The sequence below is a fragment of the Jeotgalicoccus nanhaiensis genome (assembly GCF_015235105.1).
Taxonomy (GTDB): domain Bacteria; phylum Bacillota; class Bacilli; order Staphylococcales; family Salinicoccaceae; genus Jeotgalicoccus; species Jeotgalicoccus nanhaiensis.
The window spans coordinates 1-57,446 of sequence record NZ_JADGLW010000011.1 but is presented as its reverse complement, the minus strand read 5'-3'; the positions used below and the strand labels follow the sequence as shown (position 1 = coordinate 57,446).

Annotated in this window: 63 protein-coding genes, 3 tRNA genes and 1 riboswitch (1 of these 67 running past the window's edge); of the genes, 60 read left to right on the top strand and 6 right to left on the bottom strand. The window is 42.7% G+C overall.

The genetic code is table 11. The annotated features are described in order from the left end of the window. The 3 genes in view from IR135_RS11250 to IR135_RS11240 are tightly spaced (at most 9 nt apart) and all read left to right on the top strand, a layout consistent with a single transcriptional unit that may run on beyond the window. Positions 1-1,002, top strand: the 3' portion of a protein-coding gene (locus tag IR135_RS11250; RefSeq protein ID WP_209307414.1) for a glutamate-5-semialdehyde dehydrogenase. It extends 249 nt beyond the left edge of the window; the window shows 1,002 of its 1,251 coding nt (coding positions 250-1,251); the start codon falls outside the window, past its left edge; its stop codon occupies positions 1,000-1,002. 9 nt (positions 1,003-1,011) lie between these two features. Continuing rightward, entirely contained in the window at positions 1,012-1,428 is a 417-nt protein-coding gene (locus IR135_RS11245; protein ID WP_135099421.1) for an OsmC family protein, read from the top strand. Position 1,429: 1 nt separating this feature from the next. Next, positions 1,430-2,137, top strand: coding sequence for an ABC transporter ATP-binding protein (locus IR135_RS11240; RefSeq protein ID WP_135099419.1), 708 nt, complete (start codon positions 1,430-1,432; stop codon positions 2,135-2,137). Here the strand turns inward: IR135_RS11240 and coaW are convergent. Continuing rightward, positions 2,130-2,924: a type II pantothenate kinase gene (coaW, locus tag IR135_RS11235; RefSeq protein WP_135099417.1), complete on the bottom strand. Its 795-nt coding sequence runs from the start codon at positions 2,922-2,924 to the stop codon at positions 2,130-2,132. The two genes, IR135_RS11240 and coaW, sit on opposite strands and share 8 nt — an antisense overlap. Positions 2,925-3,002: 78 nt before the next feature. Next, entirely contained in the window at positions 3,003-4,586 is a 1,584-nt protein-coding gene (locus IR135_RS11230; protein ID WP_228063506.1) for a BCCT family transporter, read from the bottom strand. Between the two features lie 167 nt (positions 4,587-4,753). Between IR135_RS11230 and IR135_RS11225 the strand changes: the two genes are divergently transcribed. The 30 genes from IR135_RS11225 (at position 4,754) to fabZ (ending at position 29,954) form a co-directional block, all read left to right on the top strand. After that, positions 4,754-5,584: a GNAT family N-acetyltransferase gene (locus IR135_RS11225; protein WP_135099415.1), complete on the top strand. Its 831-nt coding sequence runs from the start codon at positions 4,754-4,756 to the stop codon at positions 5,582-5,584. A gap of 73 nt (positions 5,585-5,657) precedes the next feature. Continuing rightward, positions 5,658-6,164 (top strand): DNA-directed RNA polymerase subunit delta, encoded by a 507-nt coding sequence (gene rpoE, locus IR135_RS11220; protein ID WP_135099413.1) that lies wholly within the window; start codon positions 5,658-5,660, stop codon positions 6,162-6,164. A gap of 129 nt (positions 6,165-6,293) precedes the next feature. Further along, positions 6,294-7,910 carry a CTP synthase gene (locus IR135_RS11215; protein ID WP_115885120.1) on the top strand — a complete coding sequence of 539 codons (1,617 nt, stop codon included), beginning with the start codon at positions 6,294-6,296 and terminating at the stop codon, positions 7,908-7,910. A 244-nt stretch (positions 7,911-8,154) separates the two neighbouring features. Next, entirely contained in the window at positions 8,155-8,796 is a 642-nt protein-coding gene (gene fsa / locus IR135_RS11210) for a fructose-6-phosphate aldolase (protein ID WP_115885119.1), read from the top strand. A 34-nt stretch (positions 8,797-8,830) separates the two neighbouring features. Beyond that, entirely contained in the window at positions 8,831-10,096 is a 1,266-nt protein-coding gene (locus tag IR135_RS11205) for a UDP-N-acetylglucosamine 1-carboxyvinyltransferase (protein ID WP_135099411.1), read from the top strand. A gap of 91 nt (positions 10,097-10,187) precedes the next feature. After that, positions 10,188-11,153 (top strand): class II fructose-bisphosphatase, encoded by a 966-nt coding sequence (gene glpX, locus IR135_RS11200; RefSeq protein WP_135099409.1) that lies wholly within the window; start codon positions 10,188-10,190, stop codon positions 11,151-11,153. A gap of 318 nt (positions 11,154-11,471) precedes the next feature. Next, positions 11,472-12,764, top strand: a complete 1,293-nt coding sequence (gene rho / locus IR135_RS11195) for a transcription termination factor Rho (RefSeq protein ID WP_369891484.1) — start codon at positions 11,472-11,474, stop codon at positions 12,762-12,764. 116 nt (positions 12,765-12,880) lie between these two features. After that, positions 12,881-13,141 carry a type B 50S ribosomal protein L31 gene (locus IR135_RS11190; protein WP_035810842.1) on the top strand — a complete coding sequence of 87 codons (261 nt, stop codon included), beginning with the start codon at positions 12,881-12,883 and terminating at the stop codon, positions 13,139-13,141. A 99-nt stretch (positions 13,142-13,240) separates the two neighbouring features. Continuing rightward, positions 13,241-14,320, top strand: a complete 1,080-nt coding sequence (prfA, locus tag IR135_RS11185) for a peptide chain release factor 1 (protein WP_135099407.1) — start codon at positions 13,241-13,243, stop codon at positions 14,318-14,320. Beyond that, the gene (gene prmC / locus IR135_RS11180) at positions 14,307-15,161 is read left to right on the top strand and encodes a peptide chain release factor N(5)-glutamine methyltransferase (protein WP_135099405.1); all 855 of its coding nucleotides are present in this window, start codon (positions 14,307-14,309) and stop codon (positions 15,159-15,161) included. Before prfA ends, prmC begins: the two co-directional genes overlap by 14 nt. Beyond that, the gene (locus IR135_RS11175) at positions 15,154-16,203 is read left to right on the top strand and encodes an L-threonylcarbamoyladenylate synthase (RefSeq protein WP_318272369.1); all 1,050 of its coding nucleotides are present in this window, start codon (positions 15,154-15,156) and stop codon (positions 16,201-16,203) included. The genes prmC and IR135_RS11175 overlap by 8 nt, the downstream gene beginning before the upstream one ends. Before the next feature lies 1 nt (position 16,204). Next, positions 16,205-16,606, top strand: coding sequence for a low molecular weight phosphatase family protein (locus tag IR135_RS11170; RefSeq protein ID WP_135099403.1), 402 nt, complete (start codon positions 16,205-16,207; stop codon positions 16,604-16,606). Positions 16,607-16,669: 63 nt separating this feature from the next. Further along, a complete protein-coding gene (gene rpiB / locus IR135_RS11165; protein ID WP_135099401.1) occupies positions 16,670-17,098 on the top strand; it encodes a ribose 5-phosphate isomerase B in 429 nt (142 codons plus the stop codon). Further along, positions 17,067-17,615: a TIGR01440 family protein gene (locus tag IR135_RS11160; protein WP_135099399.1), complete on the top strand. Its 549-nt coding sequence runs from the start codon at positions 17,067-17,069 to the stop codon at positions 17,613-17,615. The genes rpiB and IR135_RS11160 overlap by 32 nt, the downstream gene beginning before the upstream one ends. Positions 17,616-17,629: 14 nt before the next feature. Further along, a complete protein-coding gene (glyA, locus tag IR135_RS11155; RefSeq protein WP_135099397.1) occupies positions 17,630-18,865 on the top strand; it encodes a serine hydroxymethyltransferase in 1,236 nt (411 codons plus the stop codon). Between the two features lie 62 nt (positions 18,866-18,927). Next, positions 18,928-19,557 carry a uracil phosphoribosyltransferase gene (gene upp / locus IR135_RS11150; protein ID WP_115885109.1) on the top strand — a complete coding sequence of 210 codons (630 nt, stop codon included), beginning with the start codon at positions 18,928-18,930 and terminating at the stop codon, positions 19,555-19,557. 19 nt (positions 19,558-19,576) lie between these two features. After that, the gene (wecB, locus tag IR135_RS11145) at positions 19,577-20,716 is read left to right on the top strand and encodes a non-hydrolyzing UDP-N-acetylglucosamine 2-epimerase (RefSeq protein WP_135099395.1); all 1,140 of its coding nucleotides are present in this window, start codon (positions 19,577-19,579) and stop codon (positions 20,714-20,716) included. 125 nt (positions 20,717-20,841) lie between these two features. Beyond that, on the top strand, positions 20,842-21,204 hold the full coding sequence (locus tag IR135_RS11140) for an ATP synthase subunit I (protein ID WP_115885107.1): 363 nt from the start codon (positions 20,842-20,844) through the stop codon (positions 21,202-21,204). Positions 21,205-21,208: 4 nt separating this feature from the next. Then, positions 21,209-21,943, top strand: coding sequence for a F0F1 ATP synthase subunit A (atpB, locus tag IR135_RS11135; protein ID WP_135099393.1), 735 nt, complete (start codon positions 21,209-21,211; stop codon positions 21,941-21,943). A 47-nt stretch (positions 21,944-21,990) separates the two neighbouring features. Further along, on the top strand, positions 21,991-22,206 hold the full coding sequence (gene atpE, locus IR135_RS11130) for a F0F1 ATP synthase subunit C (protein WP_026859255.1): 216 nt from the start codon (positions 21,991-21,993) through the stop codon (positions 22,204-22,206). Positions 22,207-22,305: 99 nt separating this feature from the next. Then, complete coding sequence (locus tag IR135_RS11125; RefSeq protein ID WP_115885105.1) at positions 22,306-22,824, top strand: F0F1 ATP synthase subunit B; 519 nt, start codon at positions 22,306-22,308, stop codon at positions 22,822-22,824. Beyond that, on the top strand, positions 22,824-23,366 hold the full coding sequence (gene atpH / locus IR135_RS11120) for an ATP synthase F1 subunit delta (protein ID WP_135099391.1): 543 nt from the start codon (positions 22,824-22,826) through the stop codon (positions 23,364-23,366). Before IR135_RS11125 ends, atpH begins: the two co-directional genes overlap by 1 nt. 15 nt (positions 23,367-23,381) lie before the next feature. Further along, positions 23,382-24,890: a F0F1 ATP synthase subunit alpha gene (gene atpA, locus IR135_RS11115; protein WP_135099389.1), complete on the top strand. Its 1,509-nt coding sequence runs from the start codon at positions 23,382-23,384 to the stop codon at positions 24,888-24,890. A 30-nt stretch (positions 24,891-24,920) separates the two neighbouring features. Then, a complete protein-coding gene (atpG, locus tag IR135_RS11110; RefSeq protein WP_135099387.1) occupies positions 24,921-25,796 on the top strand; it encodes an ATP synthase F1 subunit gamma in 876 nt (291 codons plus the stop codon). A 21-nt stretch (positions 25,797-25,817) separates the two neighbouring features. Then, entirely contained in the window at positions 25,818-27,233 is a 1,416-nt protein-coding gene (gene atpD, locus IR135_RS11105) for a F0F1 ATP synthase subunit beta (protein WP_135099385.1), read from the top strand. A 16-nt stretch (positions 27,234-27,249) separates the two neighbouring features. After that, a complete protein-coding gene (locus tag IR135_RS11100) occupies positions 27,250-27,654 on the top strand; it encodes a F0F1 ATP synthase subunit epsilon (protein ID WP_135099383.1) in 405 nt (134 codons plus the stop codon). 53 nt (positions 27,655-27,707) lie between these two features. Beyond that, entirely contained in the window at positions 27,708-27,938 is a 231-nt protein-coding gene (locus tag IR135_RS11095) for a DUF1146 family protein (protein ID WP_135099381.1), read from the top strand. A gap of 70 nt (positions 27,939-28,008) precedes the next feature. Continuing rightward, positions 28,009-29,301 (top strand): UDP-N-acetylglucosamine 1-carboxyvinyltransferase, encoded by a 1,293-nt coding sequence (gene murA, locus IR135_RS11090; RefSeq protein WP_135099379.1) that lies wholly within the window; start codon positions 28,009-28,011, stop codon positions 29,299-29,301. Positions 29,302-29,358: 57 nt separating this feature from the next. Next, positions 29,359-29,502: a DNA-directed RNA polymerase subunit beta gene (locus tag IR135_RS11085; RefSeq protein ID WP_228063505.1), complete on the top strand. Its 144-nt coding sequence runs from the start codon at positions 29,359-29,361 to the stop codon at positions 29,500-29,502. Between the two features lie 8 nt (positions 29,503-29,510). Beyond that, entirely contained in the window at positions 29,511-29,954 is a 444-nt protein-coding gene (fabZ, locus tag IR135_RS11080; protein WP_135099377.1) for a 3-hydroxyacyl-ACP dehydratase FabZ, read from the top strand. A gap of 46 nt (positions 29,955-30,000) precedes the next feature. Here fabZ and IR135_RS11075 read toward each other — a convergent pair whose 3' ends face one another. Then, positions 30,001-30,426 (bottom strand): YwpF family protein, encoded by a 426-nt coding sequence (locus tag IR135_RS11075; protein ID WP_135099375.1) that lies wholly within the window; start codon positions 30,424-30,426, stop codon positions 30,001-30,003. A 194-nt stretch (positions 30,427-30,620) separates the two neighbouring features. Here IR135_RS11075 and IR135_RS11070 point away from each other — a divergent pair, with 194 nt between their 5' ends. The 8 genes from IR135_RS11070 to yidC all read left to right on the top strand — a co-directional run bounded on the left by IR135_RS11070 (position 30,621) and on the right by yidC (position 38,340). Further along, positions 30,621-31,172, top strand: coding sequence for a single-stranded DNA-binding protein (locus tag IR135_RS11070; protein ID WP_135099373.1), 552 nt, complete (start codon positions 30,621-30,623; stop codon positions 31,170-31,172). Positions 31,173-31,627: 455 nt separating this feature from the next. After that, a complete protein-coding gene (locus IR135_RS11755) occupies positions 31,628-32,440 on the top strand; it encodes a LysM peptidoglycan-binding domain-containing protein (protein WP_135099371.1) in 813 nt (270 codons plus the stop codon). A gap of 113 nt (positions 32,441-32,553) precedes the next feature. Further along, on the top strand, positions 32,554-33,429 hold the full coding sequence (locus tag IR135_RS11060; protein WP_228063504.1) for an ABC transporter ATP-binding protein: 876 nt from the start codon (positions 32,554-32,556) through the stop codon (positions 33,427-33,429). Beyond that, positions 33,426-34,991 carry an ABC transporter permease gene (locus IR135_RS11055; protein ID WP_135099367.1) on the top strand — a complete coding sequence of 522 codons (1,566 nt, stop codon included), beginning with the start codon at positions 33,426-33,428 and terminating at the stop codon, positions 34,989-34,991. The genes IR135_RS11060 and IR135_RS11055 overlap by 4 nt, the downstream gene beginning before the upstream one ends. Positions 34,992-35,033: 42 nt before the next feature. Further along, a riboswitch (TPP riboswitch) is annotated at positions 35,034-35,133 on the top strand. 69 nt (positions 35,134-35,202) lie between these two features. Further along, a complete protein-coding gene (gene thiD / locus IR135_RS11050) occupies positions 35,203-35,994 on the top strand; it encodes a bifunctional hydroxymethylpyrimidine kinase/phosphomethylpyrimidine kinase (protein WP_135099365.1) in 792 nt (263 codons plus the stop codon). Positions 35,995-35,999: 5 nt separating this feature from the next. Further along, positions 36,000-36,770, top strand: coding sequence for a hydroxyethylthiazole kinase (thiM, locus tag IR135_RS11045; RefSeq protein WP_228063503.1), 771 nt, complete (start codon positions 36,000-36,002; stop codon positions 36,768-36,770). Continuing rightward, positions 36,763-37,377, top strand: a complete 615-nt coding sequence (gene thiE, locus IR135_RS11040; protein ID WP_135099361.1) for a thiamine phosphate synthase — start codon at positions 36,763-36,765, stop codon at positions 37,375-37,377. The genes thiM and thiE overlap by 8 nt, the downstream gene beginning before the upstream one ends. Positions 37,378-37,476: 99 nt before the next feature. Beyond that, positions 37,477-38,340: a membrane protein insertase YidC gene (gene yidC, locus IR135_RS11035; RefSeq protein WP_135099359.1), complete on the top strand. Its 864-nt coding sequence runs from the start codon at positions 37,477-37,479 to the stop codon at positions 38,338-38,340. A 237-nt stretch (positions 38,341-38,577) separates the two neighbouring features. Here yidC and cls read toward each other — a convergent pair whose 3' ends face one another. Next, on the bottom strand, positions 38,578-40,062 hold the full coding sequence (gene cls / locus IR135_RS11030) for a cardiolipin synthase (RefSeq protein WP_135099357.1): 1,485 nt from the start codon (positions 40,060-40,062) through the stop codon (positions 38,578-38,580). Positions 40,063-40,181: 119 nt separating this feature from the next. Between cls and IR135_RS11025 the strand changes: the two genes are divergently transcribed. Next, on the top strand, positions 40,182-40,331 hold the full coding sequence (locus IR135_RS11025) for an Lmo0850 family protein (RefSeq protein ID WP_167753414.1): 150 nt from the start codon (positions 40,182-40,184) through the stop codon (positions 40,329-40,331). Between the two features lie 39 nt (positions 40,332-40,370). Here IR135_RS11025 and IR135_RS11020 read toward each other — a convergent pair whose 3' ends face one another. Beyond that, entirely contained in the window at positions 40,371-41,558 is a 1,188-nt protein-coding gene (locus IR135_RS11020; RefSeq protein WP_135099355.1) for an FtsW/RodA/SpoVE family cell cycle protein, read from the bottom strand. 94 nt (positions 41,559-41,652) lie between these two features. Here IR135_RS11020 and IR135_RS11015 point away from each other — a divergent pair, with 94 nt between their 5' ends. The 15 genes from IR135_RS11015 to IR135_RS10945 all read left to right on the top strand — a co-directional run bounded on the left by IR135_RS11015 (position 41,653) and on the right by IR135_RS10945 (position 54,909). Continuing rightward, positions 41,653-43,005: a UDP-N-acetylmuramoyl-tripeptide--D-alanyl-D-alanine ligase gene (locus tag IR135_RS11015; RefSeq protein WP_135099353.1), complete on the top strand. Its 1,353-nt coding sequence runs from the start codon at positions 41,653-41,655 to the stop codon at positions 43,003-43,005. Then, complete coding sequence (locus tag IR135_RS11010; RefSeq protein ID WP_228063502.1) at positions 42,992-43,705, top strand: alpha/beta hydrolase; 714 nt, start codon at positions 42,992-42,994, stop codon at positions 43,703-43,705. Before IR135_RS11015 ends, IR135_RS11010 begins: the two co-directional genes overlap by 14 nt. 66 nt (positions 43,706-43,771) lie before the next feature. After that, positions 43,772-45,283 (top strand): DEAD/DEAH box helicase, encoded by a 1,512-nt coding sequence (locus tag IR135_RS11005; RefSeq protein ID WP_115885082.1) that lies wholly within the window; start codon positions 43,772-43,774, stop codon positions 45,281-45,283. A gap of 98 nt (positions 45,284-45,381) precedes the next feature. Continuing rightward, positions 45,382-45,846 carry a PH domain-containing protein gene (locus tag IR135_RS11000; RefSeq protein ID WP_135099351.1) on the top strand — a complete coding sequence of 155 codons (465 nt, stop codon included), beginning with the start codon at positions 45,382-45,384 and terminating at the stop codon, positions 45,844-45,846. Continuing rightward, positions 45,839-47,416 (top strand): PH domain-containing protein, encoded by a 1,578-nt coding sequence (locus tag IR135_RS10995; protein WP_135099349.1) that lies wholly within the window; start codon positions 45,839-45,841, stop codon positions 47,414-47,416. Before IR135_RS11000 ends, IR135_RS10995 begins: the two co-directional genes overlap by 8 nt. Next, positions 47,361-47,846, top strand: a complete 486-nt coding sequence (locus IR135_RS10990; RefSeq protein WP_135099347.1) for a PH domain-containing protein — start codon at positions 47,361-47,363, stop codon at positions 47,844-47,846. The genes IR135_RS10995 and IR135_RS10990 overlap by 56 nt, the downstream gene beginning before the upstream one ends. Then, complete coding sequence (gene acpS, locus IR135_RS10985) at positions 47,843-48,190, top strand: holo-ACP synthase (RefSeq protein ID WP_135099345.1); 348 nt, start codon at positions 47,843-47,845, stop codon at positions 48,188-48,190. Before IR135_RS10990 ends, acpS begins: the two co-directional genes overlap by 4 nt. Before the next feature lie 3 nt (positions 48,191-48,193). Then, entirely contained in the window at positions 48,194-49,345 is a 1,152-nt protein-coding gene (gene alr / locus IR135_RS10980) for an alanine racemase (RefSeq protein WP_135099343.1), read from the top strand. A gap of 88 nt (positions 49,346-49,433) precedes the next feature. After that, positions 49,434-49,619 carry a hypothetical protein gene (locus IR135_RS10975; protein ID WP_115885076.1) on the top strand — a complete coding sequence of 62 codons (186 nt, stop codon included), beginning with the start codon at positions 49,434-49,436 and terminating at the stop codon, positions 49,617-49,619. Then, entirely contained in the window at positions 49,620-49,997 is a 378-nt protein-coding gene (locus tag IR135_RS10970; RefSeq protein ID WP_115885075.1) for a type II toxin-antitoxin system PemK/MazF family toxin, read from the top strand. 46 nt (positions 49,998-50,043) lie between these two features. Continuing rightward, the gene (locus tag IR135_RS10965) at positions 50,044-51,063 is read left to right on the top strand and encodes a SpoIIE family protein phosphatase (RefSeq protein WP_135099341.1); all 1,020 of its coding nucleotides are present in this window, start codon (positions 50,044-50,046) and stop codon (positions 51,061-51,063) included. A gap of 82 nt (positions 51,064-51,145) precedes the next feature. Then, entirely contained in the window at positions 51,146-51,472 is a 327-nt protein-coding gene (locus IR135_RS10960) for an STAS domain-containing protein (protein WP_115885073.1), read from the top strand. A gap of 3 nt (positions 51,473-51,475) precedes the next feature. Then, on the top strand, positions 51,476-51,949 hold the full coding sequence (rsbW, locus tag IR135_RS10955) for an anti-sigma B factor RsbW (RefSeq protein ID WP_135099339.1): 474 nt from the start codon (positions 51,476-51,478) through the stop codon (positions 51,947-51,949). Next, positions 51,927-52,706 carry an RNA polymerase sigma factor SigB gene (gene sigB / locus IR135_RS10950; RefSeq protein ID WP_135099336.1) on the top strand — a complete coding sequence of 260 codons (780 nt, stop codon included), beginning with the start codon at positions 51,927-51,929 and terminating at the stop codon, positions 52,704-52,706. Before rsbW ends, sigB begins: the two co-directional genes overlap by 23 nt. Before the next feature lie 61 nt (positions 52,707-52,767). Next, complete coding sequence (locus IR135_RS10945; RefSeq protein ID WP_135099334.1) at positions 52,768-54,909, top strand: Tex family protein; 2,142 nt, start codon at positions 52,768-52,770, stop codon at positions 54,907-54,909. Between the two features lie 52 nt (positions 54,910-54,961). Here the strand turns inward: IR135_RS10945 and IR135_RS10940 are convergent, their stop codons facing one another. Next, a complete protein-coding gene (locus tag IR135_RS10940) occupies positions 54,962-56,461 on the bottom strand; it encodes a catalase (RefSeq protein WP_115885070.1) in 1,500 nt (499 codons plus the stop codon). Between the two features lie 315 nt (positions 56,462-56,776). On the opposite strand from IR135_RS10940, the gene IR135_RS10935 reads away from it, so the two are divergent. From IR135_RS10935 to IR135_RS10925, 3 genes are all read left to right on the top strand, one after another. Beyond that, positions 56,777-56,851 (top strand) — tRNA-Glu (locus tag IR135_RS10935). Positions 56,852-57,044: 193 nt separating this feature from the next. Beyond that, positions 57,045-57,133 (top strand) — tRNA-Leu (locus tag IR135_RS10930). Positions 57,134-57,160: 27 nt separating this feature from the next. Further along, a tRNA-Gly gene (locus IR135_RS10925) sits at positions 57,161-57,234 on the top strand. The last annotated feature ends 212 nt before the right edge of the window (positions 57,235-57,446 follow it).

Here is a 57,446-nt window from a genome sequence, read left to right as displayed (position 1 = left end):
GATAAAATTATCGGCTTAAAAGATCCTTTAACAGAAGGGCTTGGCGAATGGACGACACCAGAAGGTCTGAGAATTGCCCGCCGCAGTGTACCGCTCGGCGTTATCGGCATTATATATGAATCCCGCCCGAACGTTACAGCCGATGCTTCAGCACTTTGTATAAAAGCAGGGAACGCTGTAATTTTACGCGGCGGCAAAGAAGCGATGGAGAGCAATAAGGCGATTGTTAAAGCGCTTCAGCAGGGATTGTCGAAATCAGACCTGCCGGCAAAAAGCATTCAGCTGATTACAGATCCGTCCCGAACATTCGCCGCTTCATTTATGCAGGCGAATGAATATATTGACTGCCTCATACCGCGCGGCGGCGCAGGTTTAATCAAAGCGGTTCTGACACAGGCGACGGTGCCGGTAATTGAAACAGGAACAGGTAACTGCCATATATACGTACATGAAGATGCGGATCTCGCTATGGCAGAACAAATTTTACTTAACGGGAAAGTCCAGCGGCCATCGGTCTGTAATGCGCTCGAAACACTATTAATCGATAAAAATGCCGCAGCGGAATTTCTGCCTGTCTTAGCTGAAAGTTTAGTAAATGAAGGCGTTGAAGTTATCGGAGGAGAACGTGAAAAGCAAATCAGCAGCTCTATCACAATAGGAGAAGTATCTGCATATGATACCGAATTTCTGGATTTGAAAATCGCAGTGAAAGTTGTGGAGGGTTATGATCAGGCACTCGAGCATATAGAAAAGTATTCCACGGGCCATTCAGAAGTAATTATTACAGATAGTTATCATACTGCGCTGAGCTTCCAGGAAGATATCGACAGCGCCCAGGTATATGTCAACGCATCGACGAGATTTTCTGACGGTGAAATGTTCGGTTTCGGCGGAGAAATCGGCATCAGTACTCAAAAACTGCACGCGCGGGGACCGATGGGCTTAAATGCTTTAACAAGTTATAAATATACGATATTAGGGAACGGACAAATTAGAAAGTAGGTGGCAGAAATGAAAGTAAATTTAAACTGGCAGGGAAAATTGAAATTTGAATCTACGGGAGAGACTACAGGCCACACAGTAACGATGGATGCGAATGAAGCTGCAGGCGGGGATGCTTCTGCACCGTCACCGATGGAAATGGTGCTTCATGGTGCTGCGGGCTGCATGGCTATCGATATCGGTGTTATTTTAAGACACCGGATGGATAAAGTAACGAAACTTGCAATCGAAGCCGATGGAGAACGGGCTGACACGGAACCGAAATACTATAAGCGAATTAAAATGAATATTATTATCGACGGTGATATACCGGCGAAACAGGCACAGCGTGCAGCTGACCTGTCGAAAGACAAATACTGTTCCGCTGTTCACTCGCTCGTTGCCGATGTCGATGTTCAGGTCATCTTGAACGGCGAAGCATTGTAACATGCTGTCTGTAGATAAACTCAGTATCAATTACGGACAGTTCAGTGTTTATGCTGATAATCTTACATTTGAAAACGGGCTTCACGTGCTGATCGGTGAAAACGGCAGCGGAAAGAGTTCCCTGCTCACGGGAATCATCGGGTATAACACTAAGGATATCAAGGTGCGGAAATTGGCATTTAATCATACTCCCATCGACAGAACCGCAGATTATATCAGCTATCTTCCTCAGCAAAATGTACCGTTTCAAATCACGGTGGAAGATTTTATTAAAATGACGGCCCGAAGACGACCCTCGCAAAAAGAGACAGATAAAGTTCTTCAGGACTTTAAACTTGAAGGGCTGAGGCATGCATCAGCAGACAGTTTAAGCGGAGGCGAATTCAAACGTGCTTTATGTGCACAGATTCATTTTGAGGATAAGCCCGTGCTTTTGTTTGATGAAATCGAACAGGGCTTAGATATCAATTATCAGCATCTGGTGATGACTTGGCTGAAAAAGTTAAGCAGCAGCAGGGGAATTATTATGGCGATGCATGATTTGAATCTCGCACTAAATTATGCTGATACAGTAACATGCATGAAAAAAGGCACTTTAACTGAAGTTAAAGTGCCAGCAGCAGAAGTGACTGAAAAAATGCTGTCCGATACTTTTTCACGTGAAATGAAAATTCTTCATTACGAAGGAAAAATTATTGCATTCAGCTGATTGCACCGAGAGCGCCGCTGTATTCGCCGTTTGGGACGACAAAAGCGCGTGCATTTTTTAATTCGCTGTATCTGTATATAATATCGGTCATCACTTCATTATCAAGTAAAGTAGAGCCGATAAAAACCATATTTTTCGTGTCGAAAGCATCGGCTAAATTAATAGCCATTGCAGTAACAGTTTCTGCCACGAGTCCGATAACAGCAATCAGCTGGTCTTCGGCCGAGGCAGTTTTTTGTGCATTTAGAATATGCCCGAAGTTGCTGGCAGTAAGGTCGCCGGGTATCGGTGACGGCCGGCCATTATAAATATGATGAACCTTCAAATCAACATTGTCGCGGACCCCGCCTTTAGCCCGTTCGATAATCGTCTCAAAATCTCCGATGCCGGTCAGCAGATAACTCAGCCCAATCATAGTTCCGCCGCCAACGCCGGAACCTCCGACACGTTTTTGCGAATCACCTGAGGCCTGGTGGAAACTCGTTCCTGTACCGACATTCAGATAAACATAACGGTCGAGATTCATACCGGCTTCTTTCAGAAGCTGGGTCAGCCCGCGGAAGGTTGCATCAAATTCTATGGAAGAAGTTACGTCAAAGTTTAATTTTTCTGAGATATATTCTGCTTTGCCGCCTGTTAAATAAATGTCTTCTCCGGTATAATCACTGTTCAGCATGCTGATAACCCGGTCGATTTCTGACGCGGGGTACTTTTTAAAAGTTCTGCCGTCCTTATCCAAAATCGCCACTTTAATTAAAGTGCCGCCGGCATCGATACCTATTTTCATATACTTACTCCTCATAATTGCGAAATGAAGCAGCGCTCAAGATTTTGAGCGCTGCTTTTTATTAACCTTTAATGCTTTTTAATATTTTTTGCGGCGCTGTCTGCGTTTCATTGCTTCGTTCGGTTCGCGCCGGAGGCCTTTGGACACCGAGGCAATCATCATAATGAGTATGATAGCAAAAGGCAGACCGGCAAGCAGGGATGCTGCCTGCAGACTCGTCAGACCGCCTGCCAGAATTAAGGCAATGGTAAGTAAACCAAGCAGGAGACCCCATAATATCTTCAATCCGGTCGGCGGATTGTCCGTATTTCCAATACTCATTCCAGCAACGATAAATGTCGCCGAGTCAGCTGAAGTGACCAGGAATGTAAAGATTAGAATAATTGCGATAGCTGAAGTCAGCCATGATATCGGCAGTGTATCAAAAAGAGCAAACAATGCCTGTGTCTGGTCATTTAATACAATTTCCCCGATGTTTGTGTTATTAAAGAGATCCGAATAGATCGCTGTGCCTCCGAGTGCGCCTACCCATAAGAAAGACAGCATCGGCGGAACGATTAAAATACCCATGACATATTCACGAATACTTCGTCCGCGGGATACGCGTGCGACGAATGAACCGATAAACGGACTCCAGGCAATTACCCATGCCCAGTAGAATACTGTCCAGTCCTGAACCCATGATTCACCTGAATACGGCTGCATGCGCAGTGAATAGCCGACAAAGTTTGTCAGGTAATCGCCGAGACCTACGATAATGGTTTCCATAATAAATGTAAATGGCCCGACAGCCATAATGAATATTGTCAGTACTAGTGCAAGTATCATATTCAGACTGCTGAGGAACTTCATGCCCCGCTTAAGTCCGGTTATTGTAGAAAAGATAAACAGACCTGTCATTAAGGCAGTCAGTATGATTTGTGTCATCGGACCTGACGGGATTCCGAATGCGATATCGAGACCGCCGTCCATCTGCATAATACCTAAACCGACAGATGTCGACATACCTGTAATCGTTGCAATAATCGCCAGAATATCAATTGCTTTTCTGGCATTCTGATTGTAATCGAGACCAAACAGCGGCTCCAGAGCTGTTGAAACTAAACCATTCCGGTTTTTACGGAATTGGAAATAGCCGATTGCAAGTCCTGCAACACCGAAGATTGACCACTGTGAAATACCCCAGTGGAAATAAGTATAACCCATAGCGAGTCTTGCGGCTTCCGCATCTTCGACAGGTCCGCCGAGAAAGGGAGATGTCATAAAGTGTTCCATCGGTTCGGCAACTCCGAAGAATACCAGTCCGACACCTAAACCGCTTGAAAATAACATTCCGATCCAGGACCAGAATGAGAACTCAGGTTTTGAATTATCGCCGCCGAGTTTAACACGGCCGTATGGTGATAGTGCAAGGAATAATAGGAATACTCCAAAGCCAAAGACAACCAGTAAGAAAAACCAGCTGAAGTTTTGAGATATTACAGCGTAAACATTTTCAGATGCAACTTGGAACTGATCTGGGATAATCATTGCAATTGCAGATACAACAAGAATTATTGCGGTTGCCACCCAGAAAACAGTGCCGAGCTGCTTCATATTAAACTTACCCGGCTGATCCGGATCTGTACTTTTCTTTGACGTAGTATTGTCGTCATTCGTCAAGTGATTTCCTCCTAGAAATGATTCGTATTTATCTTACTGTTACCCTTCAAATACCAACAAATAACGCTGAAATAATGAAAGTTGTAATGTAATGTCTAAATTGTCACTATAGGGGGTATGGCATTTATAATAGCAAACTATATCAATATGTCAAAAAGGGGTAAAACATGAGTATTAATATTAGGAAATTTACAGAGGCGGACAGAGAACATCTGGAAAATTACATATTGAGTGAAAGGCAGCGTGTCTATTCGAGCATGCCGCTTGAAGTGCTTGACGACGCACTTAATGACGTCAACCGCACTGCCAATGTAGTCGTTACTGACGATGGGAAGGTTATAGGTTTTTTTGTGCTGCATAAACATTATCAGCACGAAGGCTACAGTACTCCCCATGAAGTCGTATACGTGCGTTCTCTTTCAATTAACGAAAAATATCAGGGGAACGGGTACGGGACAGCAGTTGCCCAAAATCTGCCGGTATACGTGCAGGAAAATTTTTCATCATTCGACCATTTATATTTAGTTGTTGACGGTGAAAATGCCGGTGCCTGGAATTTATACGAGCGTGCGGGTTTTTTACATCTGGCGACGAAAGAAGAGGGGCCAATCGGCAAAGAACGGCTGTATTATCTCGATTTGAACCGGAATTATGTGCCGAATTTAAAACTGGAGTTTGATGAAGAAACAATCATGCCGGCAGTGAAAATTATACTCAGACGCGACGGCAGCAAAGTCGGGCATATCGATGCGGTACAGGAGAGTGATATGCTGGTTATTAAACATATTTATGTCGACGAGAACCACCGTGAAGAAGGTATTGCAGAAAGCGCGATGCGCCAGTTTGCGACAGCTGTCAGAAAGAAGCTCGTCACGGTGGACACTGCGGCGGTCACGGTATCGGACTCAGCATTTGAAAAGCTGTTTACGAACGCAGGGTTTGTTCCCGGAGGCAATAAGAAACACGCGAACCGTTATGTGAAATTAATAAGATATTAATATAAAGCTTGAAACATCGCATAAATATTTGTATTATATCCTAAGGTATTTACATCTTGAAAGGATGACGTAAATGAGACTGGACAGCTATACAAAAGAAATGATGGACGAGCATTCGTTTATAGATATGTCGCACATATATTTAGAAGATAAAGGCAAAGAAACGAATCTTTACGAAATGATCGATAAGTTTAAAGAAGTCGGCAATTACACTGAAGGTGAGATTGAAAACCGTATTCTGCAATTTTATACGGATTTAAACACCGATGGCCGTTTCCTGAGCACGGATGACGGCGTATGGGGACTCCGCGAATGGTATGCAGTAGATGACATCAGTGATAAAATCGCGCCGACAATTCACAAAATAGAAATCGCAGCTGAAGATGAATACATCGAGGAAGAAGCTGACGCCGATTACCCGGGTGCGAAAGAATTAGGTGAAGATCAGGAAGAAATCGACGACACCCTGCACGGTGAAGACGAAGAGGATATCGACAGTAAAGAAGCTGACGATGCAATCGAGTTTGACGAAAAAGAAAAACTCGAAGATGATTACGACGACGAAGCAGATGCGTACTAATTTTTATTGACTTTTTCTTTTAAAGTGATAGTATTTTATTTGGGCTCCCTTAAACAGGGACTAGTAAACGGCTCCTTTTCACGCTGGTGAAAGGGAGCTATTTTTTATTTTATACAGGAGGATACTTACATGACAAAATATATCTTTGTAACTGGTGGCGTAGTGTCATCATTAGGAAAAGGAATTACAGCTGCATCTCTCGGACGGTTATTGAAAGACAGAGGGTTTAATATTACAATTCAGAAGTTTGATCCGTATTTAAACGTTGACCCGGGTACGATGAGCCCTTATCAGCACGGCGAAGTATTTGTTACTGAAGATGGCGCGGAAACAGACTTGGACTTAGGACACTACGAGCGTTTTATAGATATTAATGTAAGTAAATACTCAAACGTTACTGCAGGAAAAGTATACTCCGAAGTTATCAGAAAAGAACGCCGCGGGGACTACCTCGGCGGTACGGTGCAGGTTATTCCGCACATTACCAATGAGATCAAAACGCGTATTAAAAAAGCCGGCGAATCTTCAAAAGCAGATATCGTAATTACTGAAATCGGCGGTACAGCAGGAGACATTGAATCACTGCCGTTTATCGAGTCTATCCGCCAGTTAAGAAGCGATCTCGGTAAAGATAATGTAATGTTCATTCACTGTACACTGCTGCCGTATATTAAAGCTGCCGGCGAAATGAAAACCAAACCGACTCAACACAGTGTAAAAGAGCTGAGAGGCCTCGGAATTCAGCCGGACATGATTGTCGTGCGCTCTGAATATCCGATGACAGAAGATCTGCGCGATAAAATTGCACTGTTCTGTGATATTGATGAGAAAAGTGTCATTAACGCAAAAGATGAGGAAACAATTTACGAACTTGTGATGTCGCTTCAGGCGCAGGATATGGATGATTTAGTGCTTGAAAACCTGAACCTTGAATCATCAGGCGAAGCACAGCTTGAAGATTGGAAACACCTGCTCGACAATTTAAGCAAAATTGACAAAACAATTAAAATCGGCCTGGTCGGCAAATATGTCGAACTGCAGGATGCATACTTGTCAGTCGCTGAATCACTGCGTCATGCAGGTTATGAAGTACATGCGGATATCGATATTCACTGGATTAATTCCCAGGATGTTACACCGCAGAACTATAAGGAAATTTTAAGCGAAGTTGACGGTATCGTTGTACCCGGAGGATTTGGGGACCGTGGAATCGAAGGTAAAATTTTAACGCTGAACTACGCGCGTGAAAACAAGGTGCCTGTCCTCGGGATTTGTCTCGGCATGCAGCTTGCAACAGTCGAATTCGCACGCAATGTTGCAGGTTTAACAGGTGCTAACTCATCTGAGCTTGATGAGCATACACCGCATGCAATTATCGACCTGATGCCTGATCAGAAAGATGTTGTAGACCTCGGCGGCACGCTGCGTCTCGGAAGTTTCCCTTGTGTGATTAAAGAAGGCACAAAAGCGCGTGAACTGTACCAGGTGAGTGAAGTGGACGAACGCCACCGTCATCGTTTTGAGTTTAATAATGCATACAAGGAGCAGCTCGAAGAAGCGGGGATGATATTCAGCGGAACGTCACCTGACGGCCGCCTTGTGGAAATGGTTGAACTTAAAGATCATCCTTATTACGTGGGTGTACAGTTCCATCCTGAGTTCCAATCCCGTCCGACACGTCCGCATCCGTTATTCAGCGGCTTGATTAAAGCGAGCCTGAATATGGATTTACAGGAAGAAGAATAAGCAGTTTTTGAAATAGAAAAGCACTAAAAATCAGCCGGCTTTGTTCCGGCTGATTTTTTCGTCGGAATTCCGCAGTTTATTTTTTCTACAGCCAGTCTAAAAGAGGTCAACGGCAACGGCTGCAGCGATTATTAAAGAATTTCGGGAAAATTTAAAGCAACTGTTAATGGTAAAGCATTGTCAGTTTGAGAAGCTTTAATTTATAATGATGTTAATATCACATTACTGGAGGACGAAAAACAATATGAAATACTTTATAGATACAGCTAATATGGATGAAATTAAAGAAATACACGAGTGGGGCGTACTGAGCGGTGTGACAACAAACCCTTCTTTAGTAGCAAAAGAAAAAGATATCTCTTTCCACGACAGACTCGTTGAAATCTGCGAGCTGGTAGGCGGGCCGGTCAGCGGTGAAGTTATTGCGCTTGATGCAAAAGGCATGATTGAAGAAGGGCGCGAACTCGCTAAACTTCACGAGCACATTATCGTTAAAATCCCGATGACAGAAGACGGCATGAAGGCAGTTAAAGTACTTTCTGACGAAGGAATTAAAACGAATGTTACGTTAGTCTTCAACACGGTGCAGGCACTGACTGCAGCGCGTGCAGGCGCAACTTATGTATCGCCTTTTATCGGACGTCTTGATGATATAGGACTTGATGGTCTTCAGTTAATTGAAGATATCGCAGCTATTTTTGCGATTCACGATATCGATACTGAAATTATTGCGGCCTCAATCCGCAATGCAGGACATATGCACGGGGCGGCAGTACGCGGTGCGGATATCGCGACAATCCCTTATAAAGTAATTAAAACATTAACGAAGCATCCTTTAACTGATAAAGGAATCGAACAATTCTTAAACGACTGGAATAATAAATAGTCTCCACCCAATTAAATGACAAGGAGCTTTCTATATGGCTGAAGATGTAATTAAAGTCCGCGGCGGCAGTCAGCTGACCGGACAGGTCGACATCAGCGGGGCTAAAAACAGTGCGGTTGCTCTGATTCCGGCTTCGCTTATGGCCTCCTCTGGCAAAGTAACACTGGAAGGGCTGCCTGAAATCAGCGATGTTAAAACGCTGATGAGTCTCTTAAACGATTTGAATATTAAGACGGAATTATCAGGCACAACTCTTGAAGTCAACGCTGAAGAAGCGGTAAACATGCCGCTGCCAAACAATAAAGTACAATCTTTGCGTGCATCGTATTATATGATGGGTGCAATGCTCTCGCGTTTTAAAAAATGTGTTATCGGACTGCCGGGCGGATGTCCGCTCGGACCGAGACCAATCGATCAGCACATCAAAGGATTTGAAGCGCTGGGTGCCAAAGTAACGAATGAACACGGGGCGATGTACCTGACGGCGGAAAAACTGACAGGCGCTAAAATATTCTTCGATGTTGTCTCAGTCGGTGCAACGATTAATATGATGCTTGCAGCAAGCTGTGCCGAAGGGCGAACGACTTTGGAAAACGTAGCGAAAGAACCGGAAATCGTCGATGTAGCAACGCTGCTTAACAACATGGGCGCGAACATCAAAGGTGCGGGCACGGATACGATTCGTATCGAAGGTGTGGAATCACTGCACGGTACGACCCATAATATTATTCCCGACCGGATTGAAGCCGGCACTTATATGATTGTCGGTGCTGTGGCCGGAAAGAATTACAAAGTGAATAATATTATTCCGACGCATATGGAATCACTGTCGGCAAAACTGGAAGAAATGGGTGTTAAACTCGATATTGGTGATGACTATGTCGTAATTAATAAACCAGAAAAATATAATGCAGTATCATTAAAAACACAGGTCTATCCCGGCTTTGCAACAGATTTGCAGCAGCCGATTACACCGCTTATGTTTTTAGCGGACGGAGTAAGCAAGATTACAGAAACTATTTATCCTGCGAGATTCAGACATGTGGATGAACTGTCGCTCATGAATGCTCATATTGAGAAAAAGAGCAGCAGTGCACTGATTTACCCTTCACAGCTGAAAGGTGCAGAAGTATATGCAAGCGATCTTCGTGCCGGTGCATGTCTTTTAATTTCAGGTCTTATTGCAGATGGCGTAACGACAATTCATAATGTAAATCATATCGACAGAGGTTACGCTGATATAGTTAAAAAACTGTCGGCACTCGGTGCTGATATTTGGCGGGATACTCTGGAAGATTGAGCATTCAAAGACCGGTATTCGTAAGAATACCGGTCTTTTCTGTGTTATAATAGTCAAGGAAAAAAGTGCGGATATATAGGGGGAGACAGTTTTGGAAAGAGGATTATCGATGGAACTCGTAAGAGTGACAGAAGCGGCTGCGCTTTCGAGTGCAGCCTGGACAGGCAAAGGCTTAAAAAATGAGGCGGATGATGCGGCAACAGAGGCGATGCGCAAGCTGTTTGATACGATTCCTATGGCAGGCAAGGTAGTTATCGGCGAAGGCGAAATTGATGAAGCGCCGATGCTGTATATAGGGGAAGAACTCGGAATCGGTTCTGGTCCCGAACTTGATATAGCAGTGGATCCGCTCGAAGGCACAACGACTGTTGCAGAGGGCACTATGGGTGCTATGACTGTTCTGGCAGCAGCCGATAAAGGTAATCTTCTTCATGCACCGGATATGTATATGCAAAAAATTGCTGCAGGTCCTGATTGCCTGGGTGTAATCGATATTGACAAATCTGTTGAAGAGAACATCCGTGCGGTTGCAAAAGCGAAAAATAAAAATATATCAGATATTACAGTAACGATTATTAAGCGTGAGCGGAGTGCAGAAATTATTAATCAGGTCCGCGCGCTTGGCGCACGTATTATAATGTTTGATAACGGTGATGTCGGCGCAGCAATCAATACTTGCTTTGAATGGACAGGTATCGATATTTTAATGGGTGTCGGCGGGGCGCCGGAAGGTGTTATTGCGGCTGCCGGAATCAAAGCGCTGGATGGAGATTTCCAGGGCCGTCTCTTACCGAGAAATGACGAAGAACGTAACCGCTGCATCGAGATGGGTGTTAATCCTGATAAAAAACTCGAACTTAACGATTTAGTCAGCGGCGATGATGCCATTTTTGCAGCAACTGCAGTAACTGACGGTGAATTGATGAAAGGTGTCCAGTTCAAAAGTGGTTTTGCCGAGACATCTTCAGTAGTTATGCGCGCAAAATCAGGAACGGTAAGATTTATTAACAGCCGTCACAGTTTAAAGAAAAAACCGAATATGGTTATGGATAAATAAGAAAACAGTATCAGCTTTCATGTGACTGTAAACAGATTTGCAGTCACATGAGCTGTTTTCATCGGACCGCAAAACAAAACTTCAGTCTGATAAAACCTTATTTATCTTCAGCTTTTCTTTGACATACCACCACCGGCGGATGTAATATATGTATGCCTTTTAAAAAACTTCAGATTCGCAATTACTCCATGGAGAAGAATCCCGCAGCTCCAGTGCAATCTCTAAAATTATTCCAGAAAAAACATATAAATGAGTAAAAAATAATAAAATCAGTATTGGGAAGTGGAAATATTGTCTGATAAACCAAAGACACAGGATATGAAATATGAAACATTCGATGCTTTATATAAAAATAATACGACTAAAGCCTTAACTGAACGTGCGAAAAACTTACGTCTTTCGAATTACAGCAAACTGAATAAAAAAGAACTGGTTCTTGCAATACTGGAAGCAGAAATGGAAAAAGACGGAAACTATTATATGGAAGGCATTCTCGATGATATCCAGCAGGACGGCTACGGCTTTCTGCGTACAGTTAATTTTTCCAAAGGTGAAAAGGATATTTATATATCCGCATCGCAGATTCGCCGTTTCGAATTGAAAAAGGGCGACAAGGTGACCGGTAAAGTCCGCAAACCTAAAGAAAATGAAAAATATTATGGTCTGCTGCAGGTCGATTTTATTAATGACCATAATGCTGAAGAAGTTAAAAAACGTCCGCATTTCCAAGCTTTAACACCTTTGTATCCGGATGAACGTATCCGTCTTGAAAATGAACCGTCTGATATGTCGACGCGTATTATGGATCTGGTCACCCCGATAGGTTTCGGCCAGCGCGGAATGATTGTTGCACCGCCTAAAGCCGGGAAAACATCACTCTTAAAAGAAATCGCACAGGCAATTACGACGAATCATCCAAACGTGAAGCTCTTTATCCTGCTGATCGGGGAACGTCCCGAAGAGGTTACAGATCTCGAGCGTTCGGTTGAGCAAGCTGACGTTGTGCATTCGACGTTTGATGAGCCGCCGCAGCACCACGTTAAAGTGGCAGAGCTGCTTTTGGAACGTGCGAAACGGCTCGTTGAGATGGGCGAAGATGTAATTATTTTAATGGACTCAATTACGCGTCTCGCACGTGCTTACAATCTGGTGATTCCCGCTTCCGGCCGTACTTTGTCAGGCGGTCTGGATCCTGCCAGCCTGCACCGTCCGAAGCATTTCTTCGGCGCAGCGCGCAATATTGAAGCGGGCGGCAGCCTGACGATTCTGTCCACTGCCTTAGTGGATACAGGCAGCCGTATGGACGATGTAATTTACGAAGAGTTTAAAGGAACGGGGAACATGGAACTGCATCTTGACCGTCATTTAAGCGAGCGCCGTATTTACCCGGCAATCGATATCAGACGTTCGAGCACGCGTAAGGAAGAACTGCTGCTCGATAAAAAAGAACTGGAAATCTTATGGCAGCTGAGAAATCTGTTTACAGATTCATCTGATTTTACAGAACGTTTCTTAAGAATTTTAAAAACAACGAAAACGAACGAAGAGTTCTTCGATGTGCTGAGAGACCGTATGATCAGCTCTCAGAAAACCGGAAAACCGGTTATATAAATTTCTTCGCAGATATTGCTTTTTACACCGCGAGAATGTATAATGGCAAAGTAATGCGTGGTGATAGCCACAAATAACTCTGTTCCAGATGGTCCAGGGCAAAGGAGATGACAATTATGAAACAAGGAATTCATCCTGAATACAAAAAAGTAATCTTTTTAGATTCAACTACAGATTTTAAATTCTTAAGTGGATCTACACGTACTTCTTCTGAAACTATGGAGTGGGAAGATGGCAACGAATACCCGGTTATTCGTTTAGATATTTCTTCTGATTCACACCCGTTCTACACAGGACGTCAGAAGTTCGCATCAGCAGACGGCCGTGTTGAGAAATTCAACAAAAAATTCGGTCTTAAATCAAGCAACGAACAATAACGAAACTTCAACTGCACTGAGTATTTCAGTGCAGTTTTTTTGTCTTAAAAATATGCTATAATAAAATAACTAAACGAACCAGGAAAAGGACGAATTCTTATGTTTGATCAACTCGAAATAATAGAAAATCGGTATGAACAGCTGACTGAGCTGCTCAGCGATCCTGATGTAGTCAGCGATCCTGAAAAACTCCGCACGTATTCCAAAGAACAAAGCGACATTCACGATACTGTTGAAGTGTTCCGCGTTTACAAAGAACATCTGGAAACTATTGAAGAATCGAAAGAAATGCTGAAAGAAACAGACGACCAGGAAATGATTGACATGCTGAAAGAAGAAATTGCAGAAGCTGAAAGCATGCTGCCGAAACTGGAGGATGACTTAAAAATCCTTATCATTCCGAAAGATCCTAATGACGAGAAAAACGTTATTATGGAAATTCGCGGTGCTGCCGGCGGGGACGAAGCGCAGATTTTCGCAGGAGACCTCTTCAGAATGTATTCGAGATATGCCGAGGATCAGGGCTGGCGTACGGAAATCGTTGAGTCACAAAGCAGTGACCAGGGCGGATTTAAAGAAATCAGCTTTTTAATCCAGGGTAAAGGCGCCTTCTCGAAACTGAAGTTTGAGAATGGAGCACACCGTGTTCAGCGCGTGCCTGAAACTGAATCGGGCGGACGTATTCATACATCTACAGCAACTGTTGCTGTCCTGCCGGAAGTGGAAGATGTGGAAGTGAATATACGCAACGAAGATATTAAAATTGATACGTACCGTTCAAGCGGCGCCGGCGGGCAGCACGTCAACACGACTGATTCCGCAGTTCGTATTACCCACCTGCCAAGCGGCACGGTCGTTACATCACAGGACGAAAAATCTCAGATTAAAAACAGAGAGCGCGCCATGAAAGTGCTTAAAGCGCGCGTTTACGATATGATGCAGCAGGAAGCGCATGCTGAATATGCTGAAAAGAGAAAATCGGCAGTCGGGACAGGGGACCGTTCTGAACGGATCCGCACTTATAACTATCCGCAAAACCGTGTGACGGATCACCGCATCGGTTTAACAATTCAAAAACTTGATCAGATTATTGACGGTAGTCTGGATGAGCTTATCGAGGCGCTGGCTATCGAAGAACAGACTTCAAAACTGGAAGAACTGAACAATGAAACGATATAAAGCAGTACTTAAAGAGGCGGAAGCCTCTTTAAGTGTATCTGGACAGGAAACCCGGGTCGCAGCGATTGTAATGGAAGAACTTTTCGGTTTGAATTTTGCCGGGCTTATGGTGCACGGGGATGAACTGATGCCAAAAGAGGATTACAAAAAATTTGCTTCGGTTATCGAACGTGTCTGTCTGAATGAACCCTACCAATACGTTCTTGGAGAAGCGTATTTTTACGAATCTTATTTTAAAGTTACTCCGGACACGCTGATCCCAAGAAATGAAACGGAAGAGCTCGTGGATTTCGTGCTGAATAACGAACCTGACACAGGTTTAACAGCGGTCGATATCGGCACCGGTACAGGCGCAATCGGTTTAACTTTAGCTAAACACTGGACTTCAAATAAGGTAATAGTGACCGATATTTCACCGGGCGCGCTCAGCACAGCGCGTGAAAACGGCAGACGCCTCGGGGTGAGTGCGGAATATTTAGAAGGCAGTTTATTTGAACCATTGGTGGATAAAGAAATTAAAGCTGATATAATCATTTCTAATCCTCCGTATATCAGCGAGGATGAGAAACACCTTATGACGTCTTCAGTGGTTGAATATGAACCCGCGGCCGCCTTGTTTGCAGACGACGGAGGGCTCGCTCTATACAAAGAGATGATCCGCACTCTTCCCGAGGTGCTGAAGCCGGGCGGGCGGATATACTTCGAAATTGGTTTTAAGCAGGCAGATGCATTGAAATCTTATATTGAAACAGCCTGGCCTGGAACTATAGCGCACGTTATTAAAGACATCAATCAGCAGGACAGAATATTATATTTTACGCGGGGTGAAAAGAGTGACTAAAATTTGGAAAATTACCGAAGCAGACTTAACAGATGACAGTAAAAAAGCAGAAATCGATGAACAGCTGAAAGAAATAAAAATAGCTTTTACATACGGTGAAATTATCGGTATACCGACAGAAACGGTATACGGACTTGCAGCAGATGCACGGAATGCGGAAGCGATCAGTAAGATTTTTTCTGCCAAAGGACGCCCGGGGGACAATCCTTTAATTATACATATCCACGATATTAAGCAGCTGGCAGACTTTACAGCTGTGCTTGATAAACGCGTCATTAAATTAATGGAAGCATTCTGGCCTGGCCCGATTTCTTTTATTCTGCCGTTAAAAGGAGATTATCTATCATCAAATGCAGTGGCGGAGCTTGATTCTGTAGCAGTGCGGATGCCGAGTCATCCGGTAGGAAGAAGGATTCTGCAGTATGCTGATATGCCGCTAGCGGCACCGAGCGCAAATATTAGCGGCAAACCGTCTCCGACAAATGCAAGACACGTTATTGACGACCTCGAAAACAAATTATATGGTGTTGTCGACAGTGAATCAGCAACTTACGGCATCGAAAGCACAGTACTTGACTGCACGCAGTACCCGTACAGAATAGCCCGTCCGGGAGCGGTAACGAAAGAAGAGCTGGAAGAAGTGCTGGAAGCAGATATTGATACAGTGAGCGGAGAGACTGACAAACCGATTTCACCCGGTATGAAATATAAGCATTACGCCCCCGGTCAGCCTTTGATTGTAATCGAAGGCGGTATTAACAATAATACTAAGCTGCCAGTGGAGCGCCATCAGAAAGTCGGGATTATTGCACCTGAAACAAGCAGGGAATTCATCGGTGAAGATATACAGTTCATCAGTCTGTGCAGGGATCGTGACAGTTACAAAGAAGCAGCGCGTAATCTGTATTCTGCCCTCCGTATAATGGATGCTTCGGATGTCGATATTATTTTTATTCACGGTTTTGATAAGGTGCCGGAGTCAGCAGGGCTGATGAACCGCATATATAAAGCGACCGGGAATGAAGTGATTCAGGGTGAATAAAATGATTTTTGTATGTACAGGCAACACCTGCCGCAGTCCGCTGGCGGAAAGTTATGCGCGTATGAAATATCCGCATATGGATATTGCCTCGCGCGGACTTTATGTTACGGAAGGCAGCACGAACAGCCGGTCACTTTCAATAATAGAAGAAAAAGGTCTGCCTCTGCCGGCGAAACCGGCACAGCTCACAGCGGAAGATATTGAAAACAGCACGCTGCTCGTGATGAGCGGAAGACATAAAAAGACGATCCTCGCACAATGGCCAAAAGCGGATGTTTATCTTCTGTCTGAGTATGCAGAAGCCGGCGCGGCAGATATTCCCGATCCTTACGGCGGAACAAAAGACCAGTACGAAGAAGTATTTATGAGTCTAAAAGAATACATCGATAAATTTAAGTGGTAAGACCGGTAATCTTTTGAAACTCTTTATACCGATGGTTATAATATATTCTAAGGAGATGAGTATATGAAAGTTGTGATTGCATCCGACCACGGCGGAGTTAATTTAAAACGGACCGTGACGGAATACTTAACTGATAAAAAGATTGATTTTACGGATCTCGGGCCGGACAGCACGGATTCTGTCGATTATCCGGATTACGCGAAACCGGTTGCTGAGAAAGTAGCCGCAGGAGAATATGATAAGGGTATTCTAATTTGCGGTACGGGTATCGGTATGAATATTACTGCAAATAAAACAAAAGGCATTCGCTGTGCTTTGGTACACGATACATTTTCAGCAAAGGCAACACGTGCACATAATGATTCCAATGTACTCGCGATGGGTGAAAGAGTTATCGGCCCGGGCCTTGCGCTTGAAGTGGTTGACACATGGCTGAACACTGAATTTGAGGGTGGTAGACATGAAAGACGCGTTTGTAAAATTGAAGAATGATTTGCAGGCATTGACTGACGATTTATATAAAGCTGATTTTTTCACGCCAGAAAAAGTGCTCGTTATCGGATGTTCAACATCGGAAACAATAGGAGAGCACATCGGTAAAAGCAGTTCAGATGAAGCGGCAGACGTAATCTTTAAACACTTTTTTGAAATCGCAAACAAAGAAAATATGCATTTATTATTTCAGGGATGCGAACATATCAACCGCTCTCTGACAACGTCGAGACACACTATGGAAGCATTAAAGCTGGAAGAGGTTACAGTAGTGCCGCACAAAGAAGCGGGCGGAAGCTTAAGTGAACTTGCTTATAAGGAGCTGTCTGACGCCGTTGTTGTTGAATCGGTTACGGCTGACCGCGGCATCGATATTGGCCAGACATTGATTGGTATGCATTTAAAGCGTGTTGCCATTCCCGTAAGAACGTCTGTAAAAAAAGTTGGAGAAGCAGTTGTGACGATAGCAACAACCCGTCCGAAACTTGTCGGCGGGCCAAGAGCACATTATAAATAAAGGGGAGAATATAAATGTCAAATATTCAATCACAGGATCCACAGGTACAGGAAGTTATTGATAAAGAGCTGGAAAGACAAAATAACAATATCGAACTTATTGCAAGCGAAAACTTTGTTTCTCCTGCAGTTCTGGAAGCGCAGGGTTCAATCTTAACGAATAAATACGCGGAAGGATATCCGGGTAAACGTTACTACGGCGGATGTGAACATGTGGATGTTGTTGAAAACCTGGCACGCGACCGCGCTAAAGAAATATTCGGAGCAGAGCATGCCAACGTGCAGCCTCATTCAGGTTCTCAGGCAAATATGGCTGTTTACTTCTCAGTACTTGAACCGGGAGACAAAGTGCTCGGTATGGATTTATCTCACGGAGGACATTTAACACATGGCTCCCCTGTTAACTTCAGTGGAAAACTGTTTAACTTCCTGTCTTACGGTGTTGAAAAAGATACTGAGACAATCGACTACGATAAGGTAATGGAAATCGCCAAAAAAGAGCAGCCGAAAATGATAGTTGCTGGCGGCAGCGCGTATGTTAAAATACTGGACTTTAAAAAATTTCGCGAAATTGCTGATGCTGTAGGTGCATACCTGCTGGTTGATATGGCGCATATCGCAGGACTTGTTGCAGCAGGCCTGCATCCGAATCCGGTGCCATATGCAGACTTTGTCACATCGACAACTCACAAAACGTTACGCGGCCCGCGCGGAGGCTTAATTTTAACGACAGCGGACCATGCCAAAGCTGTCGATAAAAATATTTTCCCGGGGATTCAGGGCGGCCCGCTGATGCATGTTATCGGAGCAAAAGCAGTTGCATTCGGCGAAGCGCTGCAGCCGGAATTTAAAGATTATCAGCAGCGTGTTTTAGACAACGCAAAAGCCTTGGCCGAGTCGCTGTCAAAAGGCGGTCTCCGCATCGTTTCGGGCACCACGGATAATCATCTTGTACTCGTCGATGTTAAATCACTCGGCCTGACAGGGAAAGCGGCTGAAGAAGCGCTTGATGAAGTCGGTATTACAGTAAATAAAAACACGATTCCATTCGATGAGGCATCGCCTTTTGTGACAAGCGGCATCCGTCTCGGCACGCCTGCGATGACAACGCGCGGATTTACAGCGGATGACATGACAGAAGTCGGTCATATTATCGTTGAAACACTGACGCGAGTTAAAAATGAAGAGAGTCTGGATGGAATTTCAGAGAAAGTGACTAAATTGACAGGAAAGTATCCACTATATAAATAAACTACGTTATAATATATACCGGATGGGATCATCCGGTTAATTTTTGGAGTGGAGGAAGATATATGTCGAAAGTACAAGTAATGGATCATCCGTTAATTCAGCATAAAATGAGTTATATCCGTGATGAAAAAACATCGACAAAAGAGTTCAGAGAACTGGTCGATGAAGTGGGTATGCTTATGGCTTATGAGGTAACGAGAGATCTTACACTCGAAGATGTGTCAGTACAGACACCTGTTCAGGAAACTACAGCTAAACGCCTGAGCGGAAAAAAACTGGGTATCGTCCCTATTTTACGTGCGGGGCTTGGTATGCAGGACGGTATTTTAAAACTTATACCATCAGCGCGTGTCGGACACATCGGTTTATACCGGGATCCTGAAACGCTTGAAGCCGTTGAATATTATGCAAAGTTCCCGGGAGATATTGAAGAACGGGATATATTTGTTATCGACCCGATGCTTGCAACCGGTGCATCAGCAGTGGAAGCAATTACAGCAGTTAAAAAACACGGGGCAACAAAAATTCGTTTTATCTGTCTGATTGCAGCGCCGGAAGGTGTGGACGTATTAAAAGAAGCACATCCGGATGTAGACATTTATATTGCGGCACTTGATGAGAAACTGAATGAGAAAAGTTATATTGTTCCAGGTTTAGGAGATGCCGGCGACAGATTATTCGGTACACGATAAAAAATCATAGGAGATTGTTATGAAAAAAATTATGACGATTTTCGGTACGAGGCCCGAGGCAATTAAAATGGCGCCTCTCGTGCTCGAAATGAAAAAAGATGAAGATATTGACCCGGTTGTAGTAGTTACTGCGCAGCACAGAGAGATGCTCGATCAGGTGCTGACAACTTTCAATATTACACCGGATTACGACTTGAATATTATGAAAGCGGGCCAGACACTGTCAGAAGTTACCGGACGTGTAATCAACGGTCTCGAATCAGTAATTAAAGAAGTTAAACCGGATATGATTTTAGTGCATGGTGATACAACAACTACTTTCGCAGGCTCGCTTGCTGCATTTTATAATGAAGTGGATATTGGTCATGTTGAAGCGGGTCTCCGCACACACAATAAATATTCACCTTTCCCCGAAGAAGCTAATCGTCAGATGACAGGTGTTTTGGCAGACCTTCATTTTTCACCGACTGAAGACGCGCGTCAGAATTTACTGGATGAAGCTAAAAATCCTGAAACGATTTCAGTTACAGGAAACACAGCTATTGACGCTCTGAAAACTACTGTTGATGAAAACTACCACAGCGATATCATTGAAAAACATAAAGATAATAAAGTTGTGCTGTTGACAGCACACCGCCGTGAAAATATCGGTCAGCCGATGCATAACATATTTGGGGCTGTACGTCAGCTTGTCGATGAGTTTGAAGATGTGACAGTTGTTTATCCGATGCATAAAAACCCTAAAGTCCGTGAAATCGCGGAGCAGTATTTAGGCAATCATGATCGTGTAGAGCTTATCGAGCCTCTTGATGTGCTGGATTTCCATAATTTTGCTGCAAGAAGTCATTTGATTTTGACTGATTCCGGCGGCGTGCAGGAAGAAGCACCGTCACTCGGTAAACCTGTACTCGTGCTGCGCGATACGACAGAACGTCCGGAAGGTGTTAAAGCAGGAACACTTAAACTTGCGGGCATTGAACAAGAGAACATTTACAGCATGACTAAAGAACTGCTTACGGATGAAGAGCTTTACAATGAGATGTCTCAGACTCAAAATCCATACGGCGATGGTCAGGCATCACGCAGAATTTGTGATAACATAAAGTATTATTATGGACTCACTAAAGAAAAACCTATCAGTTTTTCCGTAAATGATTAGAAATTGTGAACATGTTGTTAAAATTTCCATATTTTGTTGACACAAAAATTGCGCTCCTATAAAATCAGTAGGGTATGTAATTGTTTTCACAACGTGTTACATTACCTGGGGAGTCGTCAAAGACAGTGAAAATTTTTAAAGGATATTTTAAAAACTTTATGAAATATTTAATAATACTTTTAATACTGAGTATTATTGCTTATATATTTACTTCTTTGCCGTTCTTTGCAGGGTTGTGCCTCGGCATCACCGGTTCTATGCTGTTATCTTATAATTGGTACTGGAATTTAAGAAATGCACAGCTCGGCGATGGCGGGAAAGTTAAGACAGGAACGCTGACGAGAATGCTTATCGTCACAGCGGCCTGTTTAATATGGGTGAGGTTTCCGGAAACTTTTAATATCATCGGTATTTTAATCGGGCTGCTCCTCACTTATGCGCTGATATTCTGGCGCGCAGCATCGGAACTTTTTAAACGGAAGAGGTGAAGAAATGGAACACGGAATTCCAACGTGGTCGTTTGATTTGTTCGGAATACCAATAGTATTCGAACTTGCAACTTCAATGATGATTATCATTACATGCCTGCTTATCTTTTTTACGCTGTTTTTCATGACGAGGAAGCTCGCGGTGCGTCCGACCGGCAAAGGTCAGGTGCTCGTTGAATCTTTAATGAACTTCGTTAAAGGAATAATCAAGAGCAACATGGCATGGAAAGAAGGCGCACAGTTCCACTTTTTAGCGCTGACATTGTTTTTATTCATTTTAATCGGCAACTTGATCGGTATACCGTTGTCGTTTGTCGCACCGGATGCGGATCATACACTGTGGGTGAAATCACCGACAGCTGACCCCGTCGTAACGCTGACACTGGCAGGGCTGATGATTGTATTGACACACTACTACGGCGTGAAAATGCAGGGGATGCGCGGTTATTTGAAACAATATGTTACGCCGATGTGGTGGCTTGCACCGATTAAATTCATCGAAGAATTTACATATAACCTGACGCTTGGTTTACGTCTGTACGGTAACGTTTATGCGGGAGAGATACTGCTTCTCTTGCTTCTGGGATTAGTAACCGGGGGAACGGTGCTCGGAGCATTAGGATTTATTCCTTTAATGGTATGGCAAGGATTTAAAGTATTTATAGGTGCGATTCAGGCATTTATATTCGTAATGTTATCAATGGTTTATCTATCACATAAAGTGAGCGATGTTCATTAATATAATAAAAAAATAATAATATACAATTTTCTAGGAGGAAATATTTTATGAATTTACTAGCAGCTGGTATTGCAGCAGGATTAGCGGCACTTGGCGCATCTTTTGGTATTGGTATGGTTGTTTCTAAAACAGTTGAAGGTGTTGCTCGTCAGCCTGAATCACGCGGTCCGTTACAAACGATTATGTTCATCGGTATTGGTGTAGTTGAGGCCGTTCCAATTATGGCCATCGTTATCGCGTTCCTGCTTATGTTCACGTTCTAAGAGTCGTTATATAAGGCGAAGTCTTATTTAAAGATTTCGCCATCTTATTATGTAAATAACTACGAGAGTTAGAGACTTTTTTGAAAGGAGTGTACATAGGTGGAACTATTAATTTTAGGTGCTGCTGGTGAAACAATGGGTACGGCTGTTGGGACTTCGCTCGTTCTTCTTGCGAGTTTTCTGACACTGCTTGCAGTATTGTCATACTATGTGTGGAAACCAGTTAAGAAAGTTATGGATGACCGTGAACAACTAATCCATGATGATATCGATTTTGCTGAAAACAGAAAATTAGAAGCTGAACGCTTAAAAGAAGAGAACGAAGCACTGCTGAAATCAACGCAGGCTGAAATCTCTGAACTTATGGAAAACGCTAAAAATCAGGCGAAGAAAGAACAAGAGTCGATTATCGATGATGCACAGGCGCGTTCTTCTCAAATGATTCATGAAGCACAGGCGGATATTGAAAGAGAAAAAGAAAAAGCAATCCGTGATATTAATGATCAGGTAGCTGAACTTTCAGTACTGATTGCAGAGAAAATGATACAAAAAGAAATTAACTCTGATGATCAGAAAAACCTTGTAGCGAACTACTTACAGGAAGCAGGCGATAAATAATGGCTAATCTCAGTCAAAAATACGCCCAGGCTTTGTTCGACGTCGCAGAACAGCACGGCAGTCTTGAAGGTGTCAAAGCTGATTTCTATGAAGTGACTGAAGCAGCGGCTTCAGTCGGGAACTTTATTGAATTCATGGACAACCCGAAGATTACACGTGAGAAAAGAACTGCAGCGGTGGAAGCAGCTTTCGGTCAAAGCGACAGACTGCTCTTGAACCTGCTGCGCATCTTGTCGGATAAAAAACATATGTCATTGCTCGAAGAAATATACGGCGAATTCTTATCATTATATGATGAGGCTCACAATCAGGCACGTGTAACAGTGGAGTCGGTTTATAAATTATCTGCAGAAGAGCTGGATCAGCTTGGCCAGGTATTTATCGACAAAACAGGTTATGAAAAGTTACTTATTACCAATGAAAAAAATGAAGAACTTATCGGCGGCGTACGCGTGCTTATAGGTTCAAAAGTTTACGACGGTTCTTTACGGAACCAGCTGGACAATCTCAGAAATAATTTTAAAGAACATACGAATAGCTAAAGGAGTGACATTTTCATGGCAATCAAAGCTGACGAAATAAGTGCTCTCTTAAGAAGCCAAATCGAAAATTATGACAAGGATATGCAGGTTACCGATGTCGGTACTGTTATCCAGGTGGGTGACGGAATTGCACTTGCTCATGGTTTAAACGATGCGATGGCAGGAGAGTTAATTGAGTTCCCGAGTGGTGTACTCGGTCTTGCTCAAAACCTTGAAGAAAATAATGTTGGTATCGTAATACTTGGTCCAAGTGACGATATTAAAGAAGGCGACGAAGTTAAACGCACCGGCCGTATTATGGAAGTTCCCGTTGGTGAAGAACTTATCGGCCGTGTAGTGAACCCGCTCGGTCAGCCGATTGACGGCAAAGGCCCTATAAACACAACTAAAACACGTCCTATCGAAAGTCCTGCGACTGGAGTTATGGATCGTAAAAGTGTTGATGAGCCGCTGCAGACAGGAATTAAAGCTATTGACGCCTTAGTTCCAATCGGCCGCGGACAGCGTGAGCTAATTATCGGTGACCGCCAGACAGGTAAAACGACACTGGCAATCGATACTATTTTAAACCAGAAAGATCAGGACATGATTTGTGTCTACGTAGCGATTGGTCAAAAAGAATCAACGGTACGCCAGACAGTGGAAACGCTTCGTAAAAACGGTGCGCTGGATTACACAATCATCGTTACTGCGGGTGCAGCTGATCCTGCTCCATTACTATACATTTCACCATACGCTGGTGTATCTATGGCCGAAGAATTTATGTTTGACGGCAAACACGTTCTAATCGTCTATGATGATTTAACGAAACAGGCAGCTGCCTACCGTGAGCTGTCATTACTGCTGCGCCGTCCGCCGGGCCGTGAAGCATTCCCGGGTGACGTATTCTACCTTCACAGCCGTCTTCTTGAACGTGCTGCGAAATTAAACGATGATCTTGGAGGCGGCTCAATTACCGCACTGCCATTTATCGAAACACAGGCAGGGGACATCAGTGCCTTCGTTCCGACGAACGTTATCTCGATTACTGACGGTCAGATCTTCCTGCAGTCGGACTTGTTCCACTCAGGTGTGCGTCCAGCAATTAACGCCGGACTTTCAGTATCTCGTGTCGGTGGTTCAGCACAGATCAAAGCGATGAAAAAAGTAGCGGGTACGCTGCGTTTAGACCTTGCTGCCTACCGTGAGCTCGAAGCTTTCGCCCAGTTCGGATCGGATCTGGATGAAGCGACTAAAGCTAAATTAGACCGCGGTGCCCGTACAGTAGAAGTGCTTAAACAGCCTGAAAACGCACCGCTTAAAGTAGAAAAACAAGTTGTTATTCTGTTCGCACTTGTTAACGGCTATCTGGATGATGTTCCAGTTGAAGACGTTACCCGTTTCGAAGCAGAATTCCTGAACTGGCTGGAAGCAAACGACGCTGACTTATTAAACCAGATTCGTCAGACTAAGCAGCTTCCTGACAGCGATGCATACGATAAAGCAATTACAAGTTTCAAAAAGCTTTTCAACCCTTCTAACTAAGAAGTAAGTAATTACTAAGGTGGTGAATTCATGGTTTCACTCAGAGAAATTAAAGGCCGTATTGGCTCTACGAAGAAAATGAGCCAATTAACAAGCGCAATGCACATGGTTGCCAACTCTAAACTGTCCAGAGCTGAACAGAATTCAAAAAAATTCCAGCCGTACATGGATAAAATCCAGGAAACAGTGAGAGCAATTGCAGCCGGTGATACCGAAAGCTCACACCCTATGTTAGAAGAGAGACCAATTAAGAGAACGGGCTATATCATAATTTCAAGTGATACAGGTAAAGCTGGTCCTTATAATAACAATGTCGTTAAAGCTATCACTGAAGAAGCTGAAAAACGGCATGATAACAATCCCGATTCATATGATTTATTCGTCCTCGGAAAAATTGGCTATGAAACTTTAACAGGGCGTGGCTTCCATGTTACAAATCATCGTCTTGGATTACCCGACCAGCCGGACTTTGCCAGCGTAAAAGAAATCGCTGTTCAGTCGGTTAACGGATTCATAAATGAAGATATCGATGAGCTTTACATTATTTATAACAAGTTTGTAAATATTTTAGAGCAGCAGGTAACAGTTCGTAAAGTATTACCGCTGACAGAAACTGATATACAGACAGATCATTCTGAATCAGCACTCTCAAATTACGAATTTGAACCGGATAAAGAAACAATTCTTGAAACAATTTTACCTCAGTATGCCGAGAGTTTAATTTACGGCGCACTGCTCGATGCGAAAGCAAGTGAGCATGCAGCACGTATGACAGCTATGAAGGCAGCAACTGATAATGCGACAGAGCTTGTTGGCGATCTTCAGCTGCAGTATAACCGCTTAAGACAAGCGGCGATTACGCAGGAAATTACAGAAATCGTCGGCGGCGCATCTGCACTAGAATAATTGGGATTAGGAGGAAATTAAATGGCTTTAGGTCAAGTAGTCCAAGTAATGGGACCTGTAGTTGACGTGCGTTTTAACGAAGGTGAATTACCTGAAATTAATAACGCGCTGGTAGTTAAAATTGACAATGCTGATTCAGAGCCGATCTCTCTGACACTAGAAGTTGCGTTACATCGCGGCGATAATGTAGTCAGAACGATTGCGATGAGTTCTACTGACGGCTTGCGCCGCGGTGCTGAAGTAGAGAACACAGGTTCTCCGATTACAGTGCCTGTAGGAGAAGTGACGCTTGGTCGTGTATTCAACGTCTTAGGTGAACACATCGACTTAGATGGACCGATTTCAGCTTCTGAACGCCGTGATCCAATTCACCGTTTAGCTCCGAAGTTTGATGAACTGTCAACTTCAACTGAAATTCTTGAAACTGGTATTAAAGTAGTAGACCTTCTTGCACCTTATACTAAAGGTGGTAAGGTCGGTCTCTTCGGCGGTGCCGGCGTAGGTAAAACAGTTCTTATCCAGGAACTTATCAACAACGTTGCACAGGAGCACGGCGGTATTTCGGTATTCGCGGGTGTTGGTGAACGTACACGTGAAGGTAATGACCTTTATTACGAAATGAAAGACTCAGGCGTTATCGCGAAAACTGCAATGGTTTTCGGCCAGATGAACGAACCGCCTGGTGCACGTATGCGTGTAGCACTTTCAGGCTTAACAATGGCAGAATACTTCCGTGACGAACAGGGTCAGGACGTACTTCTGTTTATCGATAATATTTTCCGTTTCACTCAGGCGGGATCTGAAGTATCAGCGCTCTTAGGACGCATGCCTTCAGCTGTAGGTTACCAGCCTACACTTGCAACTGAAATGGGTCAGCTGCAGGAAAGAATCACGTCAACCAACGTTGGTTCAGTAACTTCAATTCAGGCGGTCTTCGTACCTGCCGATGACTATACTGACCCGGCTCCGGCTCAGACGTTCGCTCACTTAGATGCAACGACTAACCTGGAGCGTAAACTTTCAGAGATGGGTATCTACCCGGCGGTGGACCCGTTAGCATCTACTTCACGTGCGCTTTCTCCGGCAATCGTCGGCGAAGAACACTATAAAGTAGCGAGAGATGTTCAGTCTACACTTCAAAAATACCGCGAGCTGCAGGATATCATTGCTATTCTCGGTATGGATGAGCTTTCTGAAGAAGATAAAAGTACTGTATCACGCGCACGCCGCATACAGTTCTTCTTAAGTCAGAACTTCCACGTGGCAGAACAGTTTACGGGCCAGAAAGGTTCTTACGTACCTGTTAAACAAACAGTTCAGGACTTTAAAGCTATCTTGGAAGGCAAGTATGATCATGTACCTGAAGATGCTTTCCGTCTTGTTGGCGGCATTGAGGATGTACTTGAAAAAGCGCGTCAGCAAGGTGTAGAAGTCTAAAACGGGAGGGTAAAACATGGCAACAATTGCACTTGATGTAGTTACTCCTAACGGTTCTGTTTTCCACGAAGAAGACGCGGAAATCGTTATTCTTCAAACTAAACAGGGTGAGCTTGGTGTAATGGCCGGTCATATTCCGACTGTAACACCGCTTAAAATAGGTGTCCTTCGCGTTAAAATAAACGGTAAATTTGAATATCTGGCTGTAACGGAAGGGTTTGCAGAAATCAGACCTGAACAAATCACAGTACTGGTACAAGCGGGCGAGTTTTCGAAAGATATCGATTCAGAACGTGCCGATGCTGCGAAAGAGAGAGCGGAAAACCTGCTCCGTCAGACGCAGGATGAGCGTGTCGACAGATATCGTGCAGAGCTTGCTTTACAGCGCGCGGTTAACCGTTTAGAAGTATCTAAATATTAATTCCAAAAAGACTGGATCTTCCAGTCTTTTTTTTATCGGAAGGAGGAATTATCTTGGGTTTCTCACAGTTTGCATTAATGCATATTCTACTGCATCTTTTGTGTATTTCACTAGCATTCTGGGTATTAAAAGGAGTAAGGATTGAAAGTTTATTCAACAAAGGAGAAACCGGCAGAATCAGGCTGGTAATTATTCTGCTCAGTATCCTTTTAGGCACAGCGCTCAGCAACTTTATTATGGACATCTTCAGATATACACAGGAAGCATCGCTCCTGTTCAGCTAAATGCTTTACAAGTGATGCTGAAACACCGTATTATTATAATGAATGGTATAGAGAAATATGGAGTGAGAAGATGGATAGAATTATTGTTAAAGGCGGCCGAAAGCTGTCGGGTTCTGTTGAAATTGAAGGAGCCAAAAATGCAGTATTGCCGATTCTGGCAGCTTCGCTCTTAGCTGGCGAAGGACGTTCAATAATTAAAAATGTACCCGAATTATCAGATGTAAATACATTAACAAAATTAATTACGAGAGTCGGTGCAAAAGCATCAGCTGAAAAAAATAGTGTTGTTATCGATGCGAGCGGGGAATTGAACTGTGTCGCACCTTATGAATTAGTAAGTAAAATGCGTGCAAGCATGCTTGTTATGGGACCGTTATTAAGCCGTTACGGCTACTGCAATATTGCTATGCCCGGCGGCTGCGCAATCGGTTCGCGCCCGATCGAGCAGCACATTAAAGGTCTTGAAAAAATGGGAGTCTCTTTCGAACAGACTGCAGGTTATATAGAAGGTAAAATTGAAGGACGCCTTCAGGGGACTAAAATCCATATGGATTTCCCAAGTGTCGGCGCCACTCAAAACCTGATGATGGCAGCAAGTCTTGCCGAAGGTACTACTCACATTGAAAATGCTGCGATGGAACCTGAAATTGTCGATCTTGCGAATTACATTAACTCAATGGGCGGCCGTGTCATCGGTGCAGGTACCGGACATGTTAAAATTATAGGTGTTGAGAAACTGCACGGCGCAGAACATACCGTCATTCCGGATCGTATTGAGGCAGGTACATTTATGATTGCCGGTGCGATTACCCGCAGTGAAATTCTTTTAAAAAATGTTGTTATCGAGCATTTATCTGCAGTAGTGGCGAAACTTGAAGAAATCGGCATACGGTTTGTCGAGGAAGGCAATGATGTGAGAGTTATTCCGCTGGAAGATTATAAACCGACGGATCTAAAAACTATGCCTCATCCCGGTTTCCCGACAGATATGCAGAGCCAGATGATGGCGCTCTTAACGACAATTGACGGGACGAGTATCGTTACGGAAACAATATTTGAAAACCGTTTTATGCATGTGAGGGAATTTGCAGCAATGAACGCAAATATTTCACTTGAAGATAATCATGCGGTTATCCGCGGCGGCAGTCAGCTGTACGGTGCGACAGTGCGTGCTTCAGATTTAAGAGCAGGAGCGGCTCTCGTACTTGCAGGTCTCGCAGCTGACGGTTACACTACTGTAACTGAACTTCAGCATCTGGACCGCGGTTACGTGCGTTTCCATGAAAAATTGAAAGCACTTGGTGCAGATATTGAACGCGTGAACGACAGTGCGTCTGATAAGCATTTGGTGACATCAGAGTAAAGGGGTAATACTATGGCAGAACAACAGCAGAAAATAGTTCACCGTAGGTTCCCATTGTTGGTTAGAATTCTATTGTTTTTCTACGTTGCAATTGTTCTCGTCTTTTTAGGACTGATGATTGGCTTCGGCATACTGGATAATCCGTTCGGGGTGTTCCGTATTGAAACGTGGGAACATATCATTAACTTAACTAGGGGTTGACGACAGACATGCTGACATATGATCAAATTAAAGCAATAATTCCGCACCGCCCGCCGTTTTTGCTGGTTGACAGAATTACAGAAACAGAACCGGGCAAAAGCTGTAAAGGTATAAAACAGGTATCCGGGAACGAACCGTTTTTTGAAGGTCATTTTCCGGATTATGCTGTGATGCCGGGAGTACTGATAGTAGAATCACTTGCACAGGTAGGTGCTGTAGCACTGCTTCAGCAGGAAGAATTTAAAGGAAAGCTCGCATTTTTTGCAGGCATTGATAAATGCCGTTTCAAAAAACAGGTAACACCGGGCGATACTTTGGAACTGTCAGTAGAAATTACTAAACTCCGCGGACCGATTGGTAAAGGCTCTGCAGTTGCAACTGTCGGTGGACAGGTTGCATGCCAGTGCGAAATAACATTTGCAATTTCAGATAATGAAACAGACACAAAATAAAAAGAACAGCTGCACATCATGTAAATTTGATGGACAGCTGTTCTTTTTATTTATCTTCTTTTCTAAAGTTCTCTTTTGACTCCATGCGGGAATTGAATTCATTAATCAGCGCTTTTCCTTCGTAACCTTCTTCAACCAGAAATTCCAGCAGATCTTCTGCATAATTAGGCCCCTGATCAATAATAGAACCTTTAAAAATCACAGATATTTTATCATCCATCTGATTGATATCCATCAGCCTGCCTGAAAATTTAGCCGGAGCATTTGAAGGACGTGTAATAGTAACCATCATTTCCAGTAACTGGTTTTTTAATTTTTCTAAAATCGAAGACAAATCCCCATCGGTTACAATTTCAATAATCCACGGTGCGTCACCATATTCCATATTAATAATTACGCCGTCTTTTACTTCCGGAACGATAAAGTTTTGTTCCTGAATAATCTTCATATCTATTAATTTAAACGATTTCATATTTGCTGTCCCCTTTTAACAAAGTACAAAATTAATTTATTTGCAGCAAAAAATCCCCGGTAATTAAAAAACTGATTTATTTTGCTTATGTATTCATTATTATTGTATTATATATCGCACTGAAATGAAATTATTGTCTTTTGCAGAAAATTACCGCAAGTATTACATTGTAATCAGAAAGGGGGTGATAGTGAATGATGAACAAAGTATTGCTTGTCGGCGAACTTATCAGCAATAATGTTATTGCAAAAAATGCGCAGGGGAGTGTAAATGCATTTATCATTGCAACAGTCCGCGTGCCAAAAGATACCCGGAGAGATAAAGAAGTACATTTCTTATACTGCAAGGCGTTCGGTAAAAGTATCCCGGGTGTGCTTGACGAAGCGAAGACCGGCGACATATTATGTGTCAGCGGCCAGCTCGCGACCACATCTTTTACGAAGAAAGACGGTTCCAGGGAATACCGCATGGAAATATGGGCAGAGAGCATAAAACATGTGCCGGATAAAATCCGGGAACGCACTGATATATCAAATCCATCCCGCTTGATCGAACAGGCAGTACATCATTACAATATTAGTGAATCGCTTGGCGAAAAGTATGTACATACACTCAGCCAGGAAAAAACAGAACAGAAAACTGAAAAAGAAAAGCATATTGAAATAATTTCTAATATTGTAGATGAAAAAGAAAATGATAAAGATGAGACAGCACCTGATGATACTAAGAAAAAAATATTAGCCTGACAGATAGACCCGCCCTTTTGAACTGTGTTCTACACCCATTCATTCTCACACACATGCATACTGATGACCTGCTGCGGTTAATCAGTATGTTTTTTTGTATAAAAAAACAGATTCTTTACGTTCTTGGCATTTATGTTACAAATAACAGATTAGTCTGTTTACTTTAGCGTTTAGGTTGTTTTTACATAAACTTTACAAAAGGCGGTGCAATAACATTTTCTCGGCAGTTTTTAAATAAGCTGAAGAGACGCGGAAACTGAAAAAGAAAGAGTGTAATAAAGCGGCCAAAAGAGAAATGAGATTGTAACAAGATTGTAAAGTAAGGACAGTCTTTTTATATTGCTGTAACCTATGAAACATAATTATCCTCTATAATGTGAAACAGTGATAAAAACGTTAACGGTGCAAGCAGCCGTAAAATATAATAACAAATTTTTTTGGAGGATTATACAATTATGAAGAAAGTTTTAGCTTTAGGTGCAGCAGTCGCTGTATCAACAACGATTGCCTACAGTGCAGAAGCAGCATCTCATACAGTAGAATCAGGAGACTCTCTTTGGGCTCTTGCTGAAGAAAATAACGTGACGGTAGAATCAATTAAAAAAGAAAACAAATTAACTTCTGATGTAATCGTCCCAGGTCAGATTATTGAAATCGACGGTGAAAAAGAAGATAAAGAAGAAGTTAAAAAAGATAAAGAAGACAAAAAAGAAGAAGTTTACATAATCAAAGCAGGCGATACATTATTTGAAATCGCAGTGGAATTCGATGTAACAGTTGCAGAATTAAAAGAATGGAATAACTTATCATCAGACATTATCTTTGAAGGCAAAGAATTAATTGTTTCAGGTGATGCAGCTAAAGAAGCTGCACCAGTTGAAGAAGCACCGGCAGCAGAAGAAACATATGAAGAGCCTGCCGAAACAGAAGAGAATAACTACAGCTACCAGTCTGAAGAAGAGCCTGTACAGGAGCAGCCTGCACCAACTCCGGCTCCAAAGACTCAAAATGTCAGCACAAGCGCTAACACTAACAGCGGTTTAAACTGGGGTGCTTTAGCAGCATGTGAATCAGGCGGTAATGCGAGCGTAGTAAGTTCAAACGGTCTATACCACGGTCTTTACCAGTTTGACGCTCAAACTTGGCAGTCAGTGGGCGGATCTGGTGTAGCTTCGGATGCATCAGCAGCTGAACAGACAGAAAGAGCACAAGCTTTATATAACTCAAGAGGTTCATCACCATGGCCTGTATGCGGTGCAAGACTGTAATAACAATATAATTTTTAAAGACCGGGACAATTGTTCCGGTCTTTTTTCATTCTTAAAAACACTGTCCGATTGCGGATATGGTAAAATTAACAGAAAAACAAGGGGGCTTACTGATGCTGGAATTGAAAAATGTATCCAAACATTTTGGGAAAGTGCGTGCTGCGGAAAATCTTTCTTTCAACTTGAAAAAAGGAGAGGTTTTTGGTTTTATCGGACCAAACGGTGCCGGGAAATCGACGACGATACGGATGATTATCGGCGCCTTGAAACCCACTCAGGGAGAAATCCTCTATGCAGGAAAAAATATAAAGAAAAATAAAAAGTATATTGAAAATATCGCTTACGTTCCCGGAGATGTAAACCTGTGGGGAAACCTGACCGGAGAAGAAGTAATCAACTTTATGATGAAGACACGCGGTTATGAGAACAATGAAGAAAAGTGTCGGCTCATCGACAAATTTAAATTGGACGGCAGTAAAAAATCGAAGACTTATTCAAAGGGGAACCGGCAAAAAGTTGCATTGATCAGTGCTTTTTTAAGCGATGCGGAACTTTTAATCTTTGATGAACCGACGACGGGGCTCGATCCGCTGATGGAACGTGTTTTCCACGAGGAAGTAATACAGGCGAAAAATGCGGGGAAAACAATTCTTTTATCGAGCCATATATTATCGGAAGTGGAGAAGCTGGCTGACCGCATCGCCATTATCAGAAATGGTAAGATTATAGAATCCGGCAGTATGGCTGAACTGCGTCATATCACACGGATGGAATATATAATTGATACGGATGATGATATTACAGCCTTAAAACACCGGAGTTTTGTTCATGAATTTTCAGAATCACCCGATGGTTATCATTTATTTATCGACAATGAAAAAATCCCGGAGTTTCTGAAATATTTAAAATTATATAACTTGAAAAGTTTAACCACCGCACCACCGCGGCTGGAAGACATTTTTATGCGCTATTACGAGGATAGCCAATGACTTATTTCAATATGCTGATGAAGAATCTGAGAGTGAAATCAGCGCTTTGGATAATTGCACTGTGCGGTTTATCACTCGCAGTACCGCCGGTGTTCGAAGGGCTGTACAGTACGTCAGCAGAACGGGAAGGTATGAAAATGACAGTGGACAATCCGGCGATGATTGCGCTGATTGGTCCGGTGCCTGGCGGAGAATATACAACAGCTGTGATGTTCGGTCATCAGATGCTGATGTTCATGGCATTGTTTCACGGTCTTTTCAATCTTATAATCGCAAATGGTCTGGCCCGAAAAGCTGAGGACGCGGGATTAACCGAATATATCCTGAGCGCAGGTGTCGGCCGAAAAACTATAGTTACAGCCCAGCTGATGAACGGTGCGGTTATTAATTTGCTGGTCTTTGTTATATTAGCGGGCGGTTTAAGTTTATATAATATTGATGGCCTGTCCTTATACGGAAACTTTTATTATGCACTCGGTCTTGCCTTATTCGGTTTTTTATTTTTCGTTATAACACTGGTATTCGGAAACTTATTCGACAGCGGCGACCTGACCTTCGGCATGTCCCTTGCGCTGCTCCTGGGGTTCTACTTATACCGTGCAGTAACAGACGCTTTAGATACAACTTACTCGGTAATATCACCATATCACTGGCTGTCGCGCATTGAAGTATACGGGAGTAACTCGGGAATATGGCTGCTGCCGTTTGCTGTGATTTTAATCCTGATTGTCCTGAGCTGCGTATTATTTTTAAAGCGTGACATCGGGGACAGTTATATAAAAATAAATAAAGAAAAGAACATAAGAAAAATATCCAGCTATCCTAAACTTGCTTTTCTAAATATGCGGGTAATGATTTTCAGCTGGCTGGCCGGTCTGTTTGCCGCCGGCTTATCTTACGGCTCCATATTCGGAGATTTGGAGAGTCTGATCGGAGATAATGATATGCTCCGGGAGGCACTCGGCGACAATAATCCGGCAGTCTTCTTTATCGGCATGCTGCTGGTGATATCGGCGCTAATATCGGCTGTGCCCGCTCTGATGATTAACGGACGTATCCTCACCGAGGAGAAAAAGGGACGCCTGGAAGTGATGAATGCCGGTACGCTGAACCGGAAAGTATCGCGCGGTACTATTTTTACAACACATTATCTGTACGGTATCGGGACAGGAGTGTTATCTTTTCTCTTGACGATAGCCGGCATGTATCTTGCCAGTATAAATGTTGCGGATTTGAGTGTTTCTCTTAAAGACTTCGGTCTTGCGGCAATAAATTACTGTGCGGGTATTATATTTATAGCAGGGATATCCGCATTATTTGCGGGAATCTCCAGAAAGCTGCATACTGCAGCATGGATATATATTGCCTATATCTTTTTTGCAAACTACTTTGGCGTGCTGATAAATATCGATGAAGTGTATTTAATGCTCAGCCCGTTTTACTATTTAAGTGATATGCCTTACGAAAGCATGAATATCAGTGCTGTTTTAATTATCGCGGGCCTCGGAATTCTTTTTGCGGCAATCGGAACGTCGGTGTTCAGACGCCGCAATCTGCTTTGACGGCTAAAAGAAATATGGTACGCTTATGTCAATAAAAAGAATAGAACCCGCTGGGGGCGCCGGTACGGCTGAGATAGCGAATGCTTGTCCCTTTTCACCTGATCCAGGTTATGCTGGCGTAGGGAAGTGCAGATGATTACAGACGAAATCTCTTAATCGATCCAACCCGCTTCCCTGGAAGCGGGTTTTTTATTACAGGAGGATATATTTAATGACTTTACCTATTGGTTTAACTGTTGCAGGAACTGATCCGACAGGCGGAGCGGGAATATTTGCGGATCTTAAAGCAATGCACTCGCGGGGTGTTTACGGTATGGCTGCGGTGACTTCACTGACTGCGCAGAATACACTCGGTGTCCAGGACGTTTACAATGTGCCGGCGGATTTTATCGACAAAGAACTGAACAGCATATTTTCGGACGAAGTGCCGCATGCAATGAAGACTGGAATGGTGGCAGAGGCGGATATGATGACTGTGATTGCCGAATATATCCGGAAGTATAATATTCCGTACGTCATGGATCCGGTAATGATAGCAACGAGCGGAGACCGTCTGATGACGGACATATCGATGGCGACACTGATTGATACGCTGCTCCCGCTGTCACACATAGTAACACCGAATCTTCATGAAGCAGAAGCGATTGCGAATATGACTATCCGGACAGAAGAAGATATTCACCGGGCTCTGAAAATATTTGTTGATGAAATGGGCGCAGCCAGCGTGATTATTAAGGGCGGCCACCTGTCGGGTGATGCAACTGATTATTTATATGACGGGAAAAAAATTTCAACTTTAACAAGAGCGCGTATTGATACGGATCAGACGCACGGTACGGGCTGCACTTTCTCGGCAGTTTTAACAGCCGAGCTTGCAAAAGGCCGTACGGTCGAAGAAGCGTTCAGAACAGGTAAAGCATATATTACCAGTGCAATACAAAATTCTCCCGGTATCGGTAAAGGCAGCGGACCGGTGAATCATTTCAGCTATCAAGGAGACTGATTCAGATGATAGAAGAGTTAAGAAAAAACACACCGCTTGTAGTATGTATTACGAACGACGTCGTGAAGCCTTTTACTGCAAACAGTCTCTTAGCACTCGGAGCATCTCCGATTATGAGCGGTGAAAAAAGCGAAGCACCGGATATTTTAAAACATGCGGGAGCACTGCTTTTAAATATCGGCACGTGCACGGAAGAAAAAGTGCCGCTGTATGAAGAAATGGCACACTGTGCCAATCAGTATAATATTCCGATTGTTCTCGATCCGGTCGGTTACGGCGCATCAGTGTTTCGCAGAAATCTGACTGATAAACTGCTCAGTGAATACGACATTGCACTTGTGAAGGGGAATGCCGGGGAAATACTTGCTCTAAGCGGTAAAGAAGCGGTGTCTAAAGGCGTTGACTCCATCATAGAAGGAAATACGCTGGATATCGCAAAAGCGGCCCACAGCATGTTAAACGCCCCTGTGCTGGTTACCGGTGAGATGGATGCGTATGTAAACGAAAAACAGACAGTCATAATGCACAACGGGCATAAGTATCAGGAAGTGATTACAGGATCAGGTTGTGTGCTCGGCGCGATAACAGCAGCGTTTTTAGCGGTGGAAGAAAGTACAGAAAGTATCGTTGCTGCAGTCAGCCTGTATAACATAGCAGCTGAAAAAGCGGCAGGAGCCGCCGGCGGCCCGGGAACTTTTGCCGCTCTCCTGATCGATGAAATTTATAACTTTAAAACAGCAGATTTCAGTGTGAAAAGAGTGGATTATTATGAATAAAGACATATTGAGACTGTATCTGATTGCCTCTTCATCCAGTTTTAAAAATCCGCTGAAGGATCTGGAAACTGCTTTTAAAGCAGGGGTAACATGTTTTCAGCTCCGGGAAAAAGGGGCGGATATTAAGACGGGCCAAGAACTTTTAGACTTTGCTTTGGACGTGAAGGCGCTGTGCAGCCGGTATAATACAGCGTTCATTATTAATGATGATGTGCTCTTAGCAGAAGCAGCTGAGGCAGACGGTATTCATATCGGTCAGGATGATATGAATCCGGATATGCTGCCGGAGTACTTTAACGATAAAATTATCGGTCTGTCCGTCGGCAATTTAACAGAACTTAAATCAAGCAGCCTGTCCCGGATAGCGTATCTCGGTATCGGTCCGGTGTTCAGCACTTTATCGAAAGAAGATGCGGGTGAAGCAATCGGCACAGAAGGGTTACGGAAGTTAGTAAACCATACGAAATTACCGACGGCAGCAATAGGCGGGATCACTGAAGAAAACTATAAAAGGTGCCTCGACAGCGGGGTGGACGGAATCTGTGTCATTTCAGCAATAACAGGAGCGGATAATATTGAACAAACCGTGACAGCTTTGTTGCAGTAACTTTGTGAAATATTGACCGTATGCTATGAAATTGGTTTTTATACACCTTTATTTATGGTACAATCTTTTTTATGTGAGATATTACTTAGAGGTGAAGAAATGATTAAAAAGTGGCTATTACCAGCGTCTATGGTACTGGTACTATTCCTTGCCGGGTGTGACTATTCACAGCCTGAGAATAGAGACGGCTTCTTCTATAACACTCTCGTCCAGCCGATGGATACATTACTGCACTGGCTTGGAGATAATCTGGACAATAACTACGGTCTGGCTATTATCGTCATTACGCTGATTGTGAGACTGGCAATTTTCCCATTCATGATGCGTACATATAAGAATCAGATGATGATGAGAGAAAAAATGAAGATTGTCAAACCAGAAATGGAAGCAATTCAGCAGCGCGTTAAAGTTGCGACTACACAAGAAGAAAAAATGGCGGCTCAGCAGGAAATGATGGGGCTTTACAAAAAGCACGATATCAATCCGCTGAATATGGGCTGTCTGCCGATATTTATTCAAATGCCGGTTGTCATGGCTTTATACTTTGCATTAAAATTCCCTTCAGAGGGCGGACTCAATGCCCATCCGGATTTCCTGTGGATGGACTTAACACAGACAGATTACTTCATGGTTGCAATTGCAGGTATTGTATACGCAGTTCAAGCTTGGGTATCAACGCGCTATGTGGCAGAAGAACAGCGTAAGCAAATGCAGCTGTTCATGTATATTTCTCCAATAATGATTATTTGGATTTCAGCAATTTCACCATCAGCTCTCCCATTATACTGGGCAGTCGGCGGTATCTTCCTGATCTTCCAGACTTGGGCAGGTAACACATTCTATCGCAAGAAAGTCAACGAAGAAATGGCACCGATTATTGCTGCGCATGAACGCGAACAGGCTGAAAAAGAAGCGCGCGTTAAAAATGCTAAAGTTAAGCCTAAGAAAAAACGTAAAAAATAAATCATCGATAAAGTATGAGAGCGGAACCCGGAAGAAGGTTCTGCTCTTTTTTTTGTTTTAAGCAGGAAGGATGATAAACATTTACCAAGAAAAACGTAACTTCAAAAGCCGTACGTTAGACTTCTAGAGGAATAGCATCTGCGTGAGACTACAGGCTCACGCGATGCCCCAGAAAAGCTAACGTACGGCTTATTTATACTGTAAACATTTATGTCCCAGCCTCGAATCATATAAGTATTACAGGATTGGAGATATTAAATTTGCGAGGCCTTCTTTCATCTTAATCCACAGGCCGCGTTTCTCATATTTTTCAGCAGTGAGTATCTCACAGTGTTTAATATCTTCTTCAAATATTTTACGGTGTTTTACCGCTTCTTCATCATCGTACATAAACGCGTTAACTTCAAAGTTTAATATAAAGCTGCGGTTATCGATGTTGGTCGTTCCAACAGAGACCACTTCGTCATCGATAATAAACACCTTCTGGTGCAGAAAGCCCGGCTGATACATATAAACTTCCGCGCCCATTTTCATGAGGGATGCAACATTTGAATATGTAGCCCAGTAAACGAAGGGATGGTCCGGGAAGCTTGGAATCATTATTTTGACTTTGACCCCTGATAAAATCGCAATGCGTATCGCTTCCATTATTGACTGGTCGGGAATGAAGTAAGGTGACTGAATATGAATCGTATGCTGGGCTCTGTAAATCATCTTCAGGTATCCGTACTTTATCTGCTGGTAATCCTCGTCGGGTCCGCTTGAAGCTATCTGCATTGTCGTCTCGCCGACAGAATCTATTTCAGGGAAGTAATGATCTTCATGTTTCATATTATTGCGTGTATCGTGCGAGTTCCAGTCAAGCATAAAGCGGAGCTGCAGAGATTTCACAGCATTTCCTTCAATGCGGAGGTGGGTATCCCGCCATGCTCCCATTTTTGGATCGCGTCCGAGGTATTCGTCACCGACGTTGGCACCGCCGATATATCCGATTTTACCGTCAATCACAACAATTTTCCGGTGATTGCGGTTGTTGATGCGGGGATTGATCAGCGGCAATTTGCTCGGGAAAAATGCCTCGACTAAACCGCCGGCATCCCGTATATCGCTGAAGTTTCTAAGCGATAAAGACCGGGAGCCGATGTCATCGTATAAAATCCGGACAGAAACGCCTTCTTTTTGCTTCTTTAAGAGCGCTCTGTAAAGTTCTTTGCCGATATTGTCCAGTTTAAAAATATAATACTGGAAATGAATATGGTCTTCCGCGTTCTCTATATCTTTCAGCATCTGAGCAAATTTGTTATTCATATCGGTAAAAGTAGTGACATCGTTATTGCTCGTCACAAATGACTGATTGTTGTAAAGGAGCATATGAATCTGCTTTTTATGTTTTTCTGCAACAGCATTTGAAAAGGTTAAACGGTTATGTTTAATTTCTTCCAGCTGCTCACTGACGAGATGCTCGAGCCCCACTTTATCATCTTCGTCCAATTTGAAAAGATCCTGGCGGTAGATGGTGCGTCCGAAGAGCATGTAAAGTATGAAACCTACAATCGGAAGAAAGAATAGTACTAAAATCCATGCCCAGACGCTTTGGGCGCTGCGGCGTTCGAGAAAAACAAGCCCGCCGGCTAAAAGGAAGTTGATTATAAACAGGATGACAGTAACAATTGTAATTACCGTCGCATCTGTGATGTAAATATCCAAAAACGGTATTTGCACGAATGTCCACCTTCTTTAGAAAAAAGTTAATAAGTCTGTAATAATTAATATCTGAAAAGTATAGATAATTATAGCATAAACAAGTACAATTAAGTTAGCTATAAAAAGGGAGTGTCAATATGCGCAAAAACGACAAAAGCAAAGTCAAAGAAGTCGTCCAGCTGCTGCATGAACTCGGTGTTAAAGTGACGGTTTCCAAGTCAAGATTTGAAATTATGAATCGCATAGCAAATAAAGATCAGCTCAGACTGAAAGAAAATAATATTTAAAATAAAAACTGCTGAGAGGGTGTTCCCTCTGAGCAGTTTTTATATATTTTTAGCACCTTTACTGAGGTGATGGAAATACATGCTGAGCATAATGCCGACGGCGAGCATATTTGACCACAGACCGCTCCCGCCGTAACTGATAAAGGGAAGCGGCAGTCCGGTGATCGGCAGCAGCTGAATCGTCATGCCGATATTCTGAATAATATGGAAGACGAGCAGTGCAAGGTAGCCGATAATGAAATAGGATGCAAAGCTGTCAGTTGCCATGAAGGCCATGCGGATTAAATGCATCACCAGCATAAACAGAACAATGATGACAATGGTCGAGCCGATAAAGCCGAACTCTTCCCCGATGATAGTAAAGATAAAATCGGTGTGGTTTTCAGGAATGTAAATAATACCATCGGCATAACCTTTGCCTGTAATCCCGCCTGAACCAATCGCGATAAGCGAGTTCGTCAGCTGAAATCCGCTGTCGGACTGGAACGCTTCCGGCGAGAGCCAGGAATAGATACGCTCAAACTGATACGGATGTATGCCCAAATAGCGTTCCAGTAAATCCGGCCGGTACAGGATACCGAGTATAAGCGCCAGGCCGGTTGCTCCGGACACAGAAAGTGTCGGGATAATCAGCCACCAGCTGATGCCTGAAACCACTACAAGTCCGAGGAAGATGGCAATCATTACGAGTACCGTACCAAGGTCGTTCTGCAGCAGGATAAAGAGCATCGGCAGAATGGAAATTAAAATCAGCTTAAGAAGCAGCCTCAAATCCATGGATAAGGTATTCGTTAACTTATACTTGTTATGCTGGCTGATTACATAAGCCATTGTTAAGATATATATGATTTTTACGAACTCCGACGGCTGGATACTGAAAAATCCGAATTGATACCAGCTCTTAGCCCCGTTAATAATCGGAGTTACCGATGATACGGGTGCAATATACAAAATGACCAGACTTAAAACGCCGAGGATATATAAGATCCATGTATAGTTTTTGATGAGCTTAAACGGTATCAGCATTAAGCCGAAGGCAAGCAGGAAACCCAAACCGTAAAATGCAATCTGCCGGGTGCTGAAATCAGTACCGTACTGGCCGCTGGTCATAGCCGAGCTGATTGATATTACACTGATAGAAGCAAGCAGCAGGATTAAAATAACAAGAATCCAGTCGATGCGTGCAAAAAAGTTTGAATTTTGTCGTGTATATTTATTATTACTCAAGAAAGTCACCTAATTCATATAGAAATCATGACATTTAGTATACAACTATTTTATAATTATAAACAGTAAATACAAAAAATTAGGATGAAAAACTATGATAGAAGCTACGATAGAACAAATAGCAATATTTTGCGGAGGAGTTATGAACGACCGTGCAGAAGCAGTGAAAAACACCATGATTAAAGGTGTGTCAATTGACACAAGGACTCTGGAAAGAGGCAACGTCTTTGTGCCTTTTAAAGGGGAGCATGCCGACGGGCATAAGTTTATTGAGACAGCTTTTTCAAAAGGCGCAGGCGTCACGCTCAGCGAACATGATGCTGACAATATGGATTATCCGGCTATTCACGTGACTGACGGCCTTAGTGCCTTGCAGAATCTTGCACAGGAATACTTGAAGACAGTAAAGCCGGCAGTTATCGCAGTAACAGGTTCGAATGGCAAGACGACGACGAAAGATATGCTCGAATGTGTTCTCGGCACAAAATACAAGGTGCAGAAAACGCCGGGCAACTTCAATAATGAAATCGGCATGCCCCTGACTATTTTACAATTGGATAAAGATACCGAAATATCTATTCTCGAAATGGGTATGGATAAAGTGGGGGATATAAATTTTCTAAGCAGAATGGCAGAGCCGGATATTGCTGTAATTACAAGCGTTGGAGAATCTCATATCGAAATGCTGGGGTCAAGAGAAAATATCGCCAAAGCAAAATACGAAATTGTTGATTATTTAAAAGATAACGGAACATTTATTTATTCCAGAGATTATCCGCTTCTCGATGAAATTGTTAAGAAAGACACGGCATATGACATTCAGACTGCGGGACTTCTTGAGGCGAATCAGTACACGATTGGCAGTGTGACAGAAAATGAACAAGGCACGCATTTTACTTTTAAAGATGTGCAGTTTGATATTCCTCAGCTCGGTATTCACAACGCCTTGAATGCATCCCTTGCTGTACTTGCTGGAGAAAAACTTGGAGTATCACTGAAAGAAGCTCAGGGAAATCTTTCCGGACTTAGAGTGACAAGCATGAGAATGGAGCGCATTATGCACGAGAGCGGCACCTTAATAGTCAACGATGCTTACAATGCTTCAAAAGCGAGTATGATCAGCGCTGTCGATACGGTCGGCCGTATGGCTCATAAGACAAAAATTCTTGTCCTGGCCGATATTCTGGAACTTGGGGATTACAAACAGGAGCTGCATGAAGATGTTGCCTACTTTATTAATGAAGGAAAGTATCAGTTTACGAAAATTTACACGTTCGGTGATGGCGCCGGATATATCCATGACGCCTTAACATCGGAAGATAAAGAACATATCTCATCGATTGATGAACTGCGTGACAAAGTACAGGCGCATTTTAATGAAGATACAGTGATTCTGCTGAAAGGATCACGCGGTATGGCAGTGGAAAGGGTGATTGACGATATCTAAAATCGGAGTACTGTTTTTGCACGGCTATACAGGCGGACGCTTCGAGCTCGAGCCCACCTTTCGGTATTTAAAAAAACGCTACGACTTTGAATATGAATTTCCCCAGTATCCCGGTCATGGAACCACGCTGAATTTATCTTACGTAACGGGGGATGACTGGTACCGGGAAGCGGAGGAAGCATATTTAAACTTAGCTGCCCGTGCCGATAAAATATTCGTCATCGGATTTTCAATGGGCGGGGTGTTTGCGAGTTTTATTGCACAGAAGTACCAGGTCGACAAGCTGGTGCTGATTGCTCCGGCCTTCGACCACACTAAGCTGAGCCGGCTGAACAGACTTAAGCTGTCTCCTGTAGAAGTAAGGGACCATATTGAACTGAATCTGGCAGCAAAGGTCAGACCCAGACTGAAAAATATTCCCCTCAGGGCAATGCAGGAATTTATTAAAATTGTCGAGGCGAAAATCGGCGATTTAAAAAACATCCGGTGTGAAACATTGCTTATTCACGGAAAAATTGATTTGCTGGTGCCGTATCAGACGAGCATTGAAGCTAAAGAAAAAATCCTGCATTCAAAACTTGTACTTATGGAACACACACCCCATTTGATTATGTATACAGAAGATAAGCTGCTGAAGCTGAATATACTGACTGAAAGATTTTTATTTCTTGACGTCCAGTTAAAACATCTTGTGGATTAAAGTGTTAAGTGTTACTATAGAGAAGTTGTACATGCGAGAAATGAAATAGTCAAAGGAGACTAAAGTTTGAAGATTTTTAAAGAATTAGGTATTAGTGACGATACAATTCAGTCGCTAACTGATATGGGGTTCACAGAACCTACCCCAATCCAAGTGGAAAGTATTCCCTTAGCATTAGAGAGAAAAGATATCATTGGTCAGGCTCAGACTGGTACTGGTAAAACTGGTGCATTTGGTATCCCTATTATAGAAAATACAACTAAAGGTGCAGGAACCCAAGTTGTTATATTAACGCCGACAAGAGAATTAGCAGTTCAGGTCAGCGAACAAATTAAAGCATTTTCTAAGAGAAAGAAATTAGCTACTGCAGTTATTTTCGGCGGCATGAGCATAGACCGTCAGATTAAAGACCTTAAAAGACAACCCGAAATCATTGTGGGTACACCAGGCCGTATGATCGACCACATCAACCGCCGCACACTTAAATTGCAAGATGTTCACACACTTGTATTAGACGAAGCGGACGAAATGATGAACATGGGCTTCATCGATGACGTTAAGTTCATCATGAGCAAAGTGCCTGAAGACAACCGCCACACACTTCTATTTTCAGCTACAATGCCTCGGGCAATCCAGGATTTAGTAACGCGTTTCATGGACAAACCTCACATCGTTAAAACGATGAACCAAAACAATTCCGATCCGCTAATCGATGAATTCTATACAATTGTAAAAGAGCTGGAAAAACTTTCTGTTTTCACATCATTCCTTGATGTTCACCAGCCTGAACTTGCAATCGTATTCGGCCGTACAAAACGCCGTGTAGACGAATTGACAAGTGCATTGATTGCAAAAGGTTACCGTGCGGAAGGTTTACATGGAGATATTACTCAATCTAAACGTCTTGAAGTACTGAAGAAATTCAAGAACAATTCATTAGATATTTTAGTAGCTACCGACGTAGCTGCAAGGGGCTTAGATATTTCGGGTGTATCACATGTGTACAACTTCGATATTCCGCAGGATACTGAGTCGTATACACACCGTATTGGACGTACCGGCCGTGCCGGTAAAGAAGGAATGGCGTTAACATTCGTCAATCCTGTAGAGATGGACTTCCTGCGTCAGATAGAAAAAGACAAGAAGAAACCAATTCACACACTTCGTCCACCAAGTAAAAAAGAAGTAGAAAAAGCTCGTGAAAACGAAGTCTTTGAAAAAATCGGTGCATGGTTAGCTGATAACAAAAATCAGCATACTTTCGAAGTAGCTGATGGGTTAATGAAAACTCATGAGCCGCGCGAAGTCATTGCAGCGTTAGTAAACGAACTTCTGTACGCCAAAGAAGATGACAACATTCAACTGTCATTTGAAAAACCACTTTCTCGCAAGGGTCACGGCGGACGCAGAGGTAAACCGAACTATAATAAAGGCGGCCAGAGAAGCGGCGGCAACAGACGCGGACGCGACAACGGCAGACCGGGAAGAAACAGCGGCGGCAGACGCCAGGGCGGAAAACCGTCATCAGGCGGACGCACAAGCAAGCAAGGCCGTGTATTTAAAGATCATCAGAAATAATAATGATTCTTACAAAGCATTCACTTTTCAGTGAATGCTTTTTTATGTTTTCCGAGTGTTGTATTATAGAGATAAACTAACAGTTGGAAGGGTTGCTTATGATAGAGTTAAACGCGCGTGTCAGACCGTACATGACAGTCAAAGCATTATTAATATGGGTAACCAGTATACTTATATTTACTATAGCCGGCATTGCAGTATATTTTTTTTCCTGGCCGGTATGGCTGTATTATATTTTTATCGGTCTGCTCCTATTAGAGCTGGCGGGATTTGTTATCTTACGGCCCTGGATATACACGAAAGTGACATCTTACGAGCTTTTCGAAGACAGAATTGTTGTAAGACAGGGCTTCTTTACAGTGAAAACCCAGATGATTCCGATTAAAAGAGCGCAGGGTGTCGAATTTAAAACAGGTCCATTGTCGAGAAAATATGATTTAGCTGCGGTCCGTATTAAAACTGCAGGTATCGGAATCGATATGCCGCCGCTTCAAATTGATGAAGCACGCGGTCTGAAATCGGATATTATTGACATCGTAAAGGAGGAAAGTACAGATGTATAATCCTCAGAAACTTCATCCTGTTGCATATGCAGGAAGTGTCGTTAAAGGAATTAAGACGATGTTTTTCCCGGCAATTATAATTTTCTTTAATATGAGGGAAGAACTGTTTTCGGGCTCGGTTACTCCGTGGATGCTGTTCAGCGGTATTGGAATACTCTTCCTGATTTTTGCAGTATTCACCGGTTTCGATATGATCAATATTTACAGAACGAGATTCTGGCTTGAAAATAATAAGTTTGTTTTTAAAAACGGGATATTTACACGAAATGAAAAGGAATTGGATATTAAACGCATCCAGTCCATCGATTTTAATGAACCATTTTTCCATCGTATTTTCGGCGCGGTTCAGCTCGATATTTTAACGCCCGGAGACGGTATTAAAATCGATACGATTAAAAAATCGCAAGGTAAAGATATTCAGAAAGTGATTTACGAAACACAGGAAGATATTGAAAGTGAAGAAATTGCAGTAAATCCGGGAGATTCAAGTCCATGGCCGAGAGAAGCTGCTCTTGAATCCGGGACAAAAGCAGCAGGACGTGAATTCGTTACACTGAAGAAAATGAATTTCAAAGAACTTATTCTAATGGCGATGACGAGCGGGGGGCTCGGAGTTTTTGCCGCGATATTTTTCGGTGTTCTGAATGTAGTCGGCGGCGAAATTTTGATTGAAAATTATTTTGAGTACTTCAGCGGACTCGTCAGAAGTCTGGTGTTCGGCATCGTTGTCGCCTCTCTTATCTTTGTAATTATCGGCTACGTTATCGGTACTGTAATAATTATGGTGCGTAATTACGATTATACATTAAAGCAGAGCGGGGATGATTTGACAGTCGAATACGGTTTGTTCTCTAAAAAGAATAAGAGTGTCAATATAAACAGAGTGCAGAACGTCATTATTTCCGACAGTATTCTTCGGCGCTTAATCGGCTATTATGCGCTGTCGGTATCGATTACGAGCGACTCTCTTGAATCCGACCAGATCGACGGGAAAGTTCAGCTGCTGCCGTTTATTAAGAAGAAAGAACTGTACAGCATTATCGGAGACATTTTCCCGAATTATCACATGGAACTTCCAAAGCGTATTGTGCCGTTTCGTGCAATACGCCGTTATTTCCAGATTACACTGCTGATTTTCATTATCGGCACCGGAATACTCGCTTATTTCTTCCACGGTGAAACATTTATGACATACGTATATATCGGAGTCGCGGTGATTCTGCTGCTTCTGATTGCAAGCGGTATATACAGCGCGAGAAATGTCGGCTATGCCATTTATAAGGACGAGATTAATATGATGACGGCTTCCTTCTTTACGCGTCGCCACTATGCAATTAAGCGGGATAAAATTATCGACACGACTTACCACCGCAATCCATTTTTACACCGCGCGGATTTAGGACATATCGAGGTATCAACCCCCGGCGGCATTGCGAGCTCGTCGGCAGAAATTAAATTTATTGAAAAACGCGATATAGAAACAATTTGGAATTTTATAGAGAGGGGGCATGACGATGAAACGAATATCGCCGAAAGCGATCAAACTGTGGAGGATAAGGGAACATATTAATGCAGGCGTCTGGCTGATCATCGCAGCTGCAATCGGCATCGCCCAAATATTCTTTGATTGGCTTCCGTGGTGGGTGTTTTTAATCCCTGCTGCCGCAGCGATTTATATAGTCATCGTTCATGCATGGATTATCCCAAAACTCCGCTATAAGTATTTCAGGTATAAAGTGCTTGAGGATGAAATACGGATTCACAGCGGTATCTGGTTTAAGTCTGAAAAAGCGGTGCCGCTGTACAGGGTTCAGAATATAGATACGACCGTCGGACCGATTATGAAGCGGATGAACTTAAAAGGCATCTCGCTGCAGACTTCGGCTGAGAAATTATATATACCTGAATTGGAAACAGATAAGGCGGACCGGCTGCGTCACGATATCCGGAATCTGATTAATAAAAACATGAGCAAACAGCAGAATGAGGGAATGTTATGATTACAGGGCTCGGGACGGATATTATAGAAATTTCACGTATTAATAAAGTAAACAAAGATGACCGTCTGGCAAAGCGGATTCTGACAGCGGATGAACTTCATCATTATAGAAATATGACCAGTGAAGCTCGTAAAATCACTTATCTGGCAGGGCGTTTTGCAGTTAAAGAAGCATACAGCAAAGCGCTCGGCACGGGCATCGGCGGAGCAGTGAGCTTTACTGATATTAACTGCGTGAACGACAAGAACGGCAAACCGTCGCTTACTAATGCTCCAAATGCCCATGTTTCGATATCTCATTCAAGAGATTATGCTGTCGCAACGGTTATTATTGAGGAGGCTTAAGTAATGAGCGATAAATATTACAGGAATACAGTACTCGATGTAAATCTTGCTGCCGTAGAAAAAAACTACAGAGCAATTCAGGGGATTAATCCTGAGAAGACACTCATCGCGGTTGTTAAGGCGAATGCATACGGCCTCGGCGCAAAAGAAATCAGTGAACATCTTGCCAAGGCGGGAGTTTCATTTTTTGCAGTCGCAACATTGGACGAAGCAATCGATCTCCGTATGCACGGCATTAAACAGAAAATATTAGTACTCGGCACAATCAGCCCCGAACATATTAATAAAGCAGTTCAGCACCGCATCGCCGTTACGGCTCCGAATCTTCAGTGGGTGCAAAAAGCGAAGGATGAAGTCAGTGATAAGTACGACAAAGCAGTCTGGATTCATATTAAAGTAAATACGGGAATGAATCGCTACGGCACATCAGACGTTTCTGAAATTATGGAAATGATTACTGAGATAAATTCATTTGACCGTTTTATTTATGAAGGAATTTTCAGCCATTTTACTTCGAGCGATGAAGATAATGACATCACCTCAGTTGAATTTAATCTGTTTAAAGAGATTGTCAGTCAAGTGGAACGTCCGGAATATGTTCATATCTCAAACTCCGGCGGTGCCCTGACTTTAAAAGAAGAGTTTACAACTGCAGTCCGGACGGGTATTGCGCTCTACGGCTATTACCCAAGCAGATACACGGCCTCAGCGACTCCGGTTATGCTCACTCCATCGGTTAAATTATCAACTGAAATTGCAGCTGTTCATCACTTGGAACCTGAAGAAAGTGTCAGCTACGGCCGAAAATATACAGCTGAAACAAGTGAAACTGTCGCGACTTTGCCGATTGGCTACGCAGATGGGTTATTAAGGCGGCATAGTGGGTATAATGTAAAACTAGAAGATGGTACTGAATGTGAAATCATAGGGACCATCTGCATGGATGCACTGATGATCAGAGTTCCGGAGTATACCGATGCCGGACAAAACGTTATTATAATCGAGGATTCTACGAGGTCTGAGCAGTCTATGGAAAGTTACAGTGATTACACGGGAACTATTTCATATGAATCGCTCTGTGCTTTCGGGCGCCGTATTCCCCGTCGTTATGCAGGTAAAGATATTGAGTTAATCTATAACGAAGTAATTAATTAAATGGACAGCCCGACAGCCGATTTATAGCAACGGGCTGTCTCAAATGTTATGATTAAATTAATAACTGATTTTTATGGGGTTGACTGTTTTGTCTAATTCATCTGCAAATAGCGAGTTCGAAAAAGCATTGGTAAATGGCTACATTGAAATGGCGGAGATTAATTTATTAATCGCACGGGAAAGCTTTTATGCTGAAAGTGAAGCTTACCGTATCGGCATTACTGTCACGGAACGGGAATGTGCTGCATGTAACGATAGTAAAGATGGTGAATAGATGAAAAGAGGAGAAGTTTATCTGGCCGATCTTTCACCTGTGCAGGGTTCAGAACAAGGGGGGAAACGCCCTGTTGTGATTATCCAAAATAATGTAGGTAACCGTCACAGTCCGACTGTGATAGTTGCAGCCATTACTGGGAAAATAAATAAAGCGAAGATACCTACACATGTTGAAATATCAAAAGAAGCTTACAAACTGGATATGGACTCGGTAATACTGCTTGAGCAAATTCGAACGGTCGATAAGACCAGATTACAGGAAAAACTTACATATCTGGATGAGGACAAAATGCGCGAAGTTAATGACGCACTGAAAGTCAGTCTGGAATTAGAACCGAAAAAGAAAAGAAAAAAGAATAAGGCAAACAGAAAATAGACTTTTGTTTACAAAAGTCTATTTTAAAGATGGAGGTGTGTTTAATATGACATATATTGATGATTTGGTAGAAGAATACAAAGGCATAATTAATGATTATATAAAATCGGGAAACGAAGATCAGCTTGCGGCGAAAGCTCATGATTTCAGTGAAAAAGCAATCGACTTGGATATTTCACCGGATGAGATGGTTGCTCTTCATATTGAACTGATCAGTGCAATCCCGCTGAAGAGTTATGAAGACATAAAAGCTTCCCTCAACGTGCTGCAGGAAATAATGATCCGCTTTGGTTTTACATATAAGGATTACAAAGCAATGCTCAATAAGATGGAGCGTCACGATCAAGAAATGGATGTCGCTTCAAGCCTTCAGGAAACCATGTTAAAAACTGAGATTCCGGCTATTGAAAACGTTGAGATTGGCGCAATCAGTGTGCCTGCCCGCAAAGTGAGCGGTGACTATTTTAACATTATCGAACACAGTGACGGCAAACTGACTTTCGCGGTTGCTGATGTTATCGGCAAAGGTATCCCTGCTGCTATCGCCATGTCGATGCTGAAGTTCGGGATGGACTTGACGTCGGCATCCAATCCGCCGTCAAAATCTTTAAAACGGTTAAATGAACTCGTGGAAAAAAACGTCAACAAAAATATGTTTGTAACGATGTTTTACGGCTTGTACGATTTTAAAGATCAGTCTTTATGCTTCTCAAGCGCAGGGCACGAACCTGTTTATCTTTACCACTATGAAGATGACGAATTTGAGGAACTGGACGGCAAAGGACTTGTACTCGGGGTCATGAAAGATACTGAATATGAAGAAGTATCTTCCAGACTTGAAGAGAATGACATGCTGTTCATCTATACCGACGGAGTATCCGAACTTAGAAAACACGACGGTACATTTATTAATATGGATGACATTAAAGAGATGATCAGGGAAGCACGCGACCAGCACCCTCAGGATATTGTTCAGTATATATACGAGGCGCTGACACGCATGCGCAACCAGAATTACAAAGATGACTTAACAATGTTTATAATAAAAAATAAATGTTCCGGCTAAAAAGTTTTAAAATGAAGAATACAGGGTAGACAGACTGAGGTATAAAATATAGGGATAACGTGATTGGAGTGCATACATAATTATGAATATAAAAATAGACGCTACGGAAAACGGCGGGGAATATTTAGTCAGTGTGAGCGGTGAACTTGATGTTTATACTGCACCTGAATTAAAACAGGTTTTCGAGCCTGTGGCTGCGGCAGGGGAACATGACTTAATTGTTGATTTAAGCGAACTTGATTACATGGATTCCACAGGACTCGGTATTTTTGTCGGCACGCTTAAAGATCTTAATAAGCATGATAAGGAACTCCATGTACTTGGAGTAAACGATAGAATCTTAAAACTTTTTGAAATTACAGGATTACGCGATTTAATGTATGTTAATAAGAAGTCGGAGGTCGACTGAAGAATGATGCCACAATATGATTTTATAGAAATGAAGTTTCCGTCAAGTGCAGAATATGTAGGACTTATCCGTTTAACACTTTCAGGTGTTTTATCGAGAGCGGGAGCGACATATGATGATATAGAGGATTCTAAAATTGCAGTATCGGAAGCTGTAACAAATGCAGTTAAACATGCTTATAAAGATAGTGAACAGGGTGAAATTTCTGTAGGTTTCGCAATATACAGTGATAAAGTCGAGATTATTGTAGCGGATAACGGACAAAGCTTTGATTATGAAAAAATTAAAGAAGAGCTCGGACCGTACAATGAAGATGACAATATTGATTATCTCAGAGAAGGAGGGCTTGGCCTCTTCCTTATTGAAACATTGATGGACAAAGTTTCCTTCAGAAAAGAACCTGGTGTGACGATAAGTATGACGAAGTATATTAACGAAAGTCAGGTGCACCCGAATGGAGAAACGATCTCGCAATAAGAATTACGGACTGCCGCCTGAAGAAGTTAACGAGCTGATTAAGAGATATCAGGAAAGTGAAGATGATATAGCACAAAGCGAGCTAGTAGAAAATTATACAAAGCTTGTGGAATCACTCGCTTACCGTTACTCCCGCGGCCAGTCGCATCACGAAGATTTGGTCCAGGTTGGAATGCTTGGTCTTTTAGGGGCTATCAGACGCTTTGATACATCTTTTGAACGCAGGTTTGAAGTTTTTTTAGTGCCGACAGTAGTCGGAGAGATTAAACGCTATCTGCGTGATAAAACGTGGAGTGTTCACGTGCCGAGACGCATTAAGGAACTCGGTCCGAGAATAAAAAATACGACAGATGCTCTGACGAATGAACTCGAAAGATCGCCGACAATTCAAGAACTCGCAATGAAGCTTGAAGTGACGGAAGAAGAAGTACTGGAAGCTATGGAAATGGGACAGAGTTATAATGCGCTCAGCGTGGATCATTCAATCGAAGCAGATAAAGATGGTTCGACAGTAACCTTACTCGATGTTATGGGACAGCAGGATGATAATTATGATCTGGCTGAAAAGCGTATGATTTTAGAAAAAGTACTGCCTATCTTAAGTGACAGAGAACAGGAAATTATAAAATCAACATTTATCGAAGGTCTCAGTCAAAAAGAAACCGGTGAAAAAATCGGTTTAAGCCAGATGCATGTGTCCAGACTGCAGCGTTCTGCGATTAAGAAACTGAGAGAAGCAGTGAAGGAAGCTGAATAAATTTATAAATGAGCCCGGTCTATTATAGATTGGGTTCTTATTATTAGGAGAGTACATAGTTATGACACATGAATTAGTAAAAGAAATATCGAATGAAATGAAAATCAATAAAGATTATGTCAAAAAAGTACTGGAGCTGCTCGGAGAGAAAAATACTGTACCGTTTATTGCACGCTATCGTAAAGAACAGACGGGCGGGCTTGATGAAGTTGCAATTAAAGAAATTGAAACTAAATACCTGTACCTTGAAAATCTGAATAAACGTAAAGAGGAAGTTATTCGCCTGATTGATGAGCAGGGTATGCTGACAGATGAATTGCAGAGCGAAATTTTAAAGCAGACGAAACAGAGCCGGGTCGAGGATTTATACCGTCCGTTTAAGCAGAAAAAGAAAACCCGGGCGACTGAAGCAAAACGTCTCGGACTTGAACCGCTGGCGAATCTTATTTTAGCAGGTAAACACCGTGATATAGAAAGTGCGGCCGGAGAGTTTTTAACTGACGAAGTGACTTCTGTGGAAACGGCAGTAAAAGGCGCGAAAGATATTATCGCTGAGATTATATCGGATAATCCGCAATACCGTCTGTACATATTGAAAATTATTAAAGATACATCGAAAATCGTTTCCTCTGTTAAAAAGAATGCTGAGGACGAACAGGGTATTTTTGAAATGTATTATGATTATGCAGAAAGAGTTAAAAATATCGTTCCTCACAGGGTGCTTGCTTTAAACCGCGGCGAGGCATTAAAAGTTTTATCAGTTAAATTAACGCATGATACCGAAAGAATAACGAATTATTTAAAGAAACAGGTTATAGAAGAACGTGCCAAAACAAAAGAGCTGCTGACAGAAGCTGTTGAAGATAGTCTGAAACGTTTGATTTTACCTTCGCTTGAAAGGGAAGTGCGTGCTGATTTAGCAGAAAACAGTGAAAAGCATGCTGTCGTTGTTTTTGAAGAAAACTTAAAGAGACTGCTGCTGCAGCCGCCATTAAAAGGCAGAGTTATTCTCGGGCTGGATCCTGCCTACCGTACAGGATGCAAACTTGCTGTAATCAACGACACGGGATCGTATCTAGCGAAAGATGTTATTTATCCTCATAAGCCGGTGAATAAAAAGGAAGCCGCTAAAACAGTTATCTTAAAATTAATAAAGAAATACGGTGTATCATTAATTGCGATAGGCAACGGCACTGCATCAAGAGAATCTGAAGAGTTTATCGGTGCGCTGATTAAAGAAGAAAATCTGGATATTCCTTATATTATCGTCAATGAAGCGGGCGCGAGTGTTTACTCGGCCTCTGAGGTCGCGCGAGAAGAGTTTCCGGATTTTAATGTTGAGGAAAGAAGTGCCGTATCTATCGCGCGGCGTGTACATGATCCGCTCAGTGAATTGGTTAAAATCGATCCGAAATCCATAGGGGTCGGGCAGTATCAGCACGATATCAATCAGAAGTTTTTAACTGAGTCATTAAATTTCGTCGTAGAAACTGCAGTAAACCAGGTTGGCGTTAACTTAAATACGGCATCGCCGACACTGCTGCAGCATGTAGCAGGATTGTCTCCGGTTATCAGTAAAAACATCGTGGCGTTCAGAGAAGAAAATGACGGTTTCAAAAAGAGAAGCGAACTGAAGAAAGTTGCACGCTTAGGCGATAAAACATATGAGCAGTGTGTCGGGTTCTTAAGAATATTTAATGGAAAAGAACCGCTAGATATGACACCGATCCACCCAGAGCAGTATAAAAATACGTATAAGCTTATTGAAACAATCGGTTTAACTATAGATAATCTCGGAGAAAACAGCATGAGTGAAAAACTCGATGCATTAAATATTAAAGAGACTGCTGAAATGCTGAATATTGGTGTGCCTACCTTGGAAGATATTATTTCGAGTTTGAAAGCGCCGATGAGAGATATTCGGGATAAATACGATACACCATTATTGAAATCTGATGTACTCGGCATCGAAGATTTAAAAGCAGGTATGACACTGTCAGGAACCGTCAGAAATGTCACGGATTTTGGCGCCTTTGTGGATGTCGGAGTGAAGCAGGACGGACTGGTTCATGTGTCGCAAATTTCAAACCGGTTTGTAAAGCATCCGCTTGAAGTGGTCAATACCGGAGACATTGTAGAAGTTAAAGTGATGGATGTTGATGTACAGAAGAATAGAATATCGCTGACTATGAAAAATGTATAAAAGAAAAACGGAAACGACTGAGTCGTTTCCGTTTTTTTGATGAAGCGTATGATTACATGTTGTGGAAGTAGTCTGGAGTTTCTAAATCAACGTCGTTGATGTCGATTCCAAGAGCTGCTGCAACACCTTTACCGTAATCCGGATCTGCCTGATAGCAGTTATAGATATGACGGTGTTTAGTACGTGTAGTTGTACCTGTCATTTCATTTGCCGTATTGTAGAATAGACGCTGTTTGTCTTCATCAGACTGCAATCTGAATAATTTACCCGGCTGCTCGAAATAATTATCGTCATCTTCGCGGAAGTTGTGTTCGTAAATTGAGCTGTACTCAAGGTCAAGTGCAGGCTGCTTAGCTTCCGGCTGTGAATTGTGAGCACCGTAGCTGTTCGGATAATAATTGAGAGATGATCCTTCATTACCATCAACTCTCATTGCGCCGTCGCGGCTGAATGGACATACATTTTCAGCACCTTTAGGAGAGTTAACCGGAATCTGGTGGTGGTTAACACCCAAGCGGTATCTTTGAGTATCTCCGTATGAGAATAAACGGCCCTGAAGCATTTTATCTGGTGAGAATCCAATACCCGGAACAATATTAGTCGGAGCAAATGCTGCCTGTTCAACTTCTGCAAAGTAGTTTTCAGGGTTCTTGTTCAGTTCGAATTCACCAACCGGGATTAAAGGATAGTCACCTTTGTACCATACTTTAGTTAAGTCGAAGGGGTTATCAGGGTGGTTTTTCGCCTGTTCTTCAGTCATTACCTGAATATATACTTTCCATTTAGGGAATTCGCCATCTTCGATTGAGTTGAATAAATCTCTTTGTGAAGATTCGCGGTCAACACCAACCAGTTCAGCAGCTTCTTCAGCTGTATAGTTTTCAATGCCCTGCTGAGTGCGGAAGTGGAATTTAACCCAGACACGCTCATCGTTTTCATTGATCATGCTGTAAGTGTGTGAGCCGAAACCATGCATATTTCTGAAACCTTTAGGAATTCCGCGTTCAGTCATAATAATTGTTACCTGGTGAAGTGCTTCAGGCAAGTTAGTCCAGAAGTCCCAGTTGCTTTCTGCGTTATGCATGTTAGTTTTAGGGTCGCGTTTTACAACGTGGTTTAAACTTGGGAATAATTTAGGGTCCCGGAAGAAGAAAACAGGCGTGTTATTACCAACTAAGTCCCAGTTACCTTCTTCTGTATAGAATTTTAAAGCAAATCCGCGAATATCGCGTTCAGCATCAGCTGCACCGCGTTCGCCGGCTACAGTTGAGAAACGTGCGAACATTTCCGTCTGTTTACCTACTTCGCTAAAGATTTTAGCTTTTGTATATTGAGTAATATCATGTGTTACTGTAAATGTACCGAAAGCACCTGAACCTTTAGCGTGCATGCGGCGTTCGGGAATAACTTCGCGGTCGAAATGAGCCATCATGTCGAGGAAGTAAGGGTCTTGCATAACAAGCGGACCGCGGGGGCCAGCTGTCATTGTGTTTTCACGATCGCCTACAGGGTTGCCGAAAAGGGTCGTAAGTCTGTTGTCTTTGTTAGTCATCAATAACTGCCTCCATTAATTAGAATGATTATAAATAAACTATAACAAGCCGAAAGCACAAAAGCAAGTTTCGAAACCGTAATAAGATAATTTATTTAGCGAATTCAAATGAACTGTATAAATCAAATTTTTATCCGCTAAGTGAACAGGGGAGGGCTCTAAATGAGAAATCGAAAAAATACAGGAACAGCTGTTCACGATTCGCCATTATATAGTAGGTTCTAGAAAATTAATAAAAAGTAAAATTAAATTCGATGAAAGTGTTGACTTTGAAATCATTACTCTGTATATTAATAAGCGTTGTATAAAACAGATGGCCCGTTGGTCAAGCGGTTAAGACACCGCCCTTTCACGGCGGTAACACGGGTTCGAGTCCCGTACGGGTCACCATCATTTTTTTGAAAACAAACTATTGACTTCTTGCTTTCACTGAAGTATAATAGAAAATCTAACCGGTTGAGCTTTCAACTAACAGGTTAAAAAATAAATAAACTTTGCAGTTGACAACAACTTGCTAATGAGATATACTAGTTCTTGTCGCTAAAAAGTCAGTAACAAAAGATTAATACATATAATAAGATTTGCGGTTGTGGCGGAATCGGCAGACGCGCTAGGTTGAGGGCCTAGTGGGAGTTAAATCCCGTGGAGGTTCAAGTCCTCTCAGCCGCACCATTGAAAACTTATTATAACATATACCATGCGGGTATAGTTAAATGGTATAACCTCAGCCTTCCAAGCTGATGTTGTCGGTTCGATCCCGTCTACCCGCTCCATTTTAAATAAATTAAAGAACATTGAAAACTGAATGACAATATGTCAACGTTTAATTCCGAATAAAGAAGTCTTCTATTAACTAGGAGCACACATTGAGGCGACCAATTGAAACGCAAACGAGATACTGTCAGCAGTATCAACAGAGCTTAAGTTTAAGTTCTCCAATCATGGAGAGTTTGATCCTGGCTCAGGATGAACGCTGGCGGCGTGC

What these genes read in the sequence shown, in the direction of transcription:
- IR135_RS10960 (WP_115885073.1), top strand. Translation starts at nt 51,146, where the DNA reads ATGAATATAAAAATAGACGCTACGGAAAACGGCGGGGAATATTTAGTC.
- glyA (WP_135099397.1), top strand. Translation starts at nt 17,630, where the DNA reads ATGTCAAATATTCAATCACAGGATCCACAGGTACAGGAAGTTATTGAT.
- IR135_RS11000 (WP_135099351.1), top strand. Translation starts at nt 45,382, where the DNA reads ATGATAGAGTTAAACGCGCGTGTCAGACCGTACATGACAGTCAAAGCA.
- IR135_RS11245 (WP_135099421.1), top strand. Translation starts at nt 1,012, where the DNA reads ATGAAAGTAAATTTAAACTGGCAGGGAAAATTGAAATTTGAATCTACG.
- rpiB (WP_135099401.1), top strand. Translation starts at nt 16,670, where the DNA reads ATGAAAGTTGTGATTGCATCCGACCACGGCGGAGTTAATTTAAAACGG.
- alr (WP_135099343.1), top strand. Translation starts at nt 48,194, where the DNA reads ATGAGCGATAAATATTACAGGAATACAGTACTCGATGTAAATCTTGCT.
- atpD (WP_135099385.1), top strand. Translation starts at nt 25,818, where the DNA reads ATGGCTTTAGGTCAAGTAGTCCAAGTAATGGGACCTGTAGTTGACGTG.
- IR135_RS11055 (WP_135099367.1), top strand. Translation starts at nt 33,426, where the DNA reads ATGACTTATTTCAATATGCTGATGAAGAATCTGAGAGTGAAATCAGCG.
- atpG (WP_135099387.1), top strand. Translation starts at nt 24,921, where the DNA reads ATGGTTTCACTCAGAGAAATTAAAGGCCGTATTGGCTCTACGAAGAAA.
- IR135_RS11170 (WP_135099403.1), top strand. Translation starts at nt 16,205, where the DNA reads ATGATTTTTGTATGTACAGGCAACACCTGCCGCAGTCCGCTGGCGGAA.
- IR135_RS11225 (WP_135099415.1), top strand. Translation starts at nt 4,754, where the DNA reads ATGAGTATTAATATTAGGAAATTTACAGAGGCGGACAGAGAACATCTG.
- acpS (WP_135099345.1), top strand. Translation starts at nt 47,843, where the DNA reads ATGATTACAGGGCTCGGGACGGATATTATAGAAATTTCACGTATTAAT.
- atpA (WP_135099389.1), top strand. Translation starts at nt 23,382, where the DNA reads ATGGCAATCAAAGCTGACGAAATAAGTGCTCTCTTAAGAAGCCAAATC.
- IR135_RS11755 (WP_135099371.1), top strand. Translation starts at nt 31,628, where the DNA reads ATGAAGAAAGTTTTAGCTTTAGGTGCAGCAGTCGCTGTATCAACAACG.
- upp (WP_115885109.1), top strand. Translation starts at nt 18,928, where the DNA reads ATGTCGAAAGTACAAGTAATGGATCATCCGTTAATTCAGCATAAAATG.
- IR135_RS11025 (WP_167753414.1), top strand. Translation starts at nt 40,182, where the DNA reads ATGCGCAAAAACGACAAAAGCAAAGTCAAAGAAGTCGTCCAGCTGCTG.
- atpB (WP_135099393.1), top strand. Translation starts at nt 21,209, where the DNA reads ATGGAACACGGAATTCCAACGTGGTCGTTTGATTTGTTCGGAATACCA.
- thiM (WP_228063503.1), top strand. Translation starts at nt 36,000, where the DNA reads ATGATAGAAGAGTTAAGAAAAAACACACCGCTTGTAGTATGTATTACG.
- rho (WP_369891484.1), top strand. Translation starts at nt 11,472, where the DNA reads ATGAAATATGAAACATTCGATGCTTTATATAAAAATAATACGACTAAA.
- atpE (WP_026859255.1), top strand. Translation starts at nt 21,991, where the DNA reads ATGAATTTACTAGCAGCTGGTATTGCAGCAGGATTAGCGGCACTTGGC.
- wecB (WP_135099395.1), top strand. Translation starts at nt 19,577, where the DNA reads ATGAAAAAAATTATGACGATTTTCGGTACGAGGCCCGAGGCAATTAAA.
- yidC (WP_135099359.1), top strand. Translation starts at nt 37,477, where the DNA reads ATGATTAAAAAGTGGCTATTACCAGCGTCTATGGTACTGGTACTATTC.
- IR135_RS10990 (WP_135099347.1), top strand. Translation starts at nt 47,361, where the DNA reads ATGAAACGAATATCGCCGAAAGCGATCAAACTGTGGAGGATAAGGGAA.
- rsbW (WP_135099339.1), top strand. Translation starts at nt 51,476, where the DNA reads ATGATGCCACAATATGATTTTATAGAAATGAAGTTTCCGTCAAGTGCA.
- IR135_RS11100 (WP_135099383.1), top strand. Translation starts at nt 27,250, where the DNA reads ATGGCAACAATTGCACTTGATGTAGTTACTCCTAACGGTTCTGTTTTC.
- IR135_RS10940 (WP_115885070.1), bottom strand. Translation starts at nt 56,461, where the DNA reads ATGACTAACAAAGACAACAGACTTACGACCCTTTTCGGCAACCCTGTA.
- IR135_RS11060 (WP_228063504.1), top strand. Translation starts at nt 32,554, where the DNA reads ATGCTGGAATTGAAAAATGTATCCAAACATTTTGGGAAAGTGCGTGCT.
- murA (WP_135099379.1), top strand. Translation starts at nt 28,009, where the DNA reads ATGGATAGAATTATTGTTAAAGGCGGCCGAAAGCTGTCGGGTTCTGTT.
- IR135_RS10995 (WP_135099349.1), top strand. Translation starts at nt 45,839, where the DNA reads ATGTATAATCCTCAGAAACTTCATCCTGTTGCATATGCAGGAAGTGTC.
- IR135_RS11215 (WP_115885120.1), top strand. Translation starts at nt 6,294, where the DNA reads ATGACAAAATATATCTTTGTAACTGGTGGCGTAGTGTCATCATTAGGA.
- IR135_RS11205 (WP_135099411.1), top strand. Translation starts at nt 8,831, where the DNA reads ATGGCTGAAGATGTAATTAAAGTCCGCGGCGGCAGTCAGCTGACCGGA.
- IR135_RS10945 (WP_135099334.1), top strand. Translation starts at nt 52,768, where the DNA reads ATGACACATGAATTAGTAAAAGAAATATCGAATGAAATGAAAATCAAT.
- rpoE (WP_135099413.1), top strand. Translation starts at nt 5,658, where the DNA reads ATGAGACTGGACAGCTATACAAAAGAAATGATGGACGAGCATTCGTTT.
- prfA (WP_135099407.1), top strand. Translation starts at nt 13,241, where the DNA reads ATGTTTGATCAACTCGAAATAATAGAAAATCGGTATGAACAGCTGACT.
- prmC (WP_135099405.1), top strand. Translation starts at nt 14,307, where the DNA reads ATGAAACGATATAAAGCAGTACTTAAAGAGGCGGAAGCCTCTTTAAGT.
- sigB (WP_135099336.1), top strand. Translation starts at nt 51,927, where the DNA reads ATGGAGAAACGATCTCGCAATAAGAATTACGGACTGCCGCCTGAAGAA.
- IR135_RS11160 (WP_135099399.1), top strand. Translation starts at nt 17,067, where the DNA reads ATGAAAGACGCGTTTGTAAAATTGAAGAATGATTTGCAGGCATTGACT.
- thiE (WP_135099361.1), top strand. Translation starts at nt 36,763, where the DNA reads ATGAATAAAGACATATTGAGACTGTATCTGATTGCCTCTTCATCCAGT.
- IR135_RS11190 (WP_035810842.1), top strand. Translation starts at nt 12,881, where the DNA reads ATGAAACAAGGAATTCATCCTGAATACAAAAAAGTAATCTTTTTAGAT.
- thiD (WP_135099365.1), top strand. Translation starts at nt 35,203, where the DNA reads ATGACTTTACCTATTGGTTTAACTGTTGCAGGAACTGATCCGACAGGC.
- atpH (WP_135099391.1), top strand. Translation starts at nt 22,824, where the DNA reads ATGGCTAATCTCAGTCAAAAATACGCCCAGGCTTTGTTCGACGTCGCA.
- fabZ (WP_135099377.1), top strand. Translation starts at nt 29,511, where the DNA reads ATGCTGACATATGATCAAATTAAAGCAATAATTCCGCACCGCCCGCCG.
- IR135_RS11075 (WP_135099375.1), bottom strand. Translation starts at nt 30,426, where the DNA reads ATGAAATCGTTTAAATTAATAGATATGAAGATTATTCAGGAACAAAAC.
- coaW (WP_135099417.1), bottom strand. Translation starts at nt 2,924, where the DNA reads ATGAAAATAGGTATCGATGCCGGCGGCACTTTAATTAAAGTGGCGATT.
- IR135_RS11070 (WP_135099373.1), top strand. Translation starts at nt 30,621, where the DNA reads ATGATGAACAAAGTATTGCTTGTCGGCGAACTTATCAGCAATAATGTT.
- IR135_RS11015 (WP_135099353.1), top strand. Translation starts at nt 41,653, where the DNA reads ATGATAGAAGCTACGATAGAACAAATAGCAATATTTTGCGGAGGAGTT.
- IR135_RS11240 (WP_135099419.1), top strand. Translation starts at nt 1,430, where the DNA reads ATGCTGTCTGTAGATAAACTCAGTATCAATTACGGACAGTTCAGTGTT.
- fsa (WP_115885119.1), top strand. Translation starts at nt 8,155, where the DNA reads ATGAAATACTTTATAGATACAGCTAATATGGATGAAATTAAAGAAATA.
- IR135_RS10970 (WP_115885075.1), top strand. Translation starts at nt 49,620, where the DNA reads ATGAAAAGAGGAGAAGTTTATCTGGCCGATCTTTCACCTGTGCAGGGT.
- IR135_RS10965 (WP_135099341.1), top strand. Translation starts at nt 50,044, where the DNA reads ATGACATATATTGATGATTTGGTAGAAGAATACAAAGGCATAATTAAT.